This window comes from Actinomyces sp. HMT 175, assembly GCF_016694895.1.
In the GTDB taxonomy this organism is placed as follows: domain Bacteria; phylum Actinomycetota; class Actinomycetes; order Actinomycetales; family Actinomycetaceae; genus Actinomyces; species Actinomyces oris.
Genome location: NZ_CP068012.1, coordinates 1,379,795 through 1,437,465, shown reverse-complemented (window position 1 = coordinate 1,437,465; position 57,671 = coordinate 1,379,795). Strand labels below are relative to the sequence as shown.

The 57,671-nt window shown below is 67.9% G+C and carries 46 protein-coding genes and 5 tRNA genes (2 of these 51 running past the window's edge); 12 read left to right on the top strand and 39 right to left on the bottom strand.

What is annotated here, in order from left to right; translation table 11 throughout:
• The 6 genes from tpiA to rapZ all read right to left on the bottom strand — a co-directional run.
• Positions 1–277, bottom strand: partial view of a triose-phosphate isomerase gene (gene tpiA, locus JJJ14_RS06170; protein WP_004564942.1) — the 5' portion only. It extends 503 nt beyond the left edge of the window; only the first 277 of its 780 coding nucleotides appear in the window; its start codon is at positions 275–277; the stop codon falls past the left edge of the window.
• Between the two features lie 15 nt (positions 278–292).
• Positions 293–1,486, bottom strand: a complete 1,194-nt coding sequence (locus tag JJJ14_RS06165) for a phosphoglycerate kinase (protein ID WP_201444982.1) — start codon at positions 1,484–1,486, stop codon at positions 293–295.
• 112 nt (positions 1,487–1,598) lie between these two features.
• Complete coding sequence (gene gap / locus JJJ14_RS06160) at positions 1,599–2,606, bottom strand: type I glyceraldehyde-3-phosphate dehydrogenase (protein WP_004564944.1); 1,008 nt, start codon at positions 2,604–2,606, stop codon at positions 1,599–1,601.
• Between the two features lie 251 nt (positions 2,607–2,857).
• Complete coding sequence (gene whiA / locus JJJ14_RS06155) at positions 2,858–3,838, bottom strand: DNA-binding protein WhiA (protein WP_004564945.1); 981 nt, start codon at positions 3,836–3,838, stop codon at positions 2,858–2,860.
• 266 nt (positions 3,839–4,104) lie between these two features.
• Positions 4,105–5,115 (bottom strand): gluconeogenesis factor YvcK family protein, encoded by a 1,011-nt coding sequence (locus tag JJJ14_RS06150; RefSeq protein ID WP_004564946.1) that lies wholly within the window; start codon positions 5,113–5,115, stop codon positions 4,105–4,107.
• 3 nt (positions 5,116–5,118) lie between these two features.
• Complete coding sequence (gene rapZ, locus JJJ14_RS06145) at positions 5,119–6,093, bottom strand: RNase adapter RapZ (protein WP_010615171.1); 975 nt, start codon at positions 6,091–6,093, stop codon at positions 5,119–5,121.
• Positions 6,094–6,213: 120 nt separating this feature from the next.
• On the opposite strand from rapZ, the gene purT reads away from it, so the two are divergent.
• Complete coding sequence (gene purT / locus JJJ14_RS06140) at positions 6,214–7,500, top strand: formate-dependent phosphoribosylglycinamide formyltransferase (protein ID WP_101558213.1); 1,287 nt, start codon at positions 6,214–6,216, stop codon at positions 7,498–7,500.
• 30 nt (positions 7,501–7,530) lie between these two features.
• Here the strand turns inward: purT and JJJ14_RS06135 are convergent, their stop codons facing one another.
• The 6 genes from JJJ14_RS06135 to JJJ14_RS06110 all read right to left on the bottom strand — a co-directional run bounded on the left by JJJ14_RS06135 (position 7,531) and on the right by JJJ14_RS06110 (position 11,909).
• Positions 7,531–8,988: a glycoside hydrolase family 1 protein gene (locus JJJ14_RS06135; protein WP_201444981.1), complete on the bottom strand. Its 1,458-nt coding sequence runs from the start codon at positions 8,986–8,988 to the stop codon at positions 7,531–7,533.
• A 121-nt stretch (positions 8,989–9,109) separates the two neighbouring features.
• Positions 9,110–9,322, bottom strand: a complete 213-nt coding sequence (locus JJJ14_RS06130) for a TOBE domain-containing protein (protein WP_003780741.1) — start codon at positions 9,320–9,322, stop codon at positions 9,110–9,112.
• Positions 9,323–9,372: 50 nt separating this feature from the next.
• Positions 9,373–11,529 carry an excinuclease ABC subunit UvrC gene (uvrC, locus tag JJJ14_RS06125; RefSeq protein ID WP_201444980.1) on the bottom strand — a complete coding sequence of 719 codons (2,157 nt, stop codon included), beginning with the start codon at positions 11,527–11,529 and terminating at the stop codon, positions 9,373–9,375.
• 124 nt (positions 11,530–11,653) lie between these two features.
• Positions 11,654–11,728: transfer RNA gene (locus JJJ14_RS06120), tRNA-Val, on the bottom strand.
• 1 nt (position 11,729) lies between these two features.
• Positions 11,730–11,800 (bottom strand) — tRNA-Cys (locus JJJ14_RS06115).
• A 36-nt stretch (positions 11,801–11,836) separates the two neighbouring features.
• Positions 11,837–11,909, bottom strand: a tRNA-Gly gene (locus tag JJJ14_RS06110).
• 150 nt (positions 11,910–12,059) lie between these two features.
• Between JJJ14_RS06110 and JJJ14_RS06105 the strand changes: the two genes are divergently transcribed.
• Positions 12,060–12,132: transfer RNA gene (locus tag JJJ14_RS06105), tRNA-Val, on the top strand.
• Positions 12,133–12,286: 154 nt separating this feature from the next.
• Here the strand turns inward: JJJ14_RS06105 and JJJ14_RS06100 are convergent.
• Positions 12,287–13,663 (bottom strand): UTP--glucose-1-phosphate uridylyltransferase, encoded by a 1,377-nt coding sequence (locus JJJ14_RS06100; protein WP_201444979.1) that lies wholly within the window; start codon positions 13,661–13,663, stop codon positions 12,287–12,289.
• A gap of 206 nt (positions 13,664–13,869) precedes the next feature.
• On the opposite strand from JJJ14_RS06100, the gene JJJ14_RS06095 reads away from it, so the two are divergent.
• The gene (locus JJJ14_RS06095; protein WP_201444978.1) at positions 13,870–16,494 is read left to right on the top strand and encodes a DUF2339 domain-containing protein; all 2,625 of its coding nucleotides are present in this window, start codon (positions 13,870–13,872) and stop codon (positions 16,492–16,494) included.
• A 44-nt stretch (positions 16,495–16,538) separates the two neighbouring features.
• Here JJJ14_RS06095 and uvrA read toward each other — a convergent pair whose 3' ends face one another.
• The gene (gene uvrA, locus JJJ14_RS06090) at positions 16,539–19,385 is read right to left on the bottom strand and encodes an excinuclease ABC subunit UvrA (RefSeq protein WP_201444977.1); all 2,847 of its coding nucleotides are present in this window, start codon (positions 19,383–19,385) and stop codon (positions 16,539–16,541) included.
• Between the two features lie 139 nt (positions 19,386–19,524).
• Here uvrA and JJJ14_RS06085 point away from each other — a divergent pair, with 139 nt between their 5' ends.
• The gene (locus tag JJJ14_RS06085) at positions 19,525–19,809 is read left to right on the top strand and encodes a YciI family protein (RefSeq protein ID WP_020991526.1); all 285 of its coding nucleotides are present in this window, start codon (positions 19,525–19,527) and stop codon (positions 19,807–19,809) included.
• Positions 19,779–20,426 (top strand): class I SAM-dependent methyltransferase, encoded by a 648-nt coding sequence (locus JJJ14_RS06080; RefSeq protein WP_201444976.1) that lies wholly within the window; start codon positions 19,779–19,781, stop codon positions 20,424–20,426. The genes JJJ14_RS06085 and JJJ14_RS06080 overlap by 31 nt, the downstream gene beginning before the upstream one ends.
• Positions 20,427–20,451: 25 nt before the next feature.
• On the opposite strand, the gene JJJ14_RS06075 is transcribed toward JJJ14_RS06080, so the two are convergent.
• From JJJ14_RS06075 to polA, 8 genes are all read right to left on the bottom strand, one after another.
• Complete coding sequence (locus JJJ14_RS06075; RefSeq protein ID WP_201444975.1) at positions 20,452–22,941, bottom strand: HAD-IC family P-type ATPase; 2,490 nt, start codon at positions 22,939–22,941, stop codon at positions 20,452–20,454.
• A gap of 56 nt (positions 22,942–22,997) precedes the next feature.
• Positions 22,998–24,002, bottom strand: a complete 1,005-nt coding sequence (locus JJJ14_RS06070; RefSeq protein ID WP_201444974.1) for a TerC family protein — start codon at positions 24,000–24,002, stop codon at positions 22,998–23,000.
• A gap of 238 nt (positions 24,003–24,240) precedes the next feature.
• Positions 24,241–26,337, bottom strand: a complete 2,097-nt coding sequence (gene uvrB, locus JJJ14_RS06065) for an excinuclease ABC subunit UvrB (protein ID WP_201444973.1) — start codon at positions 26,335–26,337, stop codon at positions 24,241–24,243.
• Between the two features lie 354 nt (positions 26,338–26,691).
• On the bottom strand, positions 26,692–27,435 hold the full coding sequence (locus JJJ14_RS06060) for a transcriptional initiation protein Tat (RefSeq protein ID WP_201444972.1): 744 nt from the start codon (positions 27,433–27,435) through the stop codon (positions 26,692–26,694).
• A 117-nt stretch (positions 27,436–27,552) separates the two neighbouring features.
• Entirely contained in the window at positions 27,553–28,203 is a 651-nt protein-coding gene (gene coaE, locus JJJ14_RS06055) for a dephospho-CoA kinase (RefSeq protein ID WP_233431523.1), read from the bottom strand.
• Between the two features lie 99 nt (positions 28,204–28,302).
• The gene (locus JJJ14_RS06050; RefSeq protein ID WP_101558226.1) at positions 28,303–30,048 is read right to left on the bottom strand and encodes a hypothetical protein; all 1,746 of its coding nucleotides are present in this window, start codon (positions 30,046–30,048) and stop codon (positions 28,303–28,305) included.
• 201 nt (positions 30,049–30,249) lie between these two features.
• The gene (gene rpsA / locus JJJ14_RS06045) at positions 30,250–31,704 is read right to left on the bottom strand and encodes a 30S ribosomal protein S1 (protein WP_201444971.1); all 1,455 of its coding nucleotides are present in this window, start codon (positions 31,702–31,704) and stop codon (positions 30,250–30,252) included.
• A 311-nt stretch (positions 31,705–32,015) separates the two neighbouring features.
• Positions 32,016–34,856, bottom strand: a complete 2,841-nt coding sequence (polA, locus tag JJJ14_RS06040; RefSeq protein WP_201444970.1) for a DNA polymerase I — start codon at positions 34,854–34,856, stop codon at positions 32,016–32,018.
• 17 nt (positions 34,857–34,873) lie between these two features.
• On the opposite strand from polA, the gene JJJ14_RS06035 reads away from it, so the two are divergent.
• Positions 34,874–35,512 (top strand): PaaI family thioesterase, encoded by a 639-nt coding sequence (locus JJJ14_RS06035; RefSeq protein ID WP_233431524.1) that lies wholly within the window; start codon positions 34,874–34,876, stop codon positions 35,510–35,512.
• Between the two features lie 33 nt (positions 35,513–35,545).
• Here the strand turns inward: JJJ14_RS06035 and JJJ14_RS06030 are convergent, their stop codons facing one another.
• Positions 35,546–36,154, bottom strand: coding sequence for an ANTAR domain-containing response regulator (locus JJJ14_RS06030; protein WP_070511473.1), 609 nt, complete (start codon positions 36,152–36,154; stop codon positions 35,546–35,548).
• Positions 36,155–36,208: 54 nt separating this feature from the next.
• Between JJJ14_RS06030 and JJJ14_RS06025 the strand changes: the two genes are divergently transcribed.
• Positions 36,209–36,285 (top strand) — tRNA-Leu (locus JJJ14_RS06025).
• 53 nt (positions 36,286–36,338) lie between these two features.
• Positions 36,339–36,737 (top strand): cytidine deaminase family protein, encoded by a 399-nt coding sequence (locus JJJ14_RS06020; protein ID WP_201444969.1) that lies wholly within the window; start codon positions 36,339–36,341, stop codon positions 36,735–36,737.
• Positions 36,738–36,884: 147 nt separating this feature from the next.
• Here the strand turns inward: JJJ14_RS06020 and pyk are convergent, their stop codons facing one another.
• The 16 genes from pyk to JJJ14_RS05940 form a co-directional block, all read right to left on the bottom strand.
• Entirely contained in the window at positions 36,885–38,315 is a 1,431-nt protein-coding gene (pyk, locus tag JJJ14_RS06015) for a pyruvate kinase (protein ID WP_009405774.1), read from the bottom strand.
• A 122-nt stretch (positions 38,316–38,437) separates the two neighbouring features.
• On the bottom strand, positions 38,438–39,451 hold the full coding sequence (gene lgt, locus JJJ14_RS06010; RefSeq protein WP_201445095.1) for a prolipoprotein diacylglyceryl transferase: 1,014 nt from the start codon (positions 39,449–39,451) through the stop codon (positions 38,438–38,440).
• A gap of 45 nt (positions 39,452–39,496) precedes the next feature.
• Positions 39,497–40,321: an indole-3-glycerol phosphate synthase TrpC gene (locus JJJ14_RS06005; protein WP_201444968.1), complete on the bottom strand. Its 825-nt coding sequence runs from the start codon at positions 40,319–40,321 to the stop codon at positions 39,497–39,499.
• A 115-nt stretch (positions 40,322–40,436) separates the two neighbouring features.
• Entirely contained in the window at positions 40,437–40,799 is a 363-nt protein-coding gene (gene hisI, locus JJJ14_RS06000) for a phosphoribosyl-AMP cyclohydrolase (protein ID WP_040321136.1), read from the bottom strand.
• Positions 40,800–40,826: 27 nt separating this feature from the next.
• Positions 40,827–41,216, bottom strand: a complete 390-nt coding sequence (locus tag JJJ14_RS05995; protein WP_075374123.1) for a DUF2752 domain-containing protein — start codon at positions 41,214–41,216, stop codon at positions 40,827–40,829.
• A gap of 98 nt (positions 41,217–41,314) precedes the next feature.
• The gene (locus JJJ14_RS05990; RefSeq protein WP_236592927.1) at positions 41,315–41,902 is read right to left on the bottom strand and encodes a DUF4190 domain-containing protein; all 588 of its coding nucleotides are present in this window, start codon (positions 41,900–41,902) and stop codon (positions 41,315–41,317) included.
• A gap of 410 nt (positions 41,903–42,312) precedes the next feature.
• Positions 42,313–43,083: an imidazole glycerol phosphate synthase subunit HisF gene (gene hisF, locus JJJ14_RS05985; protein WP_004564972.1), complete on the bottom strand. Its 771-nt coding sequence runs from the start codon at positions 43,081–43,083 to the stop codon at positions 42,313–42,315.
• Positions 43,080–44,285 carry a hypothetical protein gene (locus JJJ14_RS05980; RefSeq protein ID WP_236592926.1) on the bottom strand — a complete coding sequence of 402 codons (1,206 nt, stop codon included), beginning with the start codon at positions 44,283–44,285 and terminating at the stop codon, positions 43,080–43,082. The genes hisF and JJJ14_RS05980 overlap by 4 nt, the downstream gene beginning before the upstream one ends.
• A 299-nt stretch (positions 44,286–44,584) precedes the next feature.
• Entirely contained in the window at positions 44,585–46,024 is a 1,440-nt protein-coding gene (gene pafA / locus JJJ14_RS05975) for a Pup--protein ligase (protein WP_201444967.1), read from the bottom strand.
• A 2-nt stretch (positions 46,025–46,026) separates the two neighbouring features.
• On the bottom strand, positions 46,027–46,239 hold the full coding sequence (locus JJJ14_RS05970; protein ID WP_009747604.1) for a ubiquitin-like protein Pup: 213 nt from the start codon (positions 46,237–46,239) through the stop codon (positions 46,027–46,029).
• A gap of 59 nt (positions 46,240–46,298) precedes the next feature.
• Positions 46,299–47,978 carry a proteasome accessory factor PafA2 family protein gene (locus tag JJJ14_RS05965; protein WP_201444966.1) on the bottom strand — a complete coding sequence of 560 codons (1,680 nt, stop codon included), beginning with the start codon at positions 47,976–47,978 and terminating at the stop codon, positions 46,299–46,301.
• Positions 47,975–49,687 (bottom strand): proteasome ATPase, encoded by a 1,713-nt coding sequence (gene arc / locus JJJ14_RS05960; protein ID WP_201444965.1) that lies wholly within the window; start codon positions 49,685–49,687, stop codon positions 47,975–47,977. Before arc ends, JJJ14_RS05965 begins: the two co-directional genes overlap by 4 nt.
• Complete coding sequence (locus tag JJJ14_RS05955) at positions 49,680–50,771, bottom strand: tRNA (adenine-N1)-methyltransferase (RefSeq protein ID WP_101558233.1); 1,092 nt, start codon at positions 50,769–50,771, stop codon at positions 49,680–49,682. The genes arc and JJJ14_RS05955 overlap by 8 nt, the downstream gene beginning before the upstream one ends.
• Before the next feature lie 29 nt (positions 50,772–50,800).
• Positions 50,801–51,595: a family 1 encapsulin nanocompartment shell protein gene (locus JJJ14_RS05950; RefSeq protein WP_101558234.1), complete on the bottom strand. Its 795-nt coding sequence runs from the start codon at positions 51,593–51,595 to the stop codon at positions 50,801–50,803.
• The gene (locus JJJ14_RS05945; RefSeq protein ID WP_201444964.1) at positions 51,592–52,731 is read right to left on the bottom strand and encodes a Dyp-type peroxidase; all 1,140 of its coding nucleotides are present in this window, start codon (positions 52,729–52,731) and stop codon (positions 51,592–51,594) included. Before JJJ14_RS05945 ends, JJJ14_RS05950 begins: the two co-directional genes overlap by 4 nt.
• A 159-nt stretch (positions 52,732–52,890) precedes the next feature.
• Positions 52,891–54,012, bottom strand: coding sequence for a CBS domain-containing protein (locus JJJ14_RS05940; RefSeq protein ID WP_201444963.1), 1,122 nt, complete (start codon positions 54,010–54,012; stop codon positions 52,891–52,893).
• 155 nt (positions 54,013–54,167) lie between these two features.
• Here JJJ14_RS05940 and JJJ14_RS05935 point away from each other — a divergent pair, with 155 nt between their 5' ends.
• The 4 genes from JJJ14_RS05935 to JJJ14_RS05920 form a co-directional block, all read left to right on the top strand.
• The gene (locus JJJ14_RS05935) at positions 54,168–55,097 is read left to right on the top strand and encodes a RecB family exonuclease (RefSeq protein WP_236592925.1); all 930 of its coding nucleotides are present in this window, start codon (positions 54,168–54,170) and stop codon (positions 55,095–55,097) included.
• Between the two features lie 386 nt (positions 55,098–55,483).
• Positions 55,484–56,569 (top strand): YeeE/YedE family protein, encoded by a 1,086-nt coding sequence (locus JJJ14_RS05930; RefSeq protein WP_201444962.1) that lies wholly within the window; start codon positions 55,484–55,486, stop codon positions 56,567–56,569.
• Positions 56,570–56,649: 80 nt separating this feature from the next.
• Complete coding sequence (locus JJJ14_RS05925; protein ID WP_010615135.1) at positions 56,650–56,871, top strand: sulfurtransferase TusA family protein; 222 nt, start codon at positions 56,650–56,652, stop codon at positions 56,869–56,871.
• Positions 56,872–56,894: 23 nt separating this feature from the next.
• A protein-coding gene (locus tag JJJ14_RS05920; protein WP_201444961.1) for an aldo/keto reductase crosses the window boundary here: on the top strand, positions 56,895–57,671 show its 5' portion. The gene runs 204 nt beyond the window's last position; the window shows 777 of its 981 coding nt (coding positions 1–777); the start codon lies at positions 56,895–56,897; the stop codon falls past the right edge of the window.

Here is a 57,671-nt window from a genome sequence, read left to right as displayed (position 1 = left end):
TGGTGAGCATCTCGGTGGAGATCTCACCGGTGTAGGCGCCGTTGTCGTGGATGGAGACGTCCTGGGCGCCGTACTTGATGTCCAGGGAGTCGGCCTCGACGACGGTCTGCACGGTGCGGATGTCCGTGAAGGGCGGGATCACGAGGACCTCGCACTTGGTGTAGTCGTGGTCGTGGTCCTTGAGCTCCATGGCCAGGCCCTGGACGAGGTGGTTGGCCTCGAGGTGGTCGAGGTTCATCTTCCAGTTGCCCGCCATGAGCGGGGTGCGGTTACTCATCTGGGTTGCCTTCCTTCAGTCGTTGAGCACGGCGATACCGGGCAGGGTCTTGCCCTCGAGGAGCTCGAGGGAGGCGCCGCCGCCGGTGGAGATGTGGGAGAACGTGGCCTCGTCGAAGCCGAGCGTGCGCACGGCCGCGGCGGAGTCGCCACCGCCGATGACGGAGAAGGCGTCGGACTCGGAGATCGCCTTGGCCACGGCCTTGGTGCCCTCGGCGAAGGCCGGGAACTCGAAGACGCCCATGGGGCCGTTCCACACCACGGTCTTGGAGGTGGCGATGGCATCGGCGAAGAGCTTTCGCGTCTCAGGGCCGATGTCCAGGCCCATCTGGTCGGAGGGCAGGGCGTCAGCGGGCACCACGGTGGCGGGGGCGTCCGCGGCGAAGGTCGGGGCCACGACGGTGTCGACGGGCAGCAGCAGCTCGACGCCGTTGGCCTTGGCGGTCTCCAGGTAGCCCTTGACGGTGTCGATCTGGTCCTTCTCCAGCAGAGAGGTACCCACCTCGTAGCCCTGGGCGGCCAGGAAGGTGTAGGCCATGCCGCCACCGATGAGGAGACGGTCGGCCTTGCTCAGCAGGTTGGAGATGACACCGAGCTTGTCGGAGACCTTGGAGCCGCCGAGCACCACGGTGTAGGGGCGCTCGGGGTCGTTGACGGCGCGCCCCAGGGACTCGATCTCCTTGACGACGAGCAGGCCGGCGGCGGAGGGCAGCAGCTTGGCGACGTCGTAGACGGAGGCCTGCTTGCGGTGCACGACGCCGAAGCCGTCGGAGACGAAGACGTCGGCCAGGGCGGCGAGCTCGGCGGCGAAGGCCTCGCGCTCGGCGTCGTCCTTGGAGGTCTCGGCGGCGTTGAAGCGCACGTTCTCCAGCAGGACGATCTCACCGTCACCGGCGGCGGCGACGGCGGCCTTGGCGGACTCGCCCACGGTGTCCTCGGCGAGGGTCACCTTGACACCGGTGACCTCGGCGAGGCGCTTGGCGACAGGGGCCAGGGAGTAGTCGGGGTTGACCTGCCCCTTGGGGCGCCCCAGGTGGGCGGTGATGATTACCTTGGCGCCGGCGTCGAGCAGGGTGCGCAGGGTGGGCAGAGCGGCCTGGATACGGCCGTCGTCGGTGATGTTCTTGTCGGCGTCCAGCGGCACGTTGAAGTCGGAGCGGACCAGGACTCGCTTGCCCTTGAGGTCGCCCAGGGACTCGATGGTCTTCATGAAGCCTCTCATCGGTTGTGGGTGAAGGTGTGGGTGTGGGACGGACGGCGCCCGCGCACGCATAGCGTGGCGCGGGCGCCGTCTTCTAGAGAGTCATGCTCTCGGTCTGGTCTCAGGCGAGCTTGGAGCCGACCAGGGAGGTCAGGCGGACCAGGGCGTTGGAGTAGCCCCACTCGTTGTCGTACCAGGAGAGGACCTTGACGAGGTTGCCGATGACCTTGGTCTCGGTGGCGTCGAAGATCGAGGTGTGCGGGTTGCCCACGATGTCGGTGGAGACGATCGGGTCCTCGGTGTACTCGAGAACGCCCTTGAGCTCGCCCTCGGCGGCGGCCTTGACGGCAGCCTTGACGGCCTCGACGGAGACCTCCTTCTCAGCGATGAAGGTCAGGTCGGTCAGCGAGCCGGTCGGGGTGGGGACACGCACGGCCAGACCGTCGAACTTGCCCTTGAGGGCGGGCAGAACGAGGGCCACGGCCTGGGCGGCACCGGTCTTGGTGGGGATCATGTTCAGCGCGGCGGCGCGAGCACGGCGCAGGTCGCTGTGCGGGGCGTCGAGGACGCGCTGGTCACCCGTGTAGGAGTGGATGGTGGTCATGATGCCGCGCTCGATGCCGAAGTTCTCGTGGAGAACCTTGGCCAGGGGGGCGAGGCAGTTGGTGGTGCACGAGGCGTTGGACACGATGTTCATCGTGGCGTTGTCGTAGTCGCCCTCGTTGACACCCATGACGAAGGTGCCGTCGACGTTCTTGGCGGGAGCGGAGATGACGACCTTCTTGGCGCCACCGTCGAGGTGGGCCTTGGCCTTCTCGCCGTCGGTGAAGAAGCCGGTGGACTCCACGACGACCTCGACGCCCAGGTCGCCCCAGGGCAGGTCGGCGGGGTTGCGCTGAGCGAGCACCTTGATGTGCTTGCCGTTGACGGTGATGCCATCCTCGTCGTAGGAGACCTCGCCGTCGAAACGACCGAGGATCGAGTCGTACTTGAGCAGGTGGGCCAGGGTCTTGTTGTCCGTCAGGTCGTTGACGGCGACAACCTCGATGTCGGCGCCCTGCTCGAGGGCGGCACGGAAGAAGTTGCGGCCGATCCGGCCGAAGCCGTTAATACCAACGCGGGTGGTCACTTTGTGTCCTCCTAGTGCGCCGGTTGGCGGCGCACGGTTGCTGGGGCTCTTTTCACACATGGCGTGTGCTCCGGAACCTCCTCTTCAGCTCACATCCGATTCAGCTCCGGTACGGCCGAGTCTAGTCACACTGGGCAGGCGCTGGGAGTCGCCGACCACGCCACGGGCGAACACTGTGATGCACAAGCCAAACCGAGGGGACCAAAGACCATCAGGCGTCCCAAAGGCAAGGACCGAGGTCCCATCTCACCTCAGGGCTCGAGCATCTCCTGGGTGAGAACCGACTCCGTGTCGGGGATGCCCAGCTCGTGGGCCTGCTTGTCCGCCATGGCCAGGAGGCGGCGGATACGTCCAGCGACGGCGTCCTTGGTCAGCTGTGGGTCGGAGAGCTGCCCAAGCTCCTCCAGGGATGCCTGCTTGTGCGCGATGCGCAGGCGACCGGCCTGAAGCAGGTGGGCGGGGACATCGTCCCCCAGGATCTCGAAGGCTCGCTCGACGCGGGCACCCGAGGCGACGGCGGCGCGGGCCGAACGGCGCAGGTTGGCGTCGTCGAAGTTGGCCAGGCGGTTGGCGGTCCCCCGGGACTCGCGCCGAGATCGGCGCTCGGCCCACACTTTGAAGGCCTCCGGCGCCCCCATCCGCTCCAGGAGAACACCGATGGCCTCACCGTCGCGAACGACGACGCGGTCGGCCCCGCGCACCTCTCGGGCCTTGGCGGAGATGTCGAAGCGCCGCGCGGCCCCGACCAGGGCCAGTGCGGCCTCGGAGCCGGGACAGGTGACCTCCAAGGAGGAGGACCGGCCGGGCTCGGTCAGGGATCCGCGGGCCAGGAAGGCTCCACGCCAGGCGGCAGCGGCGGCGTTGCGCCCTCCTTGAATGACGGACACCGGCATGCCCCGCACCGGCCGGCCCCGGTCGTCGACCAGCCCGGACAGCCGGGCCAGGTCCTTGCCGCGCTTGGTCACTCGCAGCACGTAGCGGGACCCTCGGTGCAGGGAACCGCCCTGAACCACCATGACCTCGGGCTCCATCCCGTAGAGCTCCTTGAGGTGCTGGTGCAGGCGCCGCACCGCTCCGCCGTGATCGAGCTCGGCCTCGACGACGATGCGCCCGGAGACGATATGGAGCCCTCCGGCGAAGCGCAGCATCGCGGAGACCTCCGCCCGTCGTTGGGCGGCGTTCTCAGTAGCGACGAGCGCGAGCTCATCCTTGACGGTGACCGTCAGCGACATGGGCGGGCTCCTCGTGGTCGGGGTTCGTGGTTCGGGACTGGCAAACATGGTTGACGCTGCGGCCGTTGCCAGGGCGTCCCGGGTGCTGGCGAGGCGCAGCTCGAACATGCGCGGGCGAAGCGACTCAAGACGTCAGGGCGATGTCATACGGCGCCCGAGGCGTATCAATGGAGAATTTTTAGCCGCAGCACCCGGCAGCCGGCTGGAAGCGGCCGCCGAGAATTATGAACGATCATGCACAGCGGGACTCTTCAATGAGTCCAGCATCACATGTCATCACGTCCACTGAGATCGGTGACGTCCCCCAGAGCCCCCTCGAAGGCGTCCCGGAAGGCGGCTGCCAGGCGAAGCGGATCGTGGTGGCACAGGGCCTCGCCGGTGCGCACCTGGCGCAGGACGACGGTGGCCCCCATGGCGGCGGCCACCGCTGCAAGATCCTCGACGTCCTCAACGGTGGAGGGGTCGGCCAGCACCACGTCCAGGCGCAGGTCGGGCGCGTACTGGCTCAGGACCCGAAGATGATCGGCACTGGTCATCCCATCGGTCTCGCCCTGCTGGGCGGAGAGGTTGAGGACCACGACCTTGCGGGCCGAGGTGTTCACCAGCGCGCGGCGCATGGACGGCAGGATGAGGTGCGGGAGCACTGAGGTGTACCAGGAGCCGGGCCCCAGGACTACCCATTCGGCCTCATCGATGGCGCGCAGCGCCTCGGGGTGGGCCTCGGCGTCCTGAGGAACCATCCCCACGTTCTCCAGACGTCCGCGGGCCGAGGCCACTGCCACCTGACCACTGACCCGGCGCCGGCTCCCCCCGGAGACGATGTCGGCCTCAATGACCAGGGGTGAGGAGGACATGGGAACGACGCGGCCGTGGATCGTCAGTAGGCGCCCCACCCAGTCGAGCCCGGCGACCTCGTCCCCCAGCAGCTGCCACAGCGCCAGGATGAGCAGGTTCCCCAGGGCGTGATTGTCGAGCTCGCCCTGCCCCTCGAAGCGGTGCTGGAGCACGTCTCGCCAGGTCAGGCCCCACTCGGAGTCCTCGCAGAGCGATGCCAGCGCCATTCTCAGGTCTCCTGGCGGCAGACAGTCGAACTCTCGGCGCAGGCGTCCCGAGGAGCCTCCGTCGTCGGCGACGGTGACGACAGCGGTGAGCCGGTGGGTGACGTGGCGCAGCGCCCGCAGCGTGGCGGACAGTCCGTGCCCGCCTCCCAGGGCGACGACGGCGGGTCCCTCCTCACCGCGGCGGGGCCAGCCCGCCGCATCGATCGTGGTTCCCACTGCCTACTCCCGTCCCAGATCGCGGTGCTGGACAACGACCTCGAAGCCCCCGCGCCTCAACCTGGCCCCGAGCCGCTCCGCCGAGGCCACGGAACGGTGCTTGCCGCCGGTGCAGCCCACAGCCAGGGTGACGTGGGGCTTGAGCTCATCGATGTACTGCGGGAGCGCGGGGATGAGCAGGTCGGCGTAGCCGTCGACGAAGGCCGCCGCCCCCTTCTGGGCGAAGACGTAGTCGGCCACCGGAGCGTCACGTCCGGTGAGGTGGCGCAGCTCGGAGACCCAGTAGGGGTTGGGAATGAAGCGCACGTCCAGAACGTGGTCGGCGTCCAGGGGAATGCCGTACTTGAACCCGAAGGACATGACGTTGATACGCAGGGCCAGGTCGGACTCGTGCGCCACGAGCTCGCGCACCCGCCGGGCGAGGTCGTGGACGGAGTAGTTGGAGGTGTCGATGACGCTGTCGGCCACGCCCCGCAAACCCCCCAGGAGAGTGCGCTCGTGCTCAATCCCGTCCAGGACGGAGCCACTGCCCTGCAACGGGTGGGGTCGGCGAGAGGACTCAAAGCGTCTGACCAGCACGGCGTCGGAGGCATCCAGGAAGATGAGCCTCACGTCGGTGCCGTTGTTGCGGACCTTGCGCAGATAGTCCATGAAGTGGGAGAAGAACTCGCGACTGCGCACATCGACCACCGCGGCCAGCCGGTGCACACCGGCGCCGACCGTCGTCATCATTCCCGACAGAGCCGGCAGCAGCTGGGGCGGCAGGTTGTCCACGACGTACCAGTCGAGGTCCTCCAGCGCGTTGGCCGCGCGCGAGCGCCCCGCCCCGGACATACCCGTGACAATAATCATCTCGGGGCGTTCCGCCGGGGGAACCGGAGGAGTCGCCTCATCGAGGGCGGGGATCTCAATGGGAACCGTGTCCTGAAGCCGCTGGCGCTTGCCGGAGGAGGACTGAGGGCGGCGCTCGTCATGCATGCACCAAGCATCGCATGCCCAGCTCGGTCCGCCCGTCGCCGACGGCGGATTACCGGTAGCGTTTCCTTGTTGCCAGCACTCACGGCCGCCGGTTCTCGGCGCCAGATACCAGGAGGCCCCATGAGCCCCTCCCCCATGTCCGACCAGCATCCCTCATGCCAGTGCGCGCCCCAGGAGACGCCGATGCGTCAGCCCACCGCCCCGGTGCTGGGTACGCCCTGGACCAGCAGCGCAACGAAGGTGGCGCTGCTGGGCGCCGGTGAGATCGGCAAGGAGGTGGCGATCGCTCTGACCCGCCTGGGGGTGGAGGTCACGGCGATCGACCGCTACGAGGGGGCTCCGGCCCAGCAGGTGGCGCACAACGCCCTGACGGTGGACATGAGCGACCCCGAGGCGCTGACGGCCGCCATCCGCGCCAGCGGTGCCGCCGTCGTGGTCCCCGAGATCGAGGCACTGGCCACCGATGCCCTGGCGGCCCTGGAGGAGGCCGGCGAGGTGAGGGTGGTGCCGACCGCCCGTGCGGTGCAGCTGACGATGAATCGTGAGGGCATTCGCCGCCTGGCTGCCGAGGAGCTGGGACTGGCAACCAGTCCCTACGCCTTCGCCTCGTCCTTGGACGAGCTGCAGGCAGGGGCACAGCGAGTGGGCTTTCCGTGCGTGGTCAAACCGGTCATGTCCTCGTCGGGCCACGGCCAGTCGGTGGCGCACGGGCCGCAGGACCTGGAGGCGGCCTGGCGCTACGCGGCGGCCGACGGGCGAGTCGACCGGGGCCGGGTCATTGTGGAGGGCTTCGTGCGTTTCGACACCGAGATCACTCTGCTCACAGTGCGCTGGCGTCATCCCGGCACCGGGGAGACGGTGACGAGCTTCTGCGAGCCGATCGGGCACCGGCAGGTCGACGGGGACTATGTGGAGTCCTGGCAGCCGCAGCCCCTGAGCCCGGTGGCCCTGGAACGGGCCCAGCAGGTGGCCGAGCGCGTGACCGCGGCGCTGGGCGGCTGGGGCCTGTTCGGGGTGGAGCTGTTCATCTGCGGGGAGGAGGTTCTCTTCTCCGAGGTCTCCCCGCGCCCCCATGACACCGGCCTGGTGACACTGGCGAGCCAGCGCCTGAGCGAGTTCGAGCTGCATGCCCGCGCCCTGCTGGGGCTGCCCGTCGACACCGCGCTGCGCTCCCCCGGCGCCTCGGTGACCATCAAAGCGACGGGCGAGTCGGCTCCCGGTGAGGGCGTGCGTTTCGCGGGTCTTGATGAGGCGCTCGCTCATGAGGGCGTGGATCTGCGACTCTTCGGCAAGCCGGTGGCTCACGAGGGTCGGCGCCTGGGCGTCGTGGTGGCCAGCGCCGACGACGTCGAGGTCGCCAGAGACCGGGCGCGGTCCGCCGCCGGGTCGATCCGTCCCAGCGTCTGAGCCGGCCGCCCGGGCCCGTCGTCTCAGCGTCTATCCGTGGGGCGGTTCCTGCGCCGGAGGCACGAGGGAGGCGCCGTTGGAGGCGATGACGTCGCGGTACCAGCCGAAGGACTTCTTGCGGTAGCGGGCCAGGGTGCCGTTGCCGTCGTCGTCGCGGTCCACGTAGATGAATCCGTAGCGCTTGGACATCTGGGCGGTGGAGGCCGAGACCAGGTCGATGCAGCCCCAGGAGGCGTAGCCCAGGACCTCGACGCCGTCGGCGATGGCCTCGGCGACCTGGACCAGGTGGTCGTTCATGTAGGCGATGCGATAGTCGTCCTCAACCGTGGGACCGTCGGGGCCCTCCACCAGGACGTCCTTGGCTCCCAGCCCGTTCTCGACGATGAACAGGGGCTTGCCCCAGCGGTCCCAGTAGTCGTTGAGGATGGTGCGCAGGCCCGTCGGGTCGATCTGCCACCCCCACTCGGAGGCCTCGAGAGTCGGGTTGGACACGCCGCCCATGAGGTTGCCCCGGCCGGCCGGAGCCTCCTGGGTGGCGGTCTCGCACACGGACATGTAGTAGGAGAAGGAGACGAAGTCGACGGTGTGCTCCCGCAGCAGCGCGCGGTCCTCCTCGGTGATCTCCAGCTTGATGCCCTTGTCTCGCAGGGAACGCAGCAGGTAGCCGGGGTACTCGCCGCGCACGTGGAGGTCCCCGAAGGCATAGTTGGCGCGCTCGGCCTGCTTGGCCGCCCAGACGTCACGGGGATCGGGGGTGAGCGGGTAGGTGGGCACGGCCAGGATCATGCAGCCGACCCGGATATCGGGGTTGACCTCGTGGGCGATCCTCGTGGCGGCAGCGGAGGCGACGAGCTCGTGGTGGATGGCCTGGTAGAGGTCCTGCTCGCTGAGCCTGTCCTTGGGGGTGGCGATGCCGCCGGACAGGAAGGGCTCGTGGAGGACGGAGTTGATCTCGTTGAAGGTGAGCCAGTACCTGACCCGCTTGCCGTATCGCTCGAACAGGGTGCGGGCGTAGCGCTCGAAGAAGCCGATGAGGCGGCGGTCGGTCCAGCCGTCATAGGTGCGGGCCAGGTGGAGCGGGGTCTCGTAGTGGCTGATGGTGACCAGCGGCTCGATGCCGTGCTTCTCGAGCTCGTCGAGGACCCGGTCGTAGAAGGCGAGCCCCTCCTCGTTGGGCTCGGTCTCGTCACCGAGCGGGAAGATACGGCTCCAGGCGATGGAGAAGCGGAAGACCTTGAAGCCCATCTCCGCCAGCAGGGCGATGTCCTCGGCGTAACGGTGGTAGAAGTCGATGGCCTCGAGCTTGAGGTTGTCCGGTGTGGGGGCCTGGGTGGGCGGGGCCAGGATGCCCCGGGGCATGACGTCCTGAACGGACAGGCCCTTGCCGTCCTCGTTGTAGGCGCCCTCGATCTGGTTGGCAGCGGTGGCTCCGCCCCACAGGAAGCCGCCGGGGAAGCGCAGGTCAGGGTCGGGCGATGGTGTGGTCATGGCTCCTCATCCTCCGTGTCGTCTGTCAGGTGTCAGGTTCAGAAGGCTCCGAGCCAGTGACCGCCACGATCAGATCGCGCTGACGGCGACGCCGACCTGCGCCTCACGGCGGCGTCCGGGCTCAGTCCTGGAGGCCCACCATGACGGAGGAGGCCTTGACGACGGCGACCGCCTTCTTGCCCTCTGCCAGCTCGAGCTCCTCGATGGCCGCGTTGGTGATGGAGGAGGTGATGATGACGCCCGGGGCGACCTCGATCTTGACGACGCCGTTGACGGCGCCCTTCTCGATGGAGACGACGGTGCCGGGCAACTGGTTGCGGGCGGAGATCCTCATACGGGGTGTCCTTTCGAGTTGGCGTCAGTCCAGCACGTCACGAATTCACACTACTGTTCAGTGTCTGGACTATTGAGGTGAGCCAAGATAGTACCTGCCAGACCTGGTCCGATGCCCTTGACTCGAGTGATGTCGTCAACGTCGGCCTTCCGGATGCGCGTGACTGAGCCGAACTCCCGCAGAAGGGCCGCCTGACGCGCCGGTCCCAGGCCGGGGATGCCGTCCAGGACGGAGCGGGTCATGCCGGCCGAGCGCTTCTTGCGGTGGTGGGTGATGGCGAAGCGGTGGGACTCGTCGCGCAGGTGCTGGAGCAGGTAGAGGGCTGGTGAGGTGCGCGGCAGGATGACGGGGAACTCCTCCCCCGGCACCCACACCTCCTCCAGACGCTTGGCCAGGCCGATGAGCGGCACGTCGATGCCGAGCTCGTCGAGCACGGTGCGCGCGGCATTGACCTGCGGCAGCCCGCCGTCGACGACGACCAGCCCGGGAGCGTAGGAGAAGCGCCGAGCCTTGCCGGTCTCAGGATCGATCGGCCCGGAGGCGACGGCGATGCCCTCGACGTCCTCGATCTCCTCGGCCGCTCGGGCGGCCGCTTCGCCCCGTCCCTGCTCGGCGATGAGCCGTTTGAACCGGCGGGTGAGGACCTCGTGCATGGCGGCGGTGTCGTCGGCGGCGCCGCTGCCGTCCTGGCCGCGCACGGTGAAGCGCCGGTAGTCGGACTTGCGGGGTGCGCCGTCCTCGAAGACGACCATGGAGCCGACCTGGTAGGTGCCCTGGGTGTGGGAGATGTCGTAGCACTCGACGCGCAGGGGCGCCTCCGGCAGGTCGAGGGCCTCGGCGAGCTCATCGAGGGCGAGGGCGCGCTGGGTGAGATCGCCCGCCCGTCGGGTCTTGTGCAGCCGCAGGGCCTCCTCCGCGTTCTTGCGCACCGTGTCCATGAGGGCGGCCTTGTCGCCGCGCTGCGGGACGCGCAACTCGACTTTCCCGCCACGCAGGCCGGCCAACCAGGCTCGCACGGTGGCGGCGTTGCTGGGCATCTCGGGGACCAGGATCTCCTTGGGCACCGCCGTGGTGGCCGTGTGGGCGACGTCGTCGACGCTCGTGGCCGCCGACTCGCCCTTGCGCCGGGAGGCGTCACCGTTGGAACCGTTGGTGCCGCTGCGGGGTTGGGGGCTGGAGGGGGCGCGCTCCCCCACCCCGACGGAGGTGGTGGTGCCCGAGGATGTGGGGGCGCCGCTGTGGTGGACGGCGCCGGCGTCGGCCGGATCGATGAGGGAGGCGTAGACCTGTTCGAGGAGGCGCTCGATGAGTTCGGCGTCCCCGGCGTCGTCGATGAGGTCCACGACCCAGCCGCGCTGACCGCGCACCCGCCCACCGCGGACGTGGAAGACCTGAACGGCTGCCTCGAGCTCGTCTCGAACCAGGGCGAAGACGTCGGCGTCGGTCGCGTCGGGAAGGACGACGGCGTTGCCCTCGATGACCTTGCGCAGTGCGGCGGCGTCGTCACGCAGGCGGGCGGCCTTCTCGAAGTCGAGAGCGGCGGCAGCCGCCTTCATCTCAGCCTCGACCTGGCGCAGGTAGGGGCCGGTGCGACCGGCCATGAAGGCGCAGAAGTCCTCAGCCAGCGCCCGATGGTCCTGCGGGCTGATGCGGCCCACGCAGGGGGCCGAGCACTTGTCGATGTATCCCAGCAGGCAGGGACGCCCCGAGGCCTGGGCACGGCGGAAGACACCGGCGGAGCAGGAGCGCACCGGGAACACCCGCAGCAGCTGCTCGACGGTCTCGCGGATGGACCAGGCCTGGACGAAGGGACCGAAGTAGCGGGTTCCCGGTTTGCGGGCCCCGCGGACCACCTGGACGCGGGGGTAGGTCTCCCCCATCGTCACCGCCAGGTAGGGGTAGGACTTGTCGTCCTTGTACATGACGTTGAAACGGGGGTTGAACTCCTTGATCCAGGAGTACTCCAGGGCCAGGGACTCCACCTCGGTGGACACGACCGTCCATTCCACCGCGCATGCGGTGGTGACCATCTTCTGGGTGCGCGGGTGCAGTGCGGCGAGGTCCTGGAAGTAGTTGGACAGGCGCTGACGCAGGTTCTTGGCCTTGCCGACGTAGATGACCCGTCCCTGCCCGTCCAGGAACCGGTAGACCCCCGGGGACGTGGGGATCTCGCCCGGGGCAGGACGGTACGTCGAAGGGTCGGCCATGCCCGCAAGCGTAGACGCCCATCATCCTCGTCCACGACCCGCGGCCCGGCAGCCGGCCGCCGGTGCACCCAGCCCGAGAACAACGAAGGACCCGAGCCGGTAGGGCTCGGATCCTTCGTCATGTTGGTGGGCGATACTGGGATCGAACCAGTGACCTCTTCCGTGTCAGGGAAGCGCGCTCCCGCTGCGCCAATCGCCCGAGGTGGGTACCGGATTCGAACCGGTGTAAACGGCTTTGCAGGCCGGTGCCTAACCTCTCGGCCAACCCACCATGAGATGCTGGGGCTGGGCGCTCCCGGCTCCTCGGAGCGGATGACGGGACTCGAACCCGCGACCCTCACCTTGGCAAGGTGATGCTCTACCAACTGAGCCACATCCGCATGAAACCTCACGGTTCGTCCGAACCGCTCGGTGCTGGAAAACCATAGCACCAGGATCGCAGTGGCAGGCAAATGGCATCGCGGTGATTCACCTCACCGGGCAGCCGTTTGCTCCGGAGGCACCCGGCTGGCTATGGTTGGCGCCGCACCGGGCGATTGGCTCAGGGGTTAGAGCGCCTCGTTCACACCGAGGAGGTCACTGGTTCGATTCCAGTATCGCCCACCGGATATCAGTTCCCTCACGCTTGCCCTCTTCTGGGAGGGCAAGCGTTTTTTCGTTCCCGCTACGCGCGGTGGTGCCGGACCTCATGACTGAGTGTCCGGCACCACCGCGTAGCGACCGGCCGCAACCAGCAGGGTCGCGACCATCGGTTCGTTCAGATCCGGGTGCCGTCGGCGATCCGTCCGGGCGAGCCCCCCGCTTCCACGTGCGCCTCACCGGTGGCGACGACGTCGGCACCGAAGGTCCAGTCGCCCTCCACCGTCAGCGACTGCGCGTCCTTGATGGAGGGGACGCCGTTTGGGAACCGGGCCTCGAAGTCCTGGATCTTCTTGTAGAAGCGCGGGTCGAGACTCACGGTGCAGGCCTGGTCCGGGACCATCTGCAGCAGTCCGTCGTCGTCGACCTCATAGACGTCCGAGCGCACCAGCAGCAGGTCGTTGGTGGTCTTGACCGGCAGGAAGCGGGAGCGCGGCACCTCGATGGCGGTGGCTCCCTCGAAGGCCTCAACTGCGGCACCCATGGCCGTCTCGAGCTGGATGACAGGCGTCGAGGAGGAGTCGGCGGGGTCCACCGTCTTGCTGTTCCTGATGAGCGGAAGCCCGAGGATCCCGCCCCGATCGGCGAGGGTGTCACGCAGCACCTTGAGGTCGAACCAGAGATTGTTCGTGTGGAAGAAGGGGTGGCGGAACTGGTCGGTGAAGTAGTGCATCTGATCCTCGGGGGTCTGCGCCGTGTCGCGCAGGATGATGCGCCCGTCGCTCTTGCGCACCGCCAGGTGGCCGCCCTTGACGTCGGCCGGGGTGCGTCGGCACATCTCCGGGGCGTAGGGGGCTCCGGAGGCGGCGAACCAGCCGGCGATCCTGGCCGAGGGCGCCGCACCGAGGTTGTCGGAGTTGGCGGTCATGGCGTATCGGTAGCCCTTGTCCAGCAGGGCGTCCAGCAGCCCGGAGGCGAGCAGGGCGGTGTAGATGTCGCCGTGGCCCGGAGGGCACCACTCGAGCTCAGGGTCGGCCTTCCACTCCACGGGAGTCAGATCGTCGGCGCACAGCTTGGGCTCGCGGTTCTGCAGGAAGTCCAGGGGCAGGCCGTCGACCTGGATCTCGGGGTGCCCGGCCAGCACTTCAAGGGAGTCCTCCCGGGTGCGGAAGGAGTTCATGAGGATCAGCGGCAGGCTCACTCCGTAACGGCGACGTGCCGCCAGGACCTGATTGACCAGCAGGTCCAGGAAGGTCTTGCCATCGCGGACCGGCAGGAGGGACTTGGCGCGATCCAGGCCCATTGAGGTGCCCAGTCCCCCGTTGAGCCGGATGAGGACCGTCTTGCTCAGCGCCTCGCGGGCCTGCTCCTCGCTGACCTCGACGTCAGCCAGGGAGTCGATCTGCGTGAGGGGCTCGATGGTCTCCTCGGGAATGAGCCCTGTGGCCCCCGCCTCCAGGGACTGGTAGTAATGGGTGAAAACCGTGATGGCCTGCTCTGCGACACCGGCGTCGCGCATCTTGTGCTGGGCTGAAGTGAGTCCGTTCTCGCTCATGACGCAAGCCTATCCCAGCCTGACCGTTCTTGTGGAACTTTGTTCGACTCTGTTCGTTCTTGAAGGATTGGTTCTCTCCCTCCTCCCGAGTTATCCACAGGGCACTTGTACCCCCTTCACGCCATCGACGACTCCCCTTACTCTCAGATGAACCGGTTGAGTGACACGTGCTCACCGCCGAGCACCGAGTGACGAGGAGAACCGTCATGTCCATGCCGCCAACTGTCGGCCCAAATGTCGCCCTGGTCCTGCAGCGGCTGGACCTCATCGAGAGGAAGATCGACTGGCTCGCCGAGCGCGTCACCTGGCTGACCTACTCCTCCGCCGCCTCGACGCAGGAGAGCAGCGACTCCCCCGACACAGTGAGGAGCAGCAGCCCCTCCCGTCCGGAGACGACTCCGCCCTCGATCGCCCCTCAGACGAGGTCTGCCTCAGAGCACTCCTGGCAGCGTCTCAACGAGCCCCCCGCTCAGGCCCCGGTCAACGACCCCCTCCCGGAGGACAGGAACGTCCACCCTGCGAAGGCACCATCCGCTGACGCTCCCCGAGCCACTCAGACTGAGGTACCGCAGGCCCAGCACTACCAGCCCCCCGCCCCAGTGGAGCCCGCGCGATCCTTCGCAGCCCAGGCGGGCCCGACTCCGATGCAGTATGCCCCCGTAGCGGGCAACGCCCCTCATATTCAGGCGACTAATCAGGTGGGTCCGGCCGGCGCCGGTCAGGCACTCGGCGCTGAGGCCCAGGCGGTTCCAGGCTGGGCCCAGCGGGCGATGCGGGAGGGCAACCTCGGACGCTATCTGCTCTCCAGCGCCGCAGCAGTGCTCGTCCTGTCAGCCGGGGTCAGTCTGCTGGCTCTCGTCTGGGACTACATTCCCAACCCCGTCAAGATCCTGGGACTGGCACTCATCGCGGTCATCATGACAGCAGCCGGGGCTCGGCTGGGCCTCACCCATCCCCGGCACCGTGTCGCCGCCGCGACGATCACGGGAACCGGCGGGGGGCTCGGTTTCGTCGCCATCGTGGGGGCCGTTCTTCTCGGAGGGATGCTCCGCCCAGAACCAGCCCTGATCCTCATGGCCTGCTGGGGCCTCGTACTCCTGGCCGTGTCGCACATGACACGGGTGCTGTTCACCGCGGTCGTCTCCACCCTCGGCGCTCTGGTGACCATCGGGTTCGCAGTCAGCCATGTGTCACGCCAGCCACAGGCCGCGCTCGTCACATGGTTGATGATCGGTATCCATGTCACGGTGCTGGCGCTGACCTGCACCGCCCTGTCGCGCAACACCGGACGGATGAGGTCGGCCGCCTGGTATCCGGTGACATCGATGGTGGCGACGGCAACGGCCCTCATCGCCGCACCGATCCAGCCGATGCTGCGTGTTTCCACCGTCGGCGGTACCAGCATCACTCTCATCCTGTGCGCGCTGCTGGTGTCGCAGACGATGCACGCAAGCACGCGACTGTGGAGCATCGGTATCAAGACCTCGGGCTGGGACTGGGGCCTGACCGCGGCGGTGCTCATGGTGGGGTTCATCAACCTGCTGACGGGGCAGATGGCTCTCCACCTGTCGCACACCGTCGTCGTCATCACCTATCTCCTCGAGCTCCTCCTGCTGGCCGCGGCGGCGCTCGCGATACTCCCGGGCTACTGCCCCGCTGGTTGGCGCCGCGCCATGGCGATCGGGCACGAGGCCGCGTTCTTCCCCCTCGCGCTGGCCGGAATGGCGGCTGTGGGTGATCCTCGGGTCCATCTCTTCGTCATCGTGGCTGCGATGCTGTGCCTCCTTCCGGCCATCCTGAACGCACGAGTGGAGCCGGCCCCGATCCTGGCCCTGCTCGGAACGGTGCCGATCCTCGTGCCCCCGGGAGCTGGATACTCCCGCAGCGACTCCTGGTCGCTCATCATCTCCGTGGTGATCTCGGCGCTCATGGTGTGCGTGGCTGAAGGACTCGGTGACCGAGTGGCCCGCAGCTCACCGGCCCCGGCTCCGTATGCCGCGCCTTCACGCGTTCAGCCACGGGTGCAGGCGCTGCGGGTGGCTCTGGCGGCAGTCGCCTTCAACATGACCGTCCTCGTTCCGTTCCTGGGAACCGGCCTTGTGGAGAACAACCGGGGTGCTTGGGAGGCGCTGCGCATGGTTCCGGGCCTGGTGGCTATCGCTCTCATCGCACTGGGGACGGTCTCACCCGGTGCCACGCCACTGCGAGTGCTCAGTGGCCAGTGCCGAGGAGCCCGTTACCGGGTGGGGTCCCACGGCGAGGCCCTGCCCGACCCTTCAGGGAGGCAGACGGGAGCACCGGCACCATCCTGGATCGTCTCGGTGATGGCCGCCGTGCTGGCACTGGTGACGCTGTCGTGGGCTGATGCCGCGTCCTCAACGGCCTGGATGCTGCTACTGGTCGCCGTCGCCCTGGGGCTGGGAGCCAGCGCCACGTGGCTCCTGCTTCCCTGGCGGCGGCACGCCGAGGTGTGCCTGAGCCTTGCGATCGGAAACTCGTTGCTCATGTGGATCTCCGTGATGGTGGCCACCGACGTCGGCCCGGGCTCAGTCCTCATGTCGGTGCTGGTCCTGCTGACGGGCGGAGCCTGCATCGTCTTCGGCTTCAAGGCACGCCTGACGATCCTGCGCCACTACGGACTGACCCTGGTGCTCCTGTCCGTGCTCAAACTCGCCGTTGTGGACGTGGCCTCGCAGAACTCGATCATTCGAGTCATCTCACTGGCGGCCGCGGGCGTCGTCTGCTTCGTCCTCTCCCTGCTCTACAACCGCTTCGCGCAGGAGCAGCGTCGCGAGAGCAACCAGGCCCCCATGGGGCCCGGGAGCATCTGAGGGCGGTGGCCCGACGTCGAGCCTCGCCGGAGCGGGCGAGGGCGTCAGCCGCGGGCGGCCTCCAGCACTGGGGCCAGGAACTGACCGGTGTAGGAGGACTCGGTGGCCGCGACCTTCTCCGGCGTACCGGCCACGACGACGGTTCCCCCACCCTTGCCGCCCTCGGGTCCCATGTCGATGACCCAGTCGGCGTTGGCGATGACATCGAGGTTGTGCTCGATGACGACCACGGAGTTGCCCTTGTCGACCAGTCCCTGAAGCACCCCGAGCAGCTTGCGGATGTCCTCGAAGTGCAGTCCGGTGGTCGGTTCATCCAGGACGTAGATGGTTCGGCCGGTGGAGCGGCGCTGCAGCTCGGTGGCGAGCTTGACGCGCTGGGCCTCACCGCCGGAGAGTGTGGTGGCCGACTGCCCCAGGCGTACGTACCCCAGTCCCACCTCGACCAGGGTGTTGAGATGGCGGGAGATGACGGAGGAGGCGGAGAAGAAGTCGGCCGCCTGGTGGATGGTCATGTCCAGGACGTCGGCGACCGTCTTGTCCTTGTAACGGATCTCCAGGGTCTCCCGGTTGTAGCGGGCGCCGTGGCAGACCTCGCAGGGGACGTAGACGTCGGGCAGGAAGTTCATCTCGATCTTGAGCGTGCCGTCGCCCTTGCAGGACTCGCAGCGCCCGCCCTTGACGTTGAAGGAGAAGCGCCCGGGCCCGTATCCCCGGACCTTCGACTCGGGCACGGCCGCGAAGATCTTGCGGATGTGGTCCCATACCCCGGTGTAGGTGGCGGGGTTGGAGCGGGGGGTGCGTCCGATCGGTGACTGGTCGACGTGGACCACCTTGTCCAGGTGCTCCACTCCCCGCACCGTCTTGTGCCTGCCGGGCACACCGCGGGCACGGTTGAGCCGGTTGGCGAGCACCTGGTAGAGGATGGAGTTGACCAGGGAGGACTTCCCCGAGCCGGATACCCCCGTGACGGCGGTGAGCACACCGAGCGGGAAGGAGACGGTGACGTCCTTGAGGTTGTTCTCCCGGGCCCCGACGACGGTGACCTCACGGTTCTTGTCCCGCTTGCGCCGAGAGGATGGGATCTCGATCTGACGCCGCCTGGCCAGGTAGTCGCCGGTGATGGAACCCTCGGCTCCGGCCAGGCCCGCGACGTCACCGGAGTAGACGACCTCACCGCCCAGCTCGCCGGCTCCGGGCCCGATGTCAACGATCCAGTCGGCCGAGCGGATCGTGTCCTCGTCATGCTCGACGACGATGAGCGTGTTGCCCAGGTCCCGCAGCCGCTGGAGGGTCTCGATGAGTCGGGTGTTGTCGCGCTGGTGCAGACCGATACTGGGCTCGTCCAGGACGTAGAGAACGCCCACCAGGCCTGAGCCGATCTGGGTGGCCAGGCGAATGCGCTGAGCCTCGCCCCCGGAGAGCGTGGCCGCACCACGGGCCAGGCTGAGGTAGTCCAGACCCACGTCCACGAGAAAGCCGAGGCGCGCGTTGATCTCGGTCAGGACGCTGCCGGCGATCTGGGCGGCCTGGCCGGTGAGGTTGAGGTCGGCCAGGAAGTCTCGGGCCTCGTTGATCGGAAGGTCGCACAGCTGAGCGATGGACAGCTCGCCCACGCGCACGGCCAGCACCTCGGGCTTGAGCCGGGCCCCGTCGCAGACGGGGCAGGGGATCTCACGCATGTAGGCCTGGTAGCGCTCCCGGGACCAGTCGGACTCGGTCTCGTCGTGCTTGCGCATGACATAGTCAAGAACCCCCTCGAAGCCGGTGGAGTAGATACGCTCGCGCCCCCACCGGTTGCGGTAGGTGACCTTGACCTCGTAGTCCTTACCGCGCAGGATCGCCTCCCGAGCCCGCGCGGGCAGGGCTCGCCAGGGGGTGTCGACGTCGAAGGAGAGCTCCTTGCCCAGGGCCTCAAGCTGGCGGGTGAAGTACTTCTGGTGGCTCGACCAGGGGGCGACGGCTCCCTCAGCCAGGGTGAGCTCCTCGTCGGGGACGACGAGCTCGGGGTCCACCTCGAGCCGGGTGCCGATTCCGGTGCAGGCGGGGCAGGCGCCGTAGGGGGCGTTGAAGGAGAAGGTGCGCGGCTCCATCTCGTCCAGGGCCAGGGGGTGCTCGTTGGGGCAGGCGCGCTTCTCGGAGTAGCGCCGCTCCCGGTCGGGGTCGTCCTCGGGCAGGTCGACCTGCTCGATGATGACCAGCCCCTCCGCCAGCCCCAGCGCCGTCTCGACGGAGTCGGTGAGGCGCTGGCGGATGCCCTCGCGGACGACGAGCCGGTCGACGATGACCTCGATATCGTGCTTGAGGCGCTTGTTGAGGGTCGGGGGGTTGTCGAGGCGCTCGGCGGCGCCGTCGACGCGTACCCGGTTGAAGCCGCGTCCGCGCAGCTCGCCGAAGAGCTCGGAGTACTCGCCCTTGCGGCCCCGCACCACGGGGGCGAGAACCTGGAAGCGAGTGCCCTCGGGCAGGGCGCGGACCTGGTCGACGATCTGCTGCGGGGTCTGGGAGGAGATGACGGCGTCACAGACCGGGCAGTGCTGGACGCCGGCGCGCGCGTAGAGCAGACGCAGGTAGTCGTAGATCTCCGTCACGGTACCCACCGTGGACCGGGGGTTGCGCGAGGTGGACTTCTGGTCGATGGACACCGCCGGACTCAGGCCCTCGATGAGCTCGACGTCGGGCTTGTCCATCTGCCCAAGGAACTGACGGGCGTAGGAGGACAGGGACTCCACGTAGCGGCGCTGCCCCTCGGCGAAGATCGTGTCGAAGGCCAGGGAGGACTTGCCCGAGCCCGACAGTCCGGTGAAGACGATCATCGTGTCGCGCGGCAGGTCCAGGTCGACGCCCTTGAGATTGTGCTCGCGGGCCCCACGGATGATGAGAGAGTCGTTCACGGGATTCGAGTCTAAGGGGTGAGCGCACATCGCGTGCGTCGCACATGTGTTCGACACGTCTCATGGTCGGGACACCGGAAGAATGACCGTGCTCCCGAGTTCCCACCATGGTCGGGGGCGGCGCCCCTATGCTGAGGCCATGAGCAAGATCTACGCCGTCGAGTACCGCTACGTCACTGACAAGGACGAGGAGATGGCCGCTGTCCGCCCCTCGCACCGCGCTTTCAACGGCCGCCTGGCCGATGAGGGCCGGCTGCTGGCCGCCGGCCCCTATGTGGGCACCCACGACGCCCTCATCGTCGTGCGGGCCGAGGACGAGGCCGGCGCACTGGCCCTCCTCGAGGACGATCCCTTCCAGCAGGCCGGCTACATCGCCGAGCGCATCCCGCGCGAGTGGAACCCCGTCATCGGAGTCCTGGCCTGAGCCGGCAGAAGTCCGCGCCGACCGGCTCGCAGTTCGCCCGCCCCTCCTCCCTGACCGGGCGTCTGCTGCTGCGCGGCATGAACATCGGGCACGCCCGCCTGCACCGGTGGGGGCTGGAGGCGGCGGGAATCCACCCCTGTGACAAGGTGCTCGACGTCGGCTGCGGCGGAGGCCGGGCCATCGCCCGGATCCTTGCGCGGACTCGTCGTGAGGTAGCCGGTGTCGACCACTCCCCCGAGGCGGTTGGGACAACCCGCCGTCTCAACCGCTCCGCCATTGCCTCCGGCCGTCTTCGAGTCCTGGAGGGCTCGGTGGACCACCTGCCTTTCCGCGATGGATTCTTCAACGTGGCGACAGCCTTCGAGACCACCTACTTCTGGCCCGACCTGCGGGCAGGCCTCGTTGAGATACGCCGCGTCCTGAGTCCCGGGGGTCGGCTCGTGATTACCAACGAGCTCGCCGATCGGGAAGCGGCGGGGCGCTGGGCGGAGCATCTGGACATGAATGTGCCTGATGGCCGGAGCCTCGCCGCCCTGGCCCACGAGGCCGGCTTCCTCACGGTCGACATCAGCATCCACCCCCGGCACGGATGGCTTCGCCTCCTCGCCACAAGGTAGGAGCGGCGACGAGGCAGCAGGGCACTTAGCCGCGGCCGCGCACGATCCGGCGCCGCACCAGGTGGACCAGCTCGATGCCACCAACGGCCAGGCCCGCCATGAGTGCGATGACCCACCACACCCCGGGGGTGGGCCAGGCCAGCAGGAAGAAGGCGCGCACCGGTGGGGCGACGACGCCGAGAACCGCGATCGTCCCCATGAGAGCGACCAGCCCCAGCCGCCAGCTCGTCAATGGTCTGGCGGTGAGCGTGAGCAGCCACAACCCGCAGGTGATGAGGACCAGGGTCGTCGCCGTGGTCACCTGGGCGCGCGGGGCGTGGGTGAGCGTCAACCAGAGGTAGGTGGACAGCGTGACGGTGCCCGCCATGAGCCCGGCCGGAACGCACAGGCTGAGCACCCGCCCGAGGAAGCCCTCCCGGTAGCGCTGGTTGCTGGGGGCCAGGGCCAGGACGAAGGCGGGGATCCCGATCGTCAGTGAGGAGACGACCGTGAACTGGCGGGGCAGGAACGGGTAGGCGACCGCCATGGCCGACACGACGACGGCGATGAGCGAGGCGTAGATGGTCTTGGCCAGGAACAGGGAGGCGATGCGCTCGGTGTTCGCCATGACGCGGCGCCCCTGGGCCACGACCCCAGGAAGGGCCGAGAACTCTCCCTTGAGCAGCACCAGGCGCGCCACCGCCTTGGTGGCCGGCGCTCCGTTGCCCATGGCGATGCCGAGGTCGGCGTCCTTGAGCGCCAGGGCGTCGTTGACGCCGTCCCCGGTCATGGCGACGACGTGCCCTCGGGACTTCAGTGCCCGCACCAGTGCCCGTTTCTGCTCGGGCGTGACGCGTCCCAGGACACTGGCGCGCTCAACCGCATCGGCCAAGCGCTCCAGGTCCTCCTCCGTCTCCTGCCCGCTACCCGCTCCGGCAGGCAGGGTACGCGCGTCCAGGACGACGAGCTCGCCGCCGTCGGGCGCGGTGACTCCGGCCTGACGGGCGACCGCGGCCACCGTCTCGGGGCTGTCCCCGGAGATGACCTTGGCGTCGACCCCCTGCTGGCGGAAGTAGGCCAGGGTCTCCGCGGCGTCGGGGCGGATCTCCTCGGTGAGGATCACGATCCCTGCGGCCTCAAGGTCATCGGGAAGCCGCGGCTCCTCCTGCCCCTCGGCCAGCCTCCAGGGCGAGCGCGAGCGGGCCAGGGCCACGACGCGCATCCCCTGCGCGGCGATCTGACGGGCACGATCCAGCACTGACGCGTTGTGTCCGGCCAGGACGATCTCGGGGGCGCCGAGCACCCAGGTGGTGCCGAAGCTGTCGCGAACCGCGGACCACTTGCGGCGCGAGGAGAAGGGCACTGACTCCACACCGGCCCTGCTGCCGGCGCCGGCCGACGACAGCGCCTCTTGAAGTCCTTGTGCACCGAGCCACTCGGAATCAGCGAGCCCCTCCCTGATGGCGTCGGCGGTGGCGTTGGCCTCCCCCACCGTACTGAGAAGTGCGAGCGCCGAGAGCACCTCGGGGGGAGCCTCACCGCCGTCGGGCCCCTGGATCTCACCAAGGCGGATGCGTCCGGTGGTGATGGTGCCGGTCTTGTCCAGGCACAGGGTGTCGACCCGGGCCAGGACCTCGACGGCGGGCAGCTCCTGAACCAGGACGTTGCGCCTGGCCAGGGCCAGGGAGGCGGTGGCGAAGTTGACGGAGGTCAGGAGCACCAGGCCCTGGGGCACCATGCTGACCACGCCCGCGATGCCGGCGACGACCGCGTGACGCCAGGCGCCGCTGCTCCAGGCCTCGGCGACGCTTCCGCTCAACCGCAGCTGGGACCACACCAGGACCAGGGCCACGGGCACGATGACCCAGCTGATCCAGTGCAGCACACGGTTGGTCCCCGCCTGCAGCTCGCTGACGACGAGTGAGTACTTGCGGGCCTCCCGGGCCAGCCGGTGGGCGTAGGCGTCCCCGCCGACCGCCGTGGTGCGGAACAGCCCGGTCCCGGCCGTCACCGTGGTCCCGGACATGACCTTCGCTCCGCTCACGGGGCGCACCGGCCGGGACTCGCCGGTGAGGATCGACTCATCGATCTCCAGGCCGTCGCTGGTCAGAACCTCCCCGTCGGCCGGCACCTGCTGGCCGGCTGCGAGCCGTACGACGTCGTCGAGAACGACCTGGCCGACGGCCACCTCGGTCTCGGCCCCGTCCCTGACGACGATGGCGCGGGGGGTCTCCAGCACGGACAGACGGTCCAGGGCACGCTTGGCGCGGATCTCCGCCAGGGTTCCGGTGGCGGTGTTGAGCACAAGGACGAAACCGAACAGTGCATCCGCCCAGTGCCCCAGCGCCAGGACGAGCACCAGTGCGGCGCCAAGGATGCCGTTGAAGATCGTGAAGACATTGGCTCGCAGAATCTGCGCGGCGCTGCGGGAGGTCCGCTCGCGGTACTCGTTGGTCCGTCCGGTGCTGACGCGCTCGGCGACCTGGGCGGCGCTGAGCCCGCTGACCGAGGACTCAGGGGGATGCGTGGTGCTCACACGTCACACAGTAGTGAATCGGTCAAAGAGTGCCCCTCCTCCTGGGGGCCGAGACCTCAGGATGCCGCCTCCAAGCGCCGGGCATCTGCCCGCGACTTGAGGACCGAGGCGATGACCGTGACCAGGATGGTGCTGATGATGACGCTCAGGGACACTCCGATCGACGCCTCGGGGATGGCGTGCCACTCCTGGCCCCCGTTGATGAAGGGGACCTCATTGGTGTGCAGGGCGTGAACGATGAGTTTGAAGCCGATGAAGCCGAGGATGACCGCCAGGCCGTAGTGGAGGTAGACGAGTCGGTCGAGCAGCCCGTCAATGAGGAAGTAGAGCTGGCGCAGGCCCAGTAGGGAGAAGGCGTTCGCGGAGAAGACCAGGAAGGGCTCGCTGGTCAGGGAGTAGATCGCGGGGATGGAGTCGACGGCGAACATGACATCGGCGGTACCGATGGCAATGATGCACAGCATCATGGGAGTAATCATGGTGCGCCCGGCGTGGCGGTGAATGACCTTGCCGCCCACGAAGCCGTCGGTCATGGGGATGACGCGGGCGACGAACTTGACGAAGCCGCTGGGCCTGTACTCCTCGTCATCGTCGTCGGGCTCCTGGACGCCCTCCCGGGCCTGGGAGAAGGCGGTCCACAGGAGCCAGGCCCCGAAGAAGTAGAACACCCAGGAGAAGTTCTCGATGAGCGCGGCACCGGCGAGGATGAAGATGAGCCGGAGAACAAGGGCGATGACGATGCCGGCGAGCAGTACCTCCTGCTGGTACTTCCGGGGCACCTTGAAGGAGGACATCATGATGACGAAGACGAAGAGGTTGTCGATGCTCAGCGCCTTCTCGGTGATGTAGCCGGCCAGGTACTCCTGGGCGAAGCCCCCGCCCCACACGAACCAGACGATGCCGCCGAAGACCAGGGCCATGCCGATATAGGCCACTGACCAGACGGCGGCCTCCTTCATGGTGGGCTCGTGGGGGGTGCGCACGTGACCGACGATGTCGATCACGATGAGGGTCAGGATGATGGCCGCCAGGCCGATCCACCCCAGGATGTGGACGTCCACGTGTTCTCCTCCGGTACGGAACTGGTACCGGAGGTCTCCTCCCGCCACGTGCACAGGTGCTCAAGGCATGTACCGCTCTGGCCGCGACGCCGGGAACGCAGGACTGATGGGTGCCCGCACCGCCGTGATGACGACGTCGCCGTTGGTTGGGAGTACTCCCCTCCGTGTATAACGCCTGAGAGTCTAACGGGACGCTTCCTCTCGACGTAGCCGCGTCGAGTCACTCATGGCTGTGAGATCAGTCGGCGGCCCGCATGGCGCGCAGCTCCTTCTTGAGGTCCTGGATCTCGTCGCGCAGCCGGGCGGCGAGCTCGAAGTGGAGGTCCTCGGCGGCGGCGTGCATCTGCTGGGTGAGCTCGTTGATGAGCTCGGCGAGGTCGCCCTGTGCCGCGCCGGCGAGCTTCTCGCGCACCGTGGCCTCGGCGGCGTGCTTGCGCCGGGCCCGCACCGAGGAGTCCTCGTGGCCCCGGTAGCCGCCGGCCAGGAGATCGGCGGTGTCGACGTCCTCGCGGGCGAGCATGTCGGTGACGTCGGCGATCTTCTTGCGCAACGGTTGCGGGTCGATGCCGTGCTCGGCGTTGTAGGCCAGCTGCTTGGTGCGGCGGCGCTCAGTCTCCTCGATGGCCTCAGCCATGGCCGGAGTGATGGTGTCGGCGTACATGTGGACCTCGCCGGAGACGTTGCGGGCGGCACGTCCGATGGTCTGCACCAGGGAGCGGGTCGAGCGCAGGAAGCCCTCCTTGTCCGCGTCCAGGATGGACACGAGCGAGACCTCCGGCAGGTCCAGGCCCTCACGCAGCAGGTTGATGCCCACCAGGACGTCGAAGCGCCCCAACCGCAGCTCGCGCAGGAGCTCGACGCGCCGCAGCGTGTCGACGTCGGAGTGGAGGTACTCCACGCGCACGCCCCTCTCGGCGAGGTAGGTGGTCAGGTCCTCGGCCATGCGCTTGGTCAGGGTGGTCACCAGGATCCGCTCCTGGCGCTCCACACGGGCGCGTACCTCCTCGAGCAGGTCGTCGATCTGTCCCTGCGTGGGCTTGACGACGACCTTGGGGTCCACCAGTCCCGTGGGCCGGATGATCTGCTCGACGACGCCGTCGGAGCGCTGGGTCTCGTAGTCACCCGGGGTGGCCGACAGGTAGACGGTCTGACCGATGCGGTCCTCGAACTCGGCGAAGGTCAGGGGGCGGTTGTCCAGTGCGGAGGGCAGACGGAATCCGTGCTCGACCAGGGTGCGCTTGCGGGAGGCGTCCCCCTCGTGCATGGCGCCGATCTGGGGAACGGTCACGTGGGACTCATCGATGACGAGGAGGAAGTCCTCGGGGAAGTAGTCCAGGAGGGTGTTGGGCGGGGTGCCGGTCTCGCGCCCGTCGATGTGCAGCGAGTAGTTCTCGATCCCCGAGCACATGCCGATCTGCTGAAGCATCTCCAGGTCGTAGGTGGTGCGCATGCGCAGGCGCTGGGCCTCCAGGAGACGGCCGTCGTGCTCGAGCTGGGCCAGACGCTCGGCGAGCTCGGCCTCAATACCCTCAATGGCCTTCTGCATGCGTTCGGGGCCGGCCACGTAGTGGGAGGCGGGGAAGACGAAGACCTGCTCGACAGTGTCGATGACGTCCCCGGTCACGGGGTGCAGCGTGGCCAGGGCCTCGATCTCGTCCCCGAAGAACTCGATGCGGATGGCGAGCTCCTCGTACATCGGGATGATCTCCACCGTGTCGCCACGCACGCGGAAGGTGCCCCGGGTGAAGTCGATGTCGTTGCGGGTGTACTGCATCGTCACGAAGCGCCGCAGAAGATCGTCCCGGTCGATCTGCTGGCCCACTTCCAGGGGCGTCATCCGGTCCACGTACTCCTGGGGGGTGCCCAGGCCGTAGATGCAGGAGACCGAGGAGACCACGACGACGTCCCGGCGGGTGAGCAGGGAGTTGGTGGCGCTGTGGCGCAGGCGCTCGACCTCGTCATTGATGGAGGAGTCCTTCTCGATGAAGGTGTCCGTCTGCGGGACGTAGGCCTCGGGCTGGTAGTAGTCGTAGTAGGAGACGAAGTACTCCACCGCGTTGTTCGGCAGCAGCTCGCGGAACTCGGCGGCCATCTGGGCGGCCAGGGTCTTGTTCGGCTCCAGGATGAGGGTGGGGCGCTGGACCTGCTCGACGAGCCAGGCGGTCGTCGCGGACTTGCCGGTTCCCGTGGCGCCAAGCAGGACGATGTCCTTCTCCCCCGCCCGCAGACGCTCAGTCAGCTCGGCGATCGCCGTGGGCTGGTCCCCGCTGGGCGAGTAAGGGCTGATGACCTCAAAGGGCTTGGCTGCGCGCTGGAGCTCGGTGACGGGACGCATGCCCTCAGGCTACGCGGTCCGACCGACACCATGGACACCTCAGACCGCGCAGTCACCTCCTTCACCATCCTGCGATCCGGCCGTCACCACACAGATACGTCTTTGTATCCAGGAAGGGACCTTTCAATCGAGTTCACCTATTACGGTGGTTCTCGCAGGACGCCGGGTCGTCCCGTTCCACGTTCATGTGGATGCTCATGAGGCCCGCCCCTGCGCCCTGTCTTCATCCCCTGAGTCCAAGGATCCCTCATGGCCTTCATCGTCGCCGTCTCCGCCACCATCGTCGGAGCCCTCGGCCCCGCCCGCACCACCTCTCGACGCAACAGCTGCTCGGGCTGAACCTGCCTTCCGGCCCTACGTCTCGGTTCCGCCCCACTCGACGGCGGTGAACCCGGTCCGGGTCGGCCCAGGCTCCAGTTCCTGCTCCGGAACCGCTGTCTGCGGGACATCCCCGACGACGATGTAGACCCTGATGAAGGTATCCGGGACAATCCCGGCACCTGAGGAGGGGTCCGTCAAGCGGTAGACGGCCTGGCGCGCGAACTCCTCAGAGGCGAAGGTGACCAGGGCCCTGCCCCGCTCGGCGATCCGAGGCCCCCAGAAGGTGATGAACTCGGCCGCCTCGCGGTCACTGAGTCCCAGCATGGAGAGCTTGTCCTCCAGGAAGCCGGTGGCCGCATCCGCCTCGACGACGAAGCCCTCGTTCTGAACGAGGGTGGCCGCCCCCTCCCCCTCCCAAAACAATGACGGGTAGTGCCGCCCCGCGGCGTCGGTCAAATCCCCGTCGGGTGCTGCCGTCACGTGCCACGTGACGCTGCCGTCCGCCTGCGTCTGCGGCGTCGGATAGGTGTAGGTCAGTGTCCCCTCATAGTCCAGGGACACCGACAGGTCCATCGTCCTTGTGGGATAGAGGTACAGGACCGGTTTCTTGGCTACGTCCCGTTGTAACTCTGGGCTCGACTCGGGGCTCGGTTCCTCAGTCGGCTCCCGGTTCTGCTGCTGGATGGCGGCGCAGCCCGCGAGCATCCCACCCGCAGCAAGGCTGCCGAGCAGCAGGAGGTGCCGACGAGCAGGGGTCTCCATCCGTGAAGGCGGCATGACGGTTCCTTTCGTAGGACTGATGCGTCCGGCCTGACGGAGTCCGGGGCACCATGGCTCCTCGTCCCACTGTAGGAGTGGGCGCGGTGTCCGCCGATGGGAAGGTCTCCCCTGCCGTCAGACGATGGCTCCTGGCTCCAGGATCCGGGTGCTCCAGAGCCTGTCGACCTCGGCGTTCAGGTCCTCCAGCGCCCCGGAGTTGGACACGACGACGTCGGCGACGGCTCGGCGTTCCTCGTCGGTGGCCTGCACAGCGATACGAGCCAGCGCCTCGTCACGGGTCATCCCCCGCGCAGCGAGCCGCTCCAGACGCACCTCGAGCTGGGCCTCGACGACGATGACGAGATCGAACAGGTCCTGCATCTGTCCTTCGACGAGGAGAGGAACATCGTAGACCGCCACCTGCCCGGCCGGAACCGTATCCATCCGAGCCCACGCCTCTGCTGCGATCAGGGGCAGGAGGAGCTCCTCCAGGCGGGCACGGCGCAGGTCATCGGAGAAGACCAGGCGCCCCAGGGCACTGCGGTCCAGGGAGCCGTCCGGGGCTAAAATCCCTTCCCCGAACTCGGCCACCACTGCCGCAAGACCGTCACTGCCCGGGCTGACGACGTCGCGAGCGACCTCATCAGCGCTGGTCACGACCGCGCCGCGTTCCTCGAGCAGGCAGGCCACCGTTGACTTGCCTGAGCCGATGCCACCGGTGAGCCCCACGCGCAGGGCTCGGTCCTTCGGACGACGAGTGGAATGGGGTACAGGTGTGTGGCGCATGGTCCCATCATGCCGTGACCTGCCCGGGCCGGGCCAGCGCGTGGTGAGACAGGCGAGACAGGTGGCCACCGGGCGCAGCCTCGCCTTGTCAGTGCCAGATCACTTACCCCCTGCGGCCGCCTGGCCGTCAGTTGTGATCGTGGTGGTCGAACCGGGTCGCCTTCTTCCTCCCCGGCCCCGCCCGTAGGGCGCGACGCGCTCCTCGACCCGGGCCAGCGACTCCACCGCGCCCTGCGGGGGACTCACGCACCGGGAGGCCTGCTCCGAGGCCCGCGAGATGATCTCGCGGATGATCGGTGCGCGAGAGTGGTCCTCCTCCACCCCGTCGACCAGGACCTCCGCCAGGGCTGAGAGGACCTGCACGGCGACCAGAGGGTCGCCGACGGCGTCGACGAGTATCCCGCAGCGCTCTCCTGGCCGGTTCATCGGCCAGGACTCCATCGCGTCACGGCACTGGTGCCATGCCCGGCCGCTGGAGGCGCGGTCCCCGCGGGCCTGAGCGGCGTGCGAGGCCAGAGCCAGGGCGGCGCAGGCCGTTTCCGTCCACCCCTGGCTCAGGCTCAGCTCCGCGGTGTCGAGATGCTCCTTCTCCGCGCGCTCATTGGCGCCAAGTGCCGCCAGCAGCCGGCCGAAGGCCAGGCGGAGGTCGACGACCAGCTCCAAGGTGGAGTCGTCCACCACCTCCGACAGTGAGGCGCTGACCGTCTCCGCGACCGACATGGCGCGCTGTCGCACTGACTCCATGCCATAACCACGAGACAGCGTGAGCAGCTCGCGGACCTCCTTGAGCAGCGCTCCCTGGTTACGCAACCGGGCACGATCTGCCGGTACGGCGCTCGTCACCGTCCCGTAGGACCGGCTGGCCAGACCTGCGGCCTCAGCGGCCATCCTCATCTCGACCCGGTACGACACGCCGTTGTTGCCGTTGCGGACGTCGAAGCGATGAGCGACGCCGCGCACGAAGCCGGTCATGACGTCATAGGCGCGGCCGACGGTGTCCCAGGCCGTGAGCTCCAGGTTCCCCCACGGCGTTGTCCAGCTCAGCGAGGCGCCCAGGGCGTGCTTTCCGTAGTCCGCCCGGTTGGCCGCCCTCATGACGAGGGCCAGTCCGACAGCGGTGTTCATCAGTTGCCAGGCCGAGGCCTCAGAGACGGCCTTCATAGGGCTGTGACGGATGAGTGCGATGGCCCGTTGCCACTGGGAGGACAGTCCCAGGTACTCGAGCCTGTCCGCCAGGCTCTGGAGTGACACGGCATCTGGAAGGTGGAGCAGGCTCAAGGAGGCGAAGGCGTCCTCGGCCTCGACGATGCGTTGGTGGGCCAGGTAGGGAACCAGCACCGCGCCCAGCCCCCGTGCGCTCTCCACGGGATCGGCCTCGGCGCGTTTGGGTGTGGCCGTGGTTGTGCTGATGACGCCGGAGTAGTCATCGTGCATGCGGGCGGTGGCCAGCACGGCTCCGGTGTCGGTCTTGCCGAAGGAGAAGAGTCTGGCCTCACGGAGTTGCTCGAGGGCCTCGTCCCTGAGGCCGAGGACGGCGGAGAGCTCCACCTGGGCGTAACGCAGCGGGAGCGTCGAACGGCCGTGAGCCGCCCGAATCCCCTGGCAGAAAGCGGTCGCCTGCTCAAGGCTCGTTCTGCTCGTGTCCGGGTCCTGGCCCAGCTGAACCAGCCACACCCGGTCGACGGCGCAGACCGCCTCCACCACCTGGTCGGGCGCGCTCCCCGCATCCGCCCCCTCGACGTCGTCGGCGGCAACCGCCTTCCACAGGGCCGCTGCAGCGACGCGGCTGGGGCAGATGGCGTCGACATCCTCCAGAGCACGGGCAATGGCGCCCCAATAGCTCATATCGTCTCCAACGGTCGTCACGTTCTGGTTCCGGCTTCTAGGAAGCAGGGAGCACGGGGCCCGACCACAGCCTCGCACAGGCACGTCACCTGAGCGATGGGGAGAAGGCACCGAACGTCTGAGGGTCTCTGCCTGCGGAGCAGGCAGAGACCCTCAGATGATGTCAGAGATCAGTCCTGACCACTGAAAAGGTGCGGATGCTCAGTTACCGGTGAGCTTCTCGCGCAGAGCGGCCAGGGCCTCATCGGAGGCCAGCGTGCCGGAGGCCTCCGACGGCGCCGAGGAGTACGAGGTGCCGCCGGCGGGGGCTGCCGGAGCACCGGACTCCTGCTCCTCCTCCAGAGCCTTGGTGACCTGGGCCTTGTGGGCCTCCCAGCGGGCGTGAGCAGCCGCGTACTCGGCCTCCCACGCCTCGCGCTGGGCGTCGTAGCCCTCGAGCCACTCGTTGGTCTCCGGGTCGAAGCCCTCGGGGTACTTGTAGTTGCCCTGCTCGTCGTACTCGGCCGCCATCCCGTAGAGGCTGGGGTCGAAGTCCTCGGAGGCGGGGTCGACACCCTCGTTGGCCTGCTTCAGCGACAGGGAGATGCGACGGCGCTCCAGGTCGATGTCGATGACCTTGACGAAGACCTCGTCGCCGACCTTGGCCACCTGCTCGGGGACCTCGACGTGACGCTGCGCCAGCTCGGAGATGTGGACCAGGCCCTCGATGCCGTCCTCGACACGCACGAAGGCGCCGAAGGGGACGAGCTTGGTGACCTTGCCGGGAACGACCTGGCCGATGGCGTGGGTCCGGGCGAAGGCCTGCCACGGGTCCTCCTGGGTCGCCTTGAGCGACAGGGAGACGCGCTCGCGGTCGAAGTCGACGTCCAGGACCTCGACCGTGACCTCGTTGCCGACCTCGACGACCTCGGAGGGGTGGTCGATGTGCTTCCAGGACAGCTCGGAGACGTGAACCAGACCGTCGACACCACCCAGGTCCACGAAGGCACCGAAGTTGACGATGGAGGACACGACACCGGAGCGGACCTGCCCCTTCTGCAGGGTCTGCAGGAAGTTGGTGCGGACCTCGGACTGAGTCTGCTCGAGCCAGGCGCGACGGGAGAGGACCACGTTGTTGCGGTTCTTGTCCAGCTCAATGATCTTCGCCTCGAGCTCGCGGCCCACGTAGGGCTGGAGGTCGCGAACGCGACGCATCTCCACCAGGGAGGCGGGCAGGAAGCCGCGCAGGCCGATGTCCAGGATGAGACCGCCCTTGACGACCTCGATGACGGAGCCGGTGACGACGCCGTCCTCCTCCTTGATGCGCTCGATGGTGCCCCAGGCGCGCTCGTACTGCGCGCGCTTCTTGCTCAGGAGCAGACGCCCTTCCTTGTCCTCCTTCTGCAGGACGAGGGCTTCGATCTCGTCGCCGACGGAGACGATCTCGTCGGGGTCGACGTCGTGCTTGATGGACAGCTCGCGAGCGAGGATGACGCCTTCGGTCTTGTAGCCGATGTCGAGGAGGACCTCATCACGGTCGACCTTGACGACAGTGCCCTCGACGATATCGCCGTCATCGAAGTACTTGATGGTCTCGTCAACGGCGGCGAGGATCTCCTCGGTCGAACCGATGTCGTTGACGGCGACCGGGGCGGGGCTGGGCGTAGTGGTTGTCATTGAGTGGATGCTCCGAATGCGGATAGTTGGATCGGGTTGATAGGGACCGCGTGCTCCCCAGCGACGCGAATCGGCCCGGACCAATTCATCGACCTGGTTGGATCAGTCTCATAGGAGACGCCCAGGAGCGCACGAATGAACCTTAGCAGTACGTGACGAATCCGTAACTAGACGATGCTCAAGCATTATCCCGTGCATGCGTGCAATCGCTCACGTCGTCTGACGACTTGATGTCAAAAGGATGACGTGACGATCTCATTCGTATATCACCGGCTTCTTCGGCCGATGAGCGGAGGTCCCGGAAGGGCTCTTTAGTGGGCGGCCTCACGCCAGGTACGCCCTCGTCCGACGGCGACGTCCAGGGGGACCGAGAGCTCTGCTGCCCCACCCATCTGCTCCTTGAGGAGGCTCTCAACAGCCTCGGCCTCTCCGGGCGCGACCTCGATGAGGAGCTCGTCGTGGATCTGCAGAAGAATGCGGCTCGTCAGGGCCTGCTCGCGCAGCGCGCTGTCGACATCGATCATGGCCTTCTTGACGATATCGGCGGCGCTGCCCTGAATGGGGGCGTTGAGGGCGGCCCGCTCAGCCATCTCACGGCGCTGCCGGTTGTCGCTGGTCAGATCGGGCAGGTAGCGGCGCCGTCCGAACATCGTCTCGGTGTATCCGTCTCGGCGCGCCTGCTCCACCACGGACTCCAGGTAGTCGTGGACCTTTCCGAACCTGGCGAAGTAGGCGTTCCTCAGATCCGCTGCCTCAGCGTTGTCGATACCGAGCTGACGGGCCAGCCCGAAGGTCGACAGGCCGTAGGCCAGTCCATAGCTCATGGCCTTGACGTGGCTGCGCTGCTGGGCGGTCACGTCCTCGACCTCGATGCCGTGGACCAGGGCGGCGACGTAGCGGTGCAGGTCCTCCCCGCTGCGGAAGGCCTCGATCAGCGCTTGGTCCGCGGACAGGTGCGCCATGATGCGCATCTCGATCTGGGAGTAGTCGGCGGTCATGAGGCACTCGTAACCCTCGCCGACGGTGAATGCCTCGCGGATGCGCATCCCCTCCTCGTGACGTGCCGGGATGTTCTGCAGGTTGGGGTCGGTGGAGGACAGGCGCCCCGTGGCGGCGATGGTCTGCTGGAAGGTGGTGTGGATGCGCCCGTCGGCCTGGATCGCCTTGCGCAGTCCCTCAACCGTCTGCCGCAGCTTGATGGCGTCGCGGTGCTCAAGAAGGTGCTCCAGGAAGGGGTGCGAGGTCTTGGCATACAGCCCGGCCAAGGCGTCGGCGTCCGTGGTGTAGCCGGTCTTGGTCTTGCGGGTCTTGGGCATCTTCAGCTCGTCGAACAGGACGGCCTGGAGCTGCTTGGGGCTGGAGAGGTTGAGCTCTCGCCCGGCGGCGGCGTAGGCGCCCTCGGCGGCGTGAGTCACGCGGGCGTCGAGCTCGGTCTGGCGGGCTTGGAGCACGGCGTCATCGACGGCGATGCCGGCGTCCTCCATGACGGTCAGGGTCGCGGCCACGGGCATCTCCAGGTCGGTGAAGAGCCCCAAGGCATCACGAGCCGCCATCTGCTCATCGAGCACGGCCTGAAGCGGGAGCAGGGCGGCGGCCCGGCGCGCACTGGCCAGGTGGGAGGGGGCAACGGCCTCCTGAGAGGTGAGGGCCTCGAGGTCGAATGCGCTCTGAGACTCACCGGAGCCGCCGTCACCCCCGGCACCGCCCTCGTTGACTGCGGCCAGATCGATGCCGAGCCAACGCTGGGTGAGAGTCTCGACGTCATAGCTGCGCTGTTCGGGACGGCACAGGTATCCGGCCAGGGAGGGGTCTGCGACAACGCCGTCGAGCCTGAGTCCCCGGGCGCTCAGCGCGTGCCAGCTCCCCTTGGCGTCGGCGACGAGCTTGGGACGCTCCACGTCGGCCAGGAGCTGAGCCAGGACGGCTTCGTCCTCGGGCAGGATCTCGGTCAGGTCGATGGCGACCGCCCGAGAGCCGTCGGACAGTGACACGAGCGCGGCATCGCCCTCGACGGGTCTGAGGGCGCCGACGACATCCACACCCAGGAGGCGGGTGCCGTTTTCGTCATCCGCCGGCAGGCTGGTCTTCAACCATTCAGCCAGCTGCCCCGCGGCTAGATCGTGTCCCAGCGAAACGATCTCCAGATCGCTCAGCGCGTTCAGTGCGCCGGCTTCGTCTGCCTCACTCGGCTCGGCGTGGTCGGAGGTGTCGGTGAAGCTCAGGATGCGCAGCGCCCGCTGGTGCAGGGTGCGGAACTCCAGGGTCTCGAACACGCGCGCCAGGCCGGCGCGGTCGGCACCCGTGAGGCGCAGGTCGGTGCGGGGTTCGATTCCGAGGTCCAGGTCGGTGAGCAGGCGGTTGAGGCGGCGGTTGCGCACGACGTCGTCGAGGTGATCGCGCAGCGACTGTCCGGCCTTGCCCTTGATCTGGTCCGCGTGAGCGATGACTCCGTCGAGCCCGTCATAGAGGTTGAGCCACTTGGCGGCGGTCTTGGGGCCCACCCCCGGAACCCCGGGCAGGTTGTCACTGGTCTCGCCGACCAGGGCGGCCAGGTGCGGGTAGCGCTCGGGCGTCACCCCGTAGCGCTCCTCCACCTCCTGAGGCGTCATGCGGCGCAATGTCGACACGCCCTTGACCGGGTAGAGCACGGTGCACCGCTCGGTGACCGTCTGGAAGGAGTCGCGGTCCCCCGAGCAGATGAGAACCTCCATGCCCTCGGCCTGGGCGGAAGCCGCCAGGGTGGCCAGGATGTCGTCGGCCTCGTAGCCCGGAGCGGTGAGCGCTGTGACGCCCATGGCCTCCAGGACCTCCTGGATGAGCTCGACCTGCCCGAGGAAGGGCTGCGGTGTCTCATCGCGGGTTCCCTTGTACTCGGCGTACTCCTCGGTGCGGAAGGTGCCTCCCGGCAGGTCGAAGGCGACGGCCACGTGGGTGGGCCGCTCGCTGTCCAGCAGCGACAGGAACATGGAGACGAAGCCGTGGACGGCGTTGGTGGACTGACCGGTCGACGTGGTGAAGTTGTCGACGGGCAGGGCGTAGAAGGCACGGAAGGCCATTGAGTGTCCGTCGATGAGAAGAAGCCGCTCGGGAACCGGGTCCGAGGGGGACTGAGGTGTTGGACTCGTCGCAGGGCTGGTCGCGGTGGTGCTCACCGTGCCAGCCTAGGCCCATGAGCCATCCACAGTCCGACTCGCCCGTCTCCCCCATCAGCGTAGGGGACTCCAGTGACTCTCAGGCCTCTCCTGTCTCCGCCGACTCCCCCAGCTCGCCGGCGGTCGTCGGGCCGCTGGGCCCCGTGGGCCGCGTCACTGCGGCCTCCTACTCCGGAGCGAGCGCATCAGCCGTGGCCTTCCCGGACCCTGACAGGCGCCCATTCCCGGATCCGCGTCCCGCGGGCTCTGCCGTCTCCGCTTCCTCGGCACTGCATGCGGTGCTGGAGGACAGTGAAGAGGGCACGCTCATGGAGACCCTCGGGATGGAGGTGGTGACTCGCGACGCTCATCGGACCGAGGTCCGGATGCCGGTCGACGGGGCCCGACAGGTCGTCGGGATCCTGCACGGCGGTGCCACCGCCGCGCTCATCGAGACGGCTGCCTCCGTGGCCGCACGCGCGGGCGCGCCCGACGACGCCGTCCCGGTCGGGGCGGAGCTGACGGTCAGCCACCTGCGTTCCGTGTCCCAGGGCTGGGTGAAGGCGACCGCCACTCCCCTGCACCGCGGCCGTCGTACCGTGGTCTACCAGGTAACGGTCACTGACGACGATGAGCGCACCATCGCCGTCGGGACACTGCGCAGCCTGTTCACCTGAGGCGCTGCGCCGCACTGGGCTATCAGTGGGTGCTTAGTCCTTCTTGGCTGAACCGACCTGCTCGATGACGGCGTCGGCCACCTCGCGCATGGTCAGACGCCGGTTCATGGAGGTCTTCTGCAGCCAGCGGAAGGCCTCTGGTTCGCTCAGTCCCATGCGCTCCATGAGCAGCCCCTTGGCCCGGTCGACGCGCTTGCGGGTCTCGAAGCGCTCGGTGAGGTCGGAAATCTCACTCTCCAGGGAGAGGATCTCCTCGTGCCGGGACATGGCGATCTCAAGTGCCGGGATGAGGTCCGCCGGGGTGAAGGGCTTGACGACGTAGGCCATGGCGCCGGCGGCGCTGGCTCGTTCGACGAGCTCGGTCTGGGAGAAGGCGGTCAGCATGATGACGGCGCAGTTGTGCTTCTCGAGAATCCTCTCCGCCGCGGTGATGCCGTCGGTCACCGGCATCTTGACGTCAAGAACGCACAGGTCGGGATCATGCTCATCAGCCAGGCGGACGGCCTCCTCACCATCTGCGGCCTCCGCGACGATCTCGTAGCCGGCGTCGGTGAGAGTCTCGACGATGTCAAGGCGGATGAGGGTCTCGTCCTCAGCGACGAGCACCCGGCGGGACTTGGTGGTGCTGGACTCATTGCTCACGGCTGTGATCCTAGTATGATCTCGCTGTTAGCGCCCCCGCAGAGCGGACGGCGTGCCTCCGTAGCCCAATTGGCAGAGGCATCCGACTCAAAATCGGAGTGTTGTGGGTTCGAGTCCCACCGGAGGTACCAGCAAGTCTCTACCCACCCCCACCTCAGGACAGACCAGTCAGATGGAGAGCACCTTGAGCACCACGTGGGTCTCACTGTACGAAGCGGCCAAAGCTGTTCAACGTCCTCGTCACGTGTCCTCGTACATCGAGGCGGGCGGTGTCGCAGCTGCAGTGGAGTCGTCCTCGGGAAGAATCTATACGGGCGTCTGCGTGGATACCGCCTGCACCCTGGGAATCTGTGCCGAGCGCAACGCGATCCTCAACATGATGACCAACGGTGAGGATGCGATTCGACGGGTTCTGACGATCATGCGCGACGGCCGCACCGGTCCGCCGTGTGGAGCATGTCGAGAAATGATGACGCAGCTGATGCCGAGCCGGTTCAGGGACATCGAGGTGATGATCGACTTCGCTGCCGGGAAGACCATGACTCTTGCCGATCTGACTCCCCAGTGGTGGCTACGGCGATGAGGCTGTGACCGCAGAGCTCCACTCTGCGGTTTCCTGCCCCCACCGATTCATCAGCGGGAAGCAGATGCCGGAACCCGTCGCCCTGAACCGGATCGAGGGGCCTCCCGGTGATAGGTGGGAGACCCCTCGACGGATCAGAACCGGTGCTCAGACCTTGTAGTCGCCCGTCTCACCGACGGTGTGGACACGAATCGAGTTGGTCGAGCCGGGCGTGCCCGGAGGCATTCCGGCCACGATGACGACGGTGTCCCCGGGCTGGGCCAGATGCTTGTCCTGAAGGATCTCATCGACCTGGGCCACCATCTCGTCAGTGTGCTGGACCTCGGGCACCTCGTAGCACTGCACGCCCCAGGAGACGGCGAGCTGGTTGCGCGTCTCACGCAGCGGGGTGAAGGCCAGCAGCGGAAGCGGCGAGCGCAGACGAGACAGGCGCCGGGCGGTGTCACCGGACTGGGTGAAGGTCACCAGGTAGGTGACGTCGAGGTGCTCGCCCATCTCCGCAGCGGCGCGGGTCAGTGCCCCACCTCGCGTCTGCGGGTAGGAGCCCAGGCCGGGGATGCGCTCCCCTCCGTGCTCCTCGACGTTCTCGATGATGCTGGCCATGGTGCGCACGGCCTCGATGGGGTAGGCGCCCACGGAGGTCTCACCGGAGAGCATGACGGCGTCGGCGCCGTCGAGAATGGCGTTGGCGCAGTCGGAGGCCTCGGCCCGCGTGGGCCGCGGGTTCTGGATCATGGACTCCAGGACCTGGGTGGCCACGATGACCGGCTTGGCCTGGCGGCGGGCCAGCTCGATGGCCCGCTTCTGCACCAGCGGGACGGCCTCCAGGGGCATTTCCACACCGAGGTCGCCACGGGCCACCATGATGCCGTCGAAGGTGGAGACGATGTCGAAGAGGTTCTCCACCGCCTGGGGCTTCTCAATCTTGGCGATGACCGGGATGCGTACGCCGACCTCGTCCATGATCTCGTGGACGTCCTTGATGTCATCGGCGTCGCGCACGAAGGACAGGGCGATGAGGTCAGCACCGATCTTGAGGGCCCAGCGCAGGTCCTCACGGTCCTTCTCGCTGAGGGCCGGCACGGAGACGGCAACGCCGGGCAGGTTGATGCCCTTGTTGTTGGAGACGTAGCCGGGCACCTCGACCTTGGTGACGACGTCGGTGTCGGTGACGGCCACGACGCGCACCGCGACGTTGCCGTCGTCGATGAGGAGCCGGTCACCGGGGCGGCAGTCGCCGGGAAGTCCCTTGAAGGTGGTGGAGGCGCGCTTGACGGTGCCCAGGACGTCGTCAATGGTGATGGTGAACTCGTCGCCCTTGTTGAGCATGACCTTCTGGTCGTCCACGAACCGCCCCAGGCGGATCTTGGGGCCCTGGAGGTCGACGAGGATGGCGACGGCGCGGCCGGAAGCGTCGGCGGCCTCACGGATACGGCCGATGACCTCCTCCTGGTCCTCGGCGCGACCGTGGGAACGGTTGATGCGCGCAACGTTCATGCCGGCGTCCACGAGCGCTTGCACCTGCTCGGGAGAGTCGGTAGCGGGTCCGAGGGTACATACGATCTTGGCTCTACGCATGGGTTCAGAATACGGGACACCGGGCCCTGCGCACGAGGAGGAATCTCGTCAGTCGTCAGGTTGCGACCATCCTCACCCACTTGTCTCCCGCCGGAGTGGCGGGCGGGTCCCCGATTCGGTCGCTACGAATCCGCCTGGTCCAGGCGGGCCGACTCCGCGGCAGCAGGTTCTGCGGGTGAGGCGTCCTCAGACGAGTCATGCTCGACGGCGATCTCCTCGGCGGAGTCGTCCTCATCGGCCGCTGACCCGTCCTTCCTCGCCCTGCGCCCCGGCCTGTCGATGGCGTCGCTCAAGGGGCGTCGCGAGGAGAGGAACAGTCCAATGGCCCCGACGAGGAAGATGACGATGGAGGTCCACACGTTCAGTCGCAGGCCGAGGACCGTCTCGGCCTCGTCGATGCGCAGCATCTCAATCCACACCCGGCCTGCGGTGTAGACCATGAGGTAGATCCATAGCAGCCTGCCGCCTGTGACCCCGCTGCGGGCGACCATCCTTCTGCCGATCCACACCAGGAGGACCGCTCCGGCCAGGTTCCACAGGGCCTCATAGAGGAAGGTCGGATGAAACAGGGTGCCGGGCGGGTAGGTGGAGCCCGCCGGCAGGTGGGCGTCGTCGATCCGCAGTCCCCAGGGCAGCGTCGTCGGGGCGCCGTAGAGCTCCTGGTTGAACCAGTTCCCCAGTCGACCGATCGCCTGAGCAACCAGCAGCGTCGGGGCGACGGCATCGGCCAGCGGAGCCACCCGCAGGCCACGATGGCGCAGAAGAAGAACCCCGGCCAGGACCCCGCCGGCGATACCTCCCCAGATTCCCAGGCCCCCCTGCCATGTCTGTGGGATACGGGCCAGGTCGCCGTTGGGGCCGAAGTAGTCGTCGGGCGAGGTGACCACGTGGTAGAGACGAGCTCCCACGATTCCAGCCGGCACGGCCACGATGGCGACGTCGAGGACCAGCTCCGGTCGGCCTCCCCGGGCCCGGTAGCGCCGGTCCGACCACCACACGGCCACGAAGACTCCGGTGAGGATGCACAACGCATAGGCCCGCACCGGGATGGGGCCGAGGTACCACACGGCCGAGGAAGGGCTCGGTATTCCCGCTCTCAGCGCGGCCGTGAACGGCATCGCCGACAACGTTGGCATCGCGGGCATCGTTGACATCATGGCGGAAAGGGTGGCGACAGGCACTCAGAGAACCTCTCGGTGGGCGGAGGGGATCAGTGCCGGGTGGGCGCCGGCGGCGACCAGCTCGGCAACGAACTGCTGGGGGTCGGTGGAGCGGATGATGGCCTCACCGACGAGGACGACATCGGCCCCGCAGCGCGCGAAGCTCATGACATCGTGCGGACCTCTGACTCCTCCGGCCGCAATCCGTGCGACCTGCGTCGGCAGAACGTCAGTGACCTGATCGAACAGGCTGCAGTCGACGGCCAGGGTGTCGGGATCGCGGGTGTCGATGGCCACGATGCAGGCCCCCGCATCGACCGCGGTCAGCGCCTCACGGCGGGTACGGACCTCGACGACGGCGCCCATCCCCAGGGAGTGGACCCTCTCGATGAGTCCCTCGAGCACCAGGGTCTCGATGCGGGCATCGAGCATGAGCAGATCGGCGCCGTGAGCCCGGGCCTCGTGCACCTGGTAGGGCGTGACCACCAGGTCGTTGGCGAGGACGGGAAGATCCACTGAGGCCCTGACGGCGTCCAGGTCCTTGAGGGAGCCTCGCGTAGCGCTCGGCCCGGTGACCACTGAGACGCAGGCGGCGCCGCCGGCGGCGTAGAAGCAGGCCAACATCCCCGGATCCCCGACGCCGCTGAGATCCGCGAACGTGGCTGTGGAGCGCTTCACCTCAGCGATCACCGTGACCGCCCGGTCATCGGTGCGCAGGCTGGACAGGGCGCTGATAGCACCGGGAACCAGGCGGGAGGCCTCTTTGAGGCGGGTCAGGGGAACCAGCGAAGCACGACGGTCGGCGGCCGCCTTGGCCTCAGCCACCATCGCCTCGAACGAGGTCATCGCACACCTCCCCGATCTCACCTGCCGGCGCTCCGGTGGGGCGCCTGTTCGTATCCATCGTGACGGCCCGAGGCCGTCTGTTGCAAATCGCCAAACCGTACTGGCCGCGGAGCGGTCAGCTGGGTCGCTCTCCCACGTGCGCTCCCAGATCACCGCCGGCCAGGAAGCAGGTGCGCTCACCGGTGTGGCAGGCGGCTCCAACCTGATCGACCTCGATCAAGAGGGCGTCGCCGTCGCAGTCCAGATGAACGGACTTGACGTACTGCGCATGTCCGGACGTATCACCCTTGCGCCAGTACTCACGCCGCGACCGCGACCAGAAGGTCACTCGTCCCTCTTCCAGGGTGCGCCGAAGCGCCTCATCGTCCATCCACCCCACCATGAGGACCTCACGTGAGTCGTGCTGCTGGACGACGGCGCAGACCAGGCCGTCCGCGTTGCGCTTCAAGCGCGCAGAGATCTGGGAATCGAGAGTCACAACCGCATTATGCACGCCGGGTGCTGCTCAGCCCGGAGGACCGAGCAGAGGGCCGAAGTAGACCCACATGCCTGGCAGGTTGCGCACCACCGCGAAAACGGCCAGCGCCACCCCGAGAAGGATCCCCTCCCTACCGGTGACGAGCGGCCGCCGCTGGCCTCGGAGCCATGCGAGCAACCAGCGCGCCACCAGCACCATGACCACCACCTCCAGGACGAGCGCGAAGGGGTTGTAACCCATGGCTGCCCACAGGTCGCCGTGCATGAGTTCCCGGGTCGCCCGGGTGCCTCCGCACAGTGGGCACCACAGCCCGGTGGTGCGGTGAAGCGGGCAGAGGTCGGGAAGCCCCGGAGAATTACGAGGCAGAGTCAGTGCGCGCAACACGATGAGGCCACCGGGAAGGGAGGGCAGAACCATCAGAAGGCCCAGTCCAATCCGCCTCCCGTGTCCCGCACGCTCACCGGAGCGCTCGTGCTTCGTCGACGCAGTCGTGCAGCAGTTTTCAGACATACGGTTCATTGAGACAACATCACTATAAACAGAATAAGATAGGCAGCACCGATGAAAGCGCCAATGCCGCCTGTCACCACTCCGGCGATTGACAGCCCCTTGTTCGAGGCACGCCCCTCATTGGCGGCGCGCATTCCGAGGACTCCGACGACGATCGCCGATATGCCCAAGATCAGGCCGAAAGACAAACAGCTCGCAACGATACTCGCAATACCGAGCCCGAGCGCCCACCCACCGAGGGCGTTCGCCTCATGTCGACGCGGATCGTAAGGCGCCCCCCAGTACACGCCCTGACCATATGGTGGATACGGGCCATAAGAAGACGGCGTATAGGGATACTGCTGACTGTAGGGCTGCCCATAGGCCTGGCTGTACGGCTGCTGGCCATCCCCCGGATAAGGAACCATCTGGCCTCCCGATGCTGCCGGGAAGCGGGGTGACTGATCGCCAAGATCGTCCGCGCTGTAGTAACCATTCTGGGTCGACGACACGGCCGACGCAGACTGGGAGACACCATCGAAGTCGGTCGGATATGGGGTACCAGTAGCTCCTTGATGATAAGGATCCGCCGGATAAGGATTCAAATCGCTCATCATTCCTTCCCTGGTGTGAAGCGCAGAACTGAGTCTACACGAGAACACGTATCACACCCTGGGAACAACCTCATCTCAACGGGGAGAACACCCCATCGCCCCGGATGGACATGCCCCCACAACCCTTCGCCCCGCAGCACAGACAGCCGGCAAAGCCCCTGCGCAGCGGAGCGAATGCGGAAGGTGAGGACCTTAGGAATCGAACCCACTCAAGAGCCGCTCATTCAGACCAGCAGCATAGGAAACGATCAGCAGCACGATGGAGAGGACGCCCAAGGCGATACCCGCAATGGACATACCTTTGTTGGTGGCACGCCCCTCATTCGCCGCCTGCATCCCCAGAAAACCCACAACGATAGCGGGAATTCCGGCAACTCCCGCGAGAATGTTTCAGGAGCAGAAAATACTCGTCAACGCACCGGGTGGCCCGCGTCTCGCAGAGCATTCTTGGCCTCAGGGATGGTCGTCACTCCGTAGTGGAACACTGAGGCTGCCAGAACACCGTCGGCACCATGGTCGGCTGCCGTGACGAAGTCTTGTGGGCGTCCAGCGCCGCCAGAGGCGATGAGTGGCACCTGGACCTGTCGACGAACAGCGTCGATCAACTCGGTGTCGAATCCTTGAGTGACCCCGTCGGCATCCATGGAGTTCAGGAGAATCTCTCCGGCACCGAGCTTGACTCCTCTCACCGCCCAGGCGACGGCATCGATGCCAGTGGAGGTCCGTCCTCCGTGCGTGGTGACCTCGAAGCCGGAAGCCGTCGAGACGCCGGAGGGGCACCGGCGCGCATCCACGGACAGGACGAGTACCTGATTGCCGAAGCGCCGCGCCACCTCCGTCAACAGCGAGGGGGCCTCGATGGCCGCGGTGTTGATACTGACTTTGTCCGCCCCCGCCTTCAGCAGCAGGTCCACGTCATCGAGTGAACGCACTCCCCCACCGACTGTCAGGGGCACGAAGATCTGCTCGGCAGTTTGGCAGACCACGTCCAACATGGTGGAACGCCCCTCGTGGGAGGCCGAGATATCGAGGAAGGTGATCTCATCGGCCCCCTGAGCGCAGTAGCGAGAGGCCAGCTCCACGGGGTCTCCGGCGTCCTTGAGGCCCTGGAAGTTGACACCTTTGACGACCCGACCGTCCTTGACGTCCAGGCAGGGAATGATGCGGATGGCAACGCTCATGAATGCTCCTTGGATGTTGGGCCGGCAGAGGAGCCGGGAATGGCGCTCGACTCACTGCCCGCACGACCCCCGGACGCTCCGGAAGGCTGAGCAGGGTCCTTGGCCAGGACGTCGATCACCACGACGACTGGTTCCTTCCCCTGCGCCTGCTCAGCGGGCAGCGAGAGGACCACCCGGGAGCCGACCGTGATGTCAACCAGGTTCTGGGAGACTCCCACCAGCGCATTGCTCATGTCGAGCTGCTTGGGCGGCTCCTGGTGCCCAAAGGTCGATTTGTCGAGGGGTTGTCCCGACGTCCAGCTGACCATCGTGGTACGAGCAATAAGCCGATCCTGGGAACCGATCTGGGGGCCGGTGCCCTTGATGAGGATCTCCGTGGAGGCTCGAGTCGGTGCAGGAAGTCCGGCACTGCTGACGGTGATGGAGCCGTCCGGTCCCTCAGTCACGGTGGGGGTGCCTTCCGCCGGCTGCTTCGCCTCCCCCGTTGCCGTAGTGGGCAGGAGGTCGACGACAGTGATCTTCGTCGTCCTGGAGCCGTCCTCCTCCTCAGCCGGCTCGCGAAGAACGACGCGGGCGCCTTCGCGCTGGCCGGAGACCGCCGCGTTGATGTAGTCGCCCACCTCGGGACCGAGCAGACCCTGCCAGAGCTTGTACCCCGCCTCGTTACCCGTCGTGTTGCGCCCGTTGAGACCGGAGAACTGAGAGACCTGCAGGATCACAGGCGTCCCCGCGGAGACAGCGCGCCCCTGCCCGGTCTGGACGACGTCGGTCAGCACCGAGCCGGGGGCTGACAAGGAGGCGTCGCCGTTCAGCTCGACGGAGGGGGCCACCCCCGATCCGACCCGCCCGCTGACCGTCAGCAACTGGCTGAGGGGAGCATTGCCATCCAACACGGTCGACTGAGCCGCTGTGCTGGCGCCCGTTCCGTTCCTTCCGGAGACGAGCTTGTTGACAGCCAGCGGCACCAGGATCATGGCGAGGACGACGACACCGATCAGGCCGACCGCCAGGGGCCCCCGCGGCATACGCCCCAGCGGGCCGCCCAGGGTCCGTGGACGCGGCGTCGGTTCCGGCTCCCGGGCCTCGGCGACCACCTCGTCCTGCCGGTGCCCGGTCCCATGTGGGAGATCGCGTCGATCGGGGCGATCGGCTCGTGCGGCCGGCATGTACTCGCTGCGCGGATCGTGGCTGCTGCCCGGCACGTGAGGCTGCAGCTGAGGCTGGGACTGCGGTTGCGGTTGCGACACGGTGCGAGGCGCTGGTGTGCCGGTTGCGGATCGGTCACTGGGGGAGGCAGTACCGACCGGGCGTGCCTGGACAGCGGGCTGGGCGGGTGCCGGCAAGTCTCCGATCGCAGCCTCCCGCTGGGCCTGCTGAGCACGTTCGAGCGCACGGCGCTGACGCCGCGTCAGGGGCATGCCCGCTTCGGGATCCGGGGAGGGGGTAGTACTCATGTTGCGTCTTCCGTCTGCCACCTTATCAGTGCCGTGAGCCTCACCGTTCACACCCCGATGGGAGGATCGGTTGCCGAACGCCCCATGCTCTCCAGGAGTGCATCGATGCGCTCGTCCACGGCACAGAAGGGATCATTCAGGGTAACAGGTGAGCAGACGCCGTCGTCGAGTCGAACCCCCACCCAGTCGACACTCACATCGCGGCGCAGGTCCTCTGCCCGGGCGACGACCGCGCCCCGCAGACGCGCGCGCGTGGTCACGGGCGGAGTGTCGACCGCCCGGCGGCAGGTCGCTTCATCAACGAATCGACGCAGGAGCCCAGCGCCCTCCAGCCGCTGCCGCAGTCCCCCACCGGGAGAGACGTCGTGATAGGCCAGGGCCAAGCGCCTCACCCGGAGATCGGTCAGATCGGTGTCGTGCCGCTGGCAGTAGCGGGTCAGCAGCCGGTGCTTGACCGCCCAGTCCAGCTCCTTGTCCACGAGCTCGGGCTGCTGCAGACGCAGGGCCTGGAGCCCTCGTTCCCACAGGTCCAGTGCGGCTTCGTGGAGAGCAGTGACCTCGATGCCCTGCGCGACGTGTTCGCGCAGACGCCCGAGGTGCTCTGCCTGCACCTCCAACGGCGTGATGGTGCGCCCGTCCGACCGTTCCAGGAGCACCCCTCCACTCATGTCATGGCAGGTGTCGCGAATGGCCCTCATGGGATCGGCCAGGGCCAGGTCGCCGAGCTCTCCCCCGTGCTCCAGGTAGTCCAGGAGCAGGTCCATGGCCGCCACCTTGAGCAGGGTGGAGCCCTGAGCGATGTTGGAGTCCCCGACGATGACGTGCATGCGCCGGTAGCGCTCGGCATCAGCATGCGGTTCGTCCCGGGTGTTAATGAGCGGCCTGGCACGGGTCGTGGCTGAGGAGACGGCGTCCCACATCTGGTCAGCCCGCTGGGAGAAGACGTAGCCCCACAGCCCGTCGGCGGCGCGCCGAGTGTCCCCGTCCGCGGCGATGTGGCCGGCGCCGACGAGGATCTGCCGGGTCACCAGATGGGGTACGAGAGTGCGCGCGTCGTTCCAGAAGTCTCCACGACGGCGCACGAGGTAGTTCTCGTGGCACCCGAAGCCGTTGCCCTCGGCATCACGGTTGTTCTTCAGCAGGTGGATCCGCCCGGGAACACCCGTTGCGGCCAGACGCGCATTGGCCTGCTCGGCCAGATCGGCCATGACGAGCTCACCGGCGCGGTCTTGAGCAAGCACGTCCTCCAGGCGATCGCACTCAGCGGTGGCGAACTCGGGGTGGGAGCCCACGTCCAGGTAGAGGCGAGCACCCCCGCGAGTGAAGACGTTCGAGGAGCGCGAGCGCTGGACCACGGGATCGAAGAGCTCACGGGCGGCGTGGTCGGCGTCCATGGGAGGAGGGCCGTCGGTGGTGGGGGCGCAGGTGATGCCGTACTCGGTCTCCACCCCGATGATGCGCCGCGCCAAGGGCCGTGAGCCGCTCATGCTCACTGGCCGCCCTTCTGGACGAAGCCCTGGACGAAGGCCGCGGCGTTGGTCTCGATGACCGAGTCGATCTCATCGAGGATGCTGTCGACGTCACTGGTCTGCCCGGCCGACGACGTCCCGGTACTGATCTGCTGCTCAGTGTCCGCTGAGGTGGTCTCGACACCGTCGCGACGGACCTGTCCATGGGACTGACTGGCGTGCTGCGGCGTCATGCGTTGCTCCTTCACTCGTCCTGCTCAGCGGTGCACTGCTGGTGAGCGCACTGTGAGGCTCAGTGTCTCTCAGGTGCCGCCCGGCGACCAATTTCCTCCAGGATGGTCGCCGTCTCATCGGGGCCGACGACCACGTCGTCGGGCAGGCGCAGACGTGCCAGGGCGGGGGTGCCCGGCACGTCAAGGAGGAGGCAGGTCCAGGAGGCCCCCACGATCTGCCGGTGACGGCGGATGGCGGTTCCCCGGACGGCGGCGCGCGTGCCCTCGGGAGGCGTGTCGGCCGCACGCTGGATCTCCGCGTCAGCGACCAGCCGATGGATTCTGCCGGCGGCGTCGAGCTTGTCGACGACGGATCGTCCCGGTCGTAGGTCGGCCCACTGGATGTCGAGAGCGGCCAGGCGGGGATCGTCCCAGCCGGTGCCCGACCTGCGGCGCAGTCCCTCACAGAGCTCGTACTTGGCGGCCCACTCCACCATTTGGGCGGCCGGCCCGGATCCGTCGTGGCGCCACTGCTCCAGGGCGTCGAGGACCTGCCTCCACAGGGCCAGGGCGCGGTGGGCCTGAGCGTCCTCCACACGGGTGACGGCAGGGCTGACGGCGTCGAGGATGGCGCGCTGAACCTCCAGGGCGGTCATGGCCCCGGCCTGGGTTCGCAGCTCGTGTGACAGGGAGGGGTCGTGGGAGAGCGCCCAGTGCTCCTCCACGGGGTCGCCGATGATGGCCAGGTCCTTGAGCCTGGCCAGAGCCTCCTTGAACCGGCCGGAGCCCTCGGTGTACGCCTGCTCCAGGAACCACAGAAGCAGGTCGGTGGTGGCGACCTTGAGGTAGATGGGAACGTCGAAGCGGTTGGCGTCACCGTTGATGACGTGAAGCCTGCGCCAGCGGGCATTGTCGGCGTGCGGTTCGTCGCGGGTGTTGATGATGGGGCGGTTGAACGTGGTCTGCAGGCCGATCTCGGACTCGACGTAGTCGGCGCGCTGGCTGATCTGGAATCCGGGGCGCTCACTGCGCTGCCCGATCCCGACCCGACCGGCACCGACGATGACAGGCCTGGTGACGAGGAAGGGGGTCAGGACCGCGGCCAGCTCCTCGAAGGGCACATCGCGCCGCACGAGGTAGTTCTCGTGGGAGCCGTAGGCCGCACCCTTGCCATCCACGTTGTTCTTGTACAGGACGATCTCCGCCGGTGTCCCATCCCGATCGCCCTCGTCACTCAGGGCCGTCATGGCGCGCCGGGCGACCACCTCACCGGCGCGGTCCCAGATCAGGGCGTCTCGGGGTGTGAGGACCTCGGGTGAGGAGTACTCGGGGTGGGCGTGGTCGACGTAGAAGCGGGCGCCGTTGACCAGGACCGCAGTGGTGGCCCGGGGCAGCGCCGCCTCGGCGGCACTGGGGCGGGCGCGCGACCCCCAGGGGGCCGGCGGAGGGTCTGCCGTCTTCCCCGCATCGGCCGACGGCGCATCGCCCGAGGGCGCTGGGCGAGTGGGGTCGTCGGTGAGCTGGCTGGGGTGGGCGGCAGAGCGCCGGAGCCTGCCGCCGCGCAGGTCGGCCAGGGGGTCCTCGCCCTCGTAGTCCCACCGCACGGTGGGCACGCCGGCGCCGGCGCAGTAGGCCTCCACCACGCGGGTGGACAGGACCACGGGGTTGGCGTAGGCGTCGCCCGGGCGCAGGACCCCGAACTCGGTCTCCAGACCGACGGGTCGCGTCACCGGACCGGGCTGAAAGCCGACATCGTTCATGTGCTCTCCTTGCCGAGTCTGCGCACGCTGAGGATCTGCGAGGTGCGGGTGCCGATGAGCCGGGCCCACCCCTCGGGGGTGGTCGCGCCGGTGATCTCCTCGTTCTGCCGCGCCTCGGTCTCGACGGCCGAGCGGAGCCTGGCTGCACTCAGCCCGCCCACTCCCCCGGCGAGCTCGTCCTTGATGGAGGCGGTCTTGGCGCGCGAGACGATGGCGGCCAGCATGGCGCCGCTGGTCAGGTCGGCCAGGTGAAGGACGCGGGTGGAGGCGCCACTGACCGTATGGGCCTCGGTGATCTCCAGGACGGCGGTGGCCTCGTTGCGGGCGTAGAGGGCCTCAACGACGACTCGGCGCAAGGAGGCGGCGGTGGCCTCGCGGTCTCCCCCGTGGGCGGCGAGCTCGGCCGGATCCAGGGGGAGGTTCGCGGTGAGGTGCCGGGCGAGGATCTCCTCGGCAGCGGCCGCATCGGGCCGGTTGATGCGGATCTTCACGTCCAGGCGCCCGGGACGCAGGATAGCGGGATCGATCATGTCCTCGCGATTGGAGGCCCCGATGATGACGACGTTGCGCAGGGACTCCACGCCGTCAATCTCCGCCAGGACCTGGGGCACGATCATGGTCTCGACGTCGGAGGACACGCCGGTGCCACGGGTGCGGAAGAGGGCCTCCATCTCATCGAAGAAGATGACCACCGGCCGGTCCTCGGCGGCGGCCTTGCGGGCCTGGTCGAAGATGGCGCGAATCTGGCGCTCGGTCTCGCCGACGAACTTGCTCAGAAGCTCAGGACCCTTGATGTTGAGGAACGCGGGCGGGCGTCCCGTGATGCCCGAGGCGCTGGGCGAATCAGCCAGCGAGGTGGCCACGGCCTTGGCGATGAGGGTCTTGCCGCAGCCGGGCGGGCCGTAGAGCAGCAGTCCCTTGGGGGCGCGCAGACCGTAGGCGTGGAACAGCTCGGGGTGGGTGAAGGGCAGCTCGAGGGCATCGCGGATCTGCTCGATCTGCGGTCCCAGGCCACCGATGTCCGCCCAGGAGACATCGGGTGTCTCGGCCACGACCAGCTGCTCGACGCTGGTGCGCTCGATGAGAGCCGTGGCGACGTCGGCGCGCAGGTCGGCGGCCAGGGTGTCACCGGGCTTGATCCCCTCACCGGTCCCGGCGATGCGGCCAAGAGCCGAGGACAGGGTGAGGATCCGGGTGCCTCCTGCGCCGGTGGTCACCAGGACCCGGGCGTCATCGAGCCTCTCCTCGAGGGTGACGGCCTCACCGGTGCGGGGCTCGGGGAGGGTGGCGACGACGAGCATCTGGTCGTTGACGGCCACGCGCCGCCCGACCTGCAGCTCGGTGTCATCGACGCCGGGGTGGACGTGCAGGAGCATTTGGCGGCCCGACAGGCTCACGGCGACCTCACGGGGCTGGGCGGCATCGGCGGCATCGGCGGCATCGCCAGTGTCACCTGTTGCACCCCTCGTGCGGGGAAGGCCGGTGAGCAGTCCCAGCGTGACCGGGGGGTGAGTGACGGCGTCGAGCTGCTGGCCGAGCTCGGCGATGCGCTCGCGGGCGGTGCCCAGAGCGGCCACCAGGCGCTCGTTCTTGGCCGCCAGGCTGACGGCCCGGGCGCGGGCCTCACGCAGCTGGTGGCTGGTGAAGTCCGTGGCCGGCATCCCCAGTGGCTGGGGTGTGCCGGCGTCGGCGGCAGTCGTCTCAGACATGGTTGGCTCCGTCCTGGCTGTCGTCCGCGCTCCCGCTGAGAACGGGTGTGGCGTCGGAGGGCTGCTTGGCCCGGCAGTCTCGCAGAACGCGGCGGACCTTCTTGTCCGTGCTGGTGCGCTCCTTGACGTCGTCGGGCAGCCAGTAGCCGCCCTCGTCGTAGGCGCCGCGGGCGGGCGGGCGCTTGCGGGTCAAGGGCCGGGAGCCTGCGGCCAGGCGACGAGCGGTCAGCAGGAAGCCGGTGTGCGCCACCATGCGGTGGTCGGGGCGCACGGCGAGCCCGTCGACGTTCCAGGTGCGCACCATGGACTCCCAGGACTCCGGCTCGGTGAACAAGCCGCTGTGACGCAGGGCCTCCACGGTGCGGGAGAGCTGGGTGACGGTGGCCACGTAGGCCAGGAAGAGCCCGCCCGGGGCCAGGGCTTGGGAGGCGGCCTCGACGTTCTCCCAGGGGGCGAGCATGTCCAGGACCACCCTATCGATGCTGCCGGGTTCCACCTGGGCGGCAACGACGTCGGCGAAGTCCCCGGTGCGCAGCTCCCAGGCGGGATGGTGGCGGCCGAACCAGGCGTCGACGTTGGAGGCGGCAATCTGGGCGAAGTCCTCACGGCGCTCGATGGACAGCAGGTGGCCGCCCTCTCCGATGGCGGAGAGCAGGTTCATGGTCAGCGCGCCGGAGCCGACGCCGGCCTCCAGAACGCGGGCGCCGGGGAAGATGTCCCCCATGGCGATGACCTGTCCGGAGTCCTTGGGGTAGACCACCTGGGCGCCGCGGGGCATGGACAGGACGTAGTCGGCCAGGAGCGGGCGCAGCAGGAGCAGCTCGTGGCCGGTGTCGGTCTCGATGACGCTGCCCTCGTCCATGCCGACGACGTCTCGGTGGTGGAAGGAGCCGCGCACGGACTGGAAGTAGCCGTGAGGGTCGAGCAGGAAGGTGTTCTTGCGGCCCTTGGTGTCGGTGACCTGGATGCGTTCGCCGTAGCGGAAGGGGCCCCGGCGACCGGCCTGCCCCAGGTTCTCCTGGGGGGCGGGGCGCTGGGAGGACTCCGTGGGTGAGTTCACCGTGTGCTCAGTCTGCTCGCTCATCAGGGCGAGTGTAGGACCGGTGTGCGACCTCAGTGCGACAGCACGACACTCGCCTCAGAGGTGTACGGGAGGAATGTGAGCGTCTCTTGGAGATAGAGCTCGATCGACTCGGCATCGTGTGAGAGATATCCGATGGAGAGGTCCTGGCCGAGGTGCAGCTCGTAGTCGCCGCCCCGCGTGCTCAGCAGGACAGCTCCCTGGATGGCGGGAGCCCACAGGACCTCACCTTCCAAGAGACGATCGATGTGCTTGCGAATGGGGTAACCGTCATCAGTGGTCTCCGCGACGGCGGTCCACAGCTCGGCGGAGAGCAGGAGGGCGTAGGGGCCTTCGACTCCGGCGAGGCGGAGCTCCTTGAGGGCAGCGGCAACGGCGTCAGGAAGATCCTTCGGCTGTGGGAGCGATACGGCAGGGTTGGAGCTTGAGGGAACCAGTCCCTCGATGCCTGCGCTCGCCAGCCCGTCGAAGACAATGCCGTCCTCGGCCCTGGCGATCTGAGCAACGGCGTCCTTCACAGGCTGCCAGTCGGAGTCCTGGGCTCCGCGGTCGACGGCGTCGACGGCCTCGCGGCTGACCCGGAAGGGAACCCTCAGCTCGACGATCTGGCGGACCTGACGCTGGTGGGCCTGGACGCCTTCGAAGGGGGTGTCCACACATACCTGGTGACCGGTGCGTACTGCCGCGAGTTCCTCTCCGTCGGGTCCAACGACGTCGACGACGCGTCGTCCAGCGATCCAGCGGATGAAGGTGCGCCGCGCCTCTTGGTCGATCTCACCCCACGCAGCCTCGGAGATGGGGGCCAGCTGACGATGCAGATTGTTCATACTCGGCCTTTCAGGTTTCCGATCCCGAGGGATCCATCGGACGGTGCGGCAGTGGAACCCGCACCATTGCTGTGGTCATCTGGTGTCTGGTCACGCGGCGCCTCAGACGATGCGTTGAACCCTAGGTCCTTGGCGGCGCTCAGCTCAGTGGCGGGCTGGGTCGGGTCCTGCGGTCCCGCCTCAGGTCGGACAGAAGGCCTCGCGTACTGGTCGGCGTCGTCGAGGAAGGCGGCCGGCGGAGCGAAGAAGAGACATCCTGTCAGGGGCGTGGAGAAATCAAGGATGCGGTCGTAGTTGCCCTCGGGCTCCCCCAGGAACATACGCCGGAGCATGAGCTCAGTGACGCGTGGGTCTGCTGCGTAGCTCATGAAGAACGTGCCCTGCTCCCCAGAGGCCTCACCGAAGGCCAGATTGTCACGCACGATCTGGAGCTCGTTACCGTCGGCGTCCTCAATGGTGTTCATGGTGACGTGGCTGTTGGTGGGCTGCTCATCATCGGGGAGCTGGGTGTCATCGAGCTTGGTGCGACCGATGACGCGTTCCTGCTCCTCGACACTCAATGAGTCCCAAGCGGTGAGGTTGTGGACGTACTTCTGCTCAATGATGTAGCTGCCGCCCGCCCACGCGCCCTCGTTGATGAGCGCCGCGGCAACGGCCGCCTGCCCCCGCGGACTCTCAGTGCCGTCGACGAAGCCCAGAGGGTCCCGATTATCGAGGTAGCGGAAGGCGTGAACCTCATCGTAGGTACTGACCGCAGGGCCCAGTCGGCGCATGATCTGGCGCGCCAACTCGAAGCACATGTCGAGAGTTGAGGCGCGCAGGTGGAAGAACAGGTCTCCCGGCGTCGAGGGGGCACTGTGCTTTCCTCCCTGAAGTGCCTCAAAATCGTGCAGGTACTCGGGACGAGGTACGTCGAAGAGACGATCCCACATGCCTGCCCCAATACCGACGACGCAGCTGAGCATCGTCTCGGGGTAACGGAAACCAACGGCCCGGGTCAGCCCGGACACAGCAGTCAGCAGATCGATGACGACGGACTCGCCCCCGCTGCGTACTGTCACCGTGAGGAAGATCGATGCCTTGGCCGGCGCAGCCAGAATCTCTTGAGAGAGGTCCTGAGGGTTGACGTCGCTCATGGTTTCACCTTCAAAGATGACGCTGATTCCGATGCCCGGAGGCATTTCATCCTCTGTGAAGGTTAGCACTTTCAGTGGTGTCGGAGCCGGTGGGCATCATGTTCCGGTGACCTGGTCGGGCGGCTTGGTCGTCGTGGTCACCTCAGTTACCGCTGCCTCTCAGCGCGCGCCGGTGGGGACCGCACCGGCCAGGCTCCCGGCCTCCACGAGCACCAGCCAGCGGGAGACCTCCCGGGCTCGTTTCATGGCGTCGGCGGCCTCCTGGCCGGTCAGGTCGGTGGTCACCGCCGCGGCCGGCAGCACCGTGCAGATCTGCCTGGCGCTCACCCCGAGCGTAGGGGTTGAGCTTGCTGCGTCCGACAGCCCGAGCTCCTTGAGGGCGGCCGCATCGATCGTGCCCACCAGCTCGGGCCCGTCAGTGACGAGGACGAGTGCGGCTCCTTGCGCCAGCGCTTCACGCACCTGGGACACAGGCGTGTCGGGTCCGACGACGTGCAGGGGCCTGGCCAGCTCGCGCAGGTCCAGCTTCGAGGCGGCCCTGGCTCCTCCCCCGAGCTCGAGGACCTGCCAGCTGGAGGTCACGATCGACCAGCCCACCATGAGAACCAGGATGAGGTTGAAGGCGTCGGGCTGGCGACCGTCAAGCACGAGTGGGCGCAGGATCCACCACCACACGACACCGCCAACCACCGCCAGCCCGCCCCAGCCGGCCACTTTGAGACCGAGTCTGCGGTTGCCGGTCACCTGGACCACGAGCGCGGCTAGGGCGTAGCCGCCGTCGAGGGGAAGACCCGGCAGGGCGTTGAAGATGGCCAGGGCCAGGTTGACCAGGGTCACGGCCCATATGGTGAAGGCGACGGGAACCGGCAGACTGACGGAGTTCTGTGCCCACGTTCCGATGCCCCAGATGAGCAGGTTGGTGGCAGGTCCTGACAGGGAGGTGACCAGGTCCTTCCACGCGGTCCACTCGCGTGCCGGCCCGAAGGATGTTCGCCCGCCCCACAGGTAGAGCTCGTAACGGGTGGGTCGCCTGCCCATGAGAGTTCCAGACAGCCCGTGGGCCAGCTCATGCAGCAGCACCGAGACCGCAACGCCCAGAACCGTGGAGACCACCACCAGCAGCACCGTCGTGGTCCCGAAGGTACCCAGGGCCGAGGAGACCAGCGGGTACCAGCTGCCCGCGATGAGCAGGCCGAGCAGAAGAGAGGTCGGTGAGATGACGACGGGGGCGCCGCCGACGCGGGCGACCACCCACTCGCCGGTCGATGTGGAGGCAGGCATGGGCGCGAGCCTAACGCCGTCGGCAGCGGGGTGCCGCATCCACTCGGCGGCCACAGCCGCGGATGTCTCTCCCCGCGGGTGCGGCCTGTGGAGGAAGGCCGCGCCCTCCGGCCAGATCCGACGCCGCGTCACCTCCTCGCGGTAGCGTCGTCCCCATGCCCCACGAGCCGCTCACCGCATCCAGCTCATCGCCTCAGACCTGCGTCAGGCCCACCGGTCCGGGTGCCAGTGGCCGTCCGGGAGCGGGCGCGGGCGGCGGACGCCGCGCGGCCCTGTCCCCCTCTCGGGCCAAGGACTTCATGCAGTGCCCGCTCATGTTCCGTCTGCGCACGGTCGACCGCCTTCCCGAGCCCGGTTCGCTGGCGACGCACAAGGGCACCGTGGTCCACGGCGTACTGGAGCGTCTCTACGATCTTCCGGCCTCGGAACGCCTCCCACAGGCGGCCCTCGAGCTCCTGCCCAGCCAGTGGGCATCCCACCGCGAGAAGAACCCGGAGGTCGTGGACCTGTTCGAGGACGCCGACCACGTGGAGACCTGGCTGGAGGAGGCCCGCAGACTCATTCGCACCTACTTCACCCTGGAGAACCCCCAGCGCCTGGAGCCGGCCGAGCGCGAGCTCTTCGTCCAGACTGAGACCGGAGACGGCCTGCTCCTGCGAGGCTTCGTGGACCGTCTGGACGTGGCACCCGACGGCGCCATGAGAGTGGTCGACTACAAGACCGGGCGCAGCCCCGGCACGCGTTTCATGGAGGAGGCGCTGTTCCAGATGCGCTTCTACGCGCTGGTGCTGTGGCGCCTGCGCGGGCGGGCGCCGGCCCGTCTCCAGCTGGTCTATCTCAAGGACGGACGGATCCTGACTCACGATCCTCGCCTGGCCGAGCTGGAACGCACCGAGACGCGCCTGGCGCACCTGTGGGACGAGGTCGAGGACTGCGCTCGCAACGGCTCCTTCCACCCCCGCCGCTCCCGGCTTTGCGACTGGTGCGCCTTCCAGGCCCAGTGCCCGCTCTTCGGCGGCACCACACCGCAGGTGCCCGATGACGGGATCGCCCGCCTCCTGACCGCACGCCGCACCGCTGCCTGATCTCGGCCATTGTTCAGGAATTGCCACGGCCAGAGGCCGTCGATTACAGTCCATGACGGCTGACAACCGTCGCCACGCACTTCCCAGATCCCCATGGAGAAGCACATGAACGTCCTCCAGGCCCACGCAGCCCGCACCGCCTCGCGCGGAGCCGGCATGTGTATGCGCTGCCTGGTTCGGGCGTTCTGAGGCGGTCTCAGACAGATCGTTCTCCCCGGCTCCCGGCGCCCCTGAGACGGCGCCCCATCAGCCACGTCCAGCCAGGCCTCCACCTCACTCCCCCACCGGATGACGTGGCCTGTCTCTGTCTTTCCACCTGTGCTGCGTCACCGGTCCCCACACAGGCTGCTTGCACCTGACAGCAGCAGCCGGACAAGGACCGCACCGTGCCGTCACCCACCATCCTCACTGGGCTCATCGTTGGAGCCGTCCTCGGTTTCATCCTCCAACGGGGCCGTTTCTGCATCACCGGCGCCTTCCGGGACCTGTGGGTCTCCCGCTCCTGGCGCTGGTTCACAGCCTTCCTGCTGGCCATCGCCGTTCAGGCGGTCGGAGTCGCCGTCCTGACCTCAGCAGGCTCCATCACCCCTGAGATCCCCAAGCTGTCGGTGGTTGCCACCGTTGCCGGCTCCTTCCTGTTCGGAGTCGGAATCGTCCTGGCCGGCGGCTGCGCCACCGGGACCTACTACCGCGCCGGCGAGGGCCTGGTCGGCTCCTGGTTCGCGCTCGTGGCCTATGCCACCACAGCGGCCGCGTCGAAGACGGGACTCCTGTCAGGGGTGACGAGCTGGGTCAAAGGACTGTGGGTCACCAACCTGACCACCATCCCGGCCACCATCGGTCTGCCGAGCTGGGGCGGCGTCGTCATCCTGGCCGCCGTCACCGGGCTCATTGTGCACCGCTTCATCGTCCTGGAGCGCAGCCGTCCCGCTCAGATCCAGCTGCCCGCCCAGCGCACGGGCCTGGCTCACCTGCTGCTGGAGAAGCAGTGGAACCCTCTGGCCACCGGATTCCTCGTGGGCGTCGTCGCCGTCATCGCCTGGCCCACATCCTGGGCCTCGGGGCGCCCGGACGGGCTCGGGATCACGACGCCGTCGTCGAACCTGGTGAACCTCATCGTCACCGGGGACGTCAAGCGACTCGACTGGGGCGTGCTCCTGGTCCTGGGCATCCTGCTCGGCTCCTTCCTCGCGGCCAAGGCCTCTGGCGAGTTCCGTGTCCGCGTGCCCAGCGCCCAGGTCATCCAGCGCTCCATCGCCGGCGGTATCCTCATGGGGATCGGCGCCGTCTGGGCTGGTGGCTGCTCCATTGGCAACGCCCTGGTGCAGACCTCGCTCCTGTCATGGCAGGGCTGGATCGCACTGGTCTTCCAGGTGCTGGGGGTCGGGGTGGCCGCCTGGTTCCTCCTCATCCGTCCCCGGCAGCGTCGTCGCGCCGAACGGGCAGCCTCGCGCGTGCCCGCTACCGTCTGAGGCCTCGCCAGAACCCCCGCAACCATCTCGCTGCCCCAACCGCCCCCGAACCCCCATCACATCACTTCAAGGAGTCACTCATGCGCACTGTTCTGGAGACCACCGGTCAGGTCTGCCCCTTCCCCGTCATCGAGGCCGAAGAGGCCATGGAGGAGCTCAGCGTCGGCGACGAGCTCGTCATCGGCTTCGACTGCACCCAGGGGACTCAGACACTGCCGGCTTGGGCCGCCGACAACGGCTACACCGTCACCGAGTTCGAGCGCACCGGCGACGCGGCCTGGACCATCACCGTACGCAAGTAGGCCGAGCCGCTACGGTTAGGCCTATGGAGCACAGGAGACTCGGCCGGACCGGCCTGCGTGTGTCCTCCGTGGGCCTGGGCACGATGACCTGGGGCCGGGACACCGATGAGCTCGAGGCCAAGGAACAGCTCGACATCTTCCTCGATGCCGGGGGCACGCTCGTGGACACCGCCGCCTCCTACGGCGAGGGCGTCAGCGAGGAGGTGATCGGCATGCTCCTGCGCGAGCACGTGGATCGCCAGGACCTCGTCCTGGTCTCCAAGGCCGGTGTGCGCACCTGGCGAACCGGGGAGCGGCCCTCGGTGGCTGACGCCTCCCGCGGCTCGCTGCTGGACACGCTCGACACCAGCCTGGCCCGTCTGGGCACCGATCATCTGGACCTCCTGCTGGTCCAGGTGCCCGATTCCAGCACCTCCCTGGAGGAGACGGCCCACGCACTGAGCCTGGCCGTCTCCTCCGGGCGCACCCGGTACGTGGGCATCGCCAACCACCCCGCGTGGGCTTCGGTGCGCATACATGATCTGCTCAGCGAGTGCGGCCGGGGTCCGGGGCTGGCGGCCGTCGAGGTGGAGCACTCACTGCTCTCCCGAGGTATCGAGCGCGAGCTGCGGCCCGCCTCGCAGGCCCTGGGCTTCGGCATCCTCGGCTACGCCCCCCTGGGTCGGGGCGTGCTCACCGGCAAGTACCGGGCGACGATTCCACCGGACTCACGGGCCGCCTCCCCGCACCTGCGCTCCTACGTGTCCCCCTACCTGGGCGAGGCGCACCGGGGTGTGGTTGAGGCCGTGGCCACTGCCGCC

What these genes read in the sequence shown, in the direction of transcription:
- JJJ14_RS05950 (WP_101558234.1), bottom strand. Translation starts at nt 51,595, where the DNA reads ATGAACAATCTGCATCGTCAGCTGGCCCCCATCTCCGAGGCTGCGTGG.
- JJJ14_RS05925 (WP_010615135.1), top strand. Translation starts at nt 56,650, where the DNA reads ATGCGCACTGTTCTGGAGACCACCGGTCAGGTCTGCCCCTTCCCCGTC.
- JJJ14_RS05945 (WP_201444964.1), bottom strand. Translation starts at nt 52,731, where the DNA reads ATGAGCGACGTCAACCCTCAGGACCTCTCTCAAGAGATTCTGGCTGCG.
- JJJ14_RS05995 (WP_075374123.1), bottom strand. Translation starts at nt 41,216, where the DNA reads ATGGTTCTGCCCTCCCTTCCCGGTGGCCTCATCGTGTTGCGCGCACTG.
- whiA (WP_004564945.1), bottom strand. Translation starts at nt 3,838, where the DNA reads ATGTCGCTGACGGTCACCGTCAAGGATGAGCTCGCGCTCGTCGCTACT.
- JJJ14_RS05965 (WP_201444966.1), bottom strand. Translation starts at nt 47,978, where the DNA reads ATGAACGATGTCGGCTTTCAGCCCGGTCCGGTGACGCGACCCGTCGGT.
- JJJ14_RS05940 (WP_201444963.1), bottom strand. Translation starts at nt 54,012, where the DNA reads ATGCCTGCCTCCACATCGACCGGCGAGTGGGTGGTCGCCCGCGTCGGC.
- JJJ14_RS06165 (WP_201444982.1), bottom strand. Translation starts at nt 1,486, where the DNA reads ATGAAGACCATCGAGTCCCTGGGCGACCTCAAGGGCAAGCGAGTCCTG.
- JJJ14_RS05955 (WP_101558233.1), bottom strand. Translation starts at nt 50,771, where the DNA reads ATGAGCGAGCAGACTGAGCACACGGTGAACTCACCCACGGAGTCCTCC.
- JJJ14_RS05970 (WP_009747604.1), bottom strand. Translation starts at nt 46,239, where the DNA reads ATGACGCCGCAGCACGCCAGTCAGTCCCATGGACAGGTCCGTCGCGAC.
- JJJ14_RS06100 (WP_201444979.1), bottom strand. Translation starts at nt 13,663, where the DNA reads ATGAGCGAGAACGGACTCACTTCAGCCCAGCACAAGATGCGCGACGCC.
- JJJ14_RS06135 (WP_201444981.1), bottom strand. Translation starts at nt 8,988, where the DNA reads ATGACCACACCATCGCCCGACCCTGACCTGCGCTTCCCCGGCGGCTTC.
- coaE (WP_233431523.1), bottom strand. Translation starts at nt 28,203, where the DNA reads ATGCGCCACACACCTGTACCCCATTCCACTCGTCGTCCGAAGGACCGA.
- uvrB (WP_201444973.1), bottom strand. Translation starts at nt 26,337, where the DNA reads ATGCGTCCCGTCACCGAGCTCCAGCGCGCAGCCAAGCCCTTTGAGGTC.
- JJJ14_RS05935 (WP_236592925.1), top strand. Translation starts at nt 54,168, where the DNA reads ATGCCCCACGAGCCGCTCACCGCATCCAGCTCATCGCCTCAGACCTGC.
- JJJ14_RS06035 (WP_233431524.1), top strand. Translation starts at nt 34,874, where the DNA reads ATGAGCCATCCACAGTCCGACTCGCCCGTCTCCCCCATCAGCGTAGGG.
- pyk (WP_009405774.1), bottom strand. Translation starts at nt 38,315, where the DNA reads ATGCGTAGAGCCAAGATCGTATGTACCCTCGGACCCGCTACCGACTCT.
- pafA (WP_201444967.1), bottom strand. Translation starts at nt 46,024, where the DNA reads ATGAGCGGCTCACGGCCCTTGGCGCGGCGCATCATCGGGGTGGAGACC.
- JJJ14_RS05990 (WP_236592927.1), bottom strand. Translation starts at nt 41,902, where the DNA reads ATGAGCGATTTGAATCCTTATCCGGCGGATCCTTATCATCAAGGAGCT.
- JJJ14_RS06005 (WP_201444968.1), bottom strand. Translation starts at nt 40,321, where the DNA reads ATGACCTCGTTCGAGGCGATGGTGGCTGAGGCCAAGGCGGCCGCCGAC.
- JJJ14_RS06050 (WP_101558226.1), bottom strand. Translation starts at nt 30,048, where the DNA reads ATGAGCTATTGGGGCGCCATTGCCCGTGCTCTGGAGGATGTCGACGCC.
- JJJ14_RS06085 (WP_020991526.1), top strand. Translation starts at nt 19,525, where the DNA reads ATGAGCAAGATCTACGCCGTCGAGTACCGCTACGTCACTGACAAGGAC.
- JJJ14_RS06095 (WP_201444978.1), top strand. Translation starts at nt 13,870, where the DNA reads ATGTCCATGCCGCCAACTGTCGGCCCAAATGTCGCCCTGGTCCTGCAG.
- rpsA (WP_201444971.1), bottom strand. Translation starts at nt 31,704, where the DNA reads ATGACAACCACTACGCCCAGCCCCGCCCCGGTCGCCGTCAACGACATC.
- JJJ14_RS06060 (WP_201444972.1), bottom strand. Translation starts at nt 27,435, where the DNA reads ATGCCGCCTTCACGGATGGAGACCCCTGCTCGTCGGCACCTCCTGCTG.
- arc (WP_201444965.1), bottom strand. Translation starts at nt 49,687, where the DNA reads ATGTCTGAGACGACTGCCGCCGACGCCGGCACACCCCAGCCACTGGGG.
- uvrC (WP_201444980.1), bottom strand. Translation starts at nt 11,529, where the DNA reads ATGGCCGACCCTTCGACGTACCGTCCTGCCCCGGGCGAGATCCCCACG.
- JJJ14_RS06130 (WP_003780741.1), bottom strand. Translation starts at nt 9,322, where the DNA reads ATGAGGATCTCCGCCCGCAACCAGTTGCCCGGCACCGTCGTCTCCATC.
- rapZ (WP_010615171.1), bottom strand. Translation starts at nt 6,093, where the DNA reads ATGCATGACGAGCGCCGCCCTCAGTCCTCCTCCGGCAAGCGCCAGCGG.
- purT (WP_101558213.1), top strand. Translation starts at nt 6,214, where the DNA reads ATGAGCCCCTCCCCCATGTCCGACCAGCATCCCTCATGCCAGTGCGCG.
- lgt (WP_201445095.1), bottom strand. Translation starts at nt 39,451, where the DNA reads ATGCCAACGTTGTCGGCGATGCCGTTCACGGCCGCGCTGAGAGCGGGA.
- hisF (WP_004564972.1), bottom strand. Translation starts at nt 43,083, where the DNA reads ATGAGCGTTGCCATCCGCATCATTCCCTGCCTGGACGTCAAGGACGGT.